The organism is Mojavia sp., from assembly GCF_059505145.1.
Map to the genome: position 1 here is coordinate 1 of NZ_JCACKA010000064.1, position 57671 is coordinate 57671.

43 protein-coding genes and 1 pseudogene are annotated in these 57671 nt (G+C 42.1%); 13 read left to right on the forward strand and 31 right to left on the reverse strand.

The features are described 5' to 3' along the window. Positions 1-597: 597 nt before the first annotated feature. Together AC5JL8_RS14610 and AC5JL8_RS14615 are read right to left on the reverse strand one after the other, a co-directional pair. On the reverse strand, positions 598-3627 hold the full coding sequence (locus AC5JL8_RS14610) for a hybrid sensor histidine kinase/response regulator (RefSeq protein WP_495880509.1): 3030 nt from the start codon (positions 3625-3627) through the stop codon (positions 598-600). Positions 3628-3632: 5 nt separating this feature from the next. Beyond that, entirely contained in the window at positions 3633-3866 is a 234-nt protein-coding gene (locus tag AC5JL8_RS14615) for a helix-turn-helix domain-containing protein (protein ID WP_495880510.1), read from the reverse strand. Between the two features lie 610 nt (positions 3867-4476). On the opposite strand from AC5JL8_RS14615, the gene AC5JL8_RS14620 reads away from it, so the two are divergent. Further along, a complete protein-coding gene (locus tag AC5JL8_RS14620) occupies positions 4477-6705 on the forward strand; it encodes a family 10 glycosylhydrolase (protein ID WP_495880511.1) in 2229 nt (742 codons plus the stop codon). A gap of 661 nt (positions 6706-7366) precedes the next feature. On the opposite strand, the gene AC5JL8_RS14625 is transcribed toward AC5JL8_RS14620, so the two are convergent. From AC5JL8_RS14625 to AC5JL8_RS14635, 3 genes are all read right to left on the reverse strand, one after another. Beyond that, positions 7367-7657, reverse strand: a complete 291-nt coding sequence (locus AC5JL8_RS14625; protein WP_495880512.1) for a hypothetical protein — start codon at positions 7655-7657, stop codon at positions 7367-7369. A 205-nt stretch (positions 7658-7862) separates the two neighbouring features. Continuing rightward, the gene (locus AC5JL8_RS14630; protein ID WP_495880513.1) at positions 7863-8579 is read right to left on the reverse strand and encodes a Crp/Fnr family transcriptional regulator; all 717 of its coding nucleotides are present in this window, start codon (positions 8577-8579) and stop codon (positions 7863-7865) included. Between the two features lie 501 nt (positions 8580-9080). After that, on the reverse strand, positions 9081-9986 hold the full coding sequence (locus AC5JL8_RS14635) for a protochlorophyllide reductase (RefSeq protein ID WP_495880578.1): 906 nt from the start codon (positions 9984-9986) through the stop codon (positions 9081-9083). Positions 9987-10448: 462 nt separating this feature from the next. On the opposite strand from AC5JL8_RS14635, the gene AC5JL8_RS14640 reads away from it, so the two are divergent. After that, entirely contained in the window at positions 10449-10988 is a 540-nt protein-coding gene (locus AC5JL8_RS14640; protein WP_495880514.1) for a GrpB family protein, read from the forward strand. Between the two features lie 456 nt (positions 10989-11444). After that, positions 11445-12290 (forward strand): hypothetical protein, encoded by an 846-nt coding sequence (locus AC5JL8_RS14645; RefSeq protein ID WP_495880515.1) that lies wholly within the window; start codon positions 11445-11447, stop codon positions 12288-12290. A gap of 320 nt (positions 12291-12610) precedes the next feature. Here the strand turns inward: AC5JL8_RS14645 and AC5JL8_RS14650 are convergent, their stop codons facing one another. From AC5JL8_RS14650 to AC5JL8_RS14770, 25 genes are all read right to left on the reverse strand, one after another. Then, entirely contained in the window at positions 12611-13840 is a 1230-nt protein-coding gene (locus tag AC5JL8_RS14650) for a class I SAM-dependent methyltransferase (protein WP_495880516.1), read from the reverse strand. Positions 13841-14080: 240 nt separating this feature from the next. Further along, positions 14081-14857 (reverse strand): SDR family NAD(P)-dependent oxidoreductase, encoded by a 777-nt coding sequence (locus tag AC5JL8_RS14655; protein ID WP_495880517.1) that lies wholly within the window; start codon positions 14855-14857, stop codon positions 14081-14083. Between the two features lie 76 nt (positions 14858-14933). Continuing rightward, complete coding sequence (locus tag AC5JL8_RS14660; RefSeq protein ID WP_495880518.1) at positions 14934-15752, reverse strand: PIG-L deacetylase family protein; 819 nt, start codon at positions 15750-15752, stop codon at positions 14934-14936. Positions 15753-15770: 18 nt separating this feature from the next. Then, complete coding sequence (locus AC5JL8_RS14665; protein WP_495880519.1) at positions 15771-17864, reverse strand: glycosyltransferase; 2094 nt, start codon at positions 17862-17864, stop codon at positions 15771-15773. Positions 17865-17936: 72 nt separating this feature from the next. Next, positions 17937-19181 (reverse strand): methyltransferase domain-containing protein, encoded by a 1245-nt coding sequence (locus AC5JL8_RS14670; protein ID WP_495880520.1) that lies wholly within the window; start codon positions 19179-19181, stop codon positions 17937-17939. A gap of 31 nt (positions 19182-19212) precedes the next feature. Further along, positions 19213-20265: an NAD-dependent epimerase/dehydratase family protein gene (locus tag AC5JL8_RS14675; RefSeq protein ID WP_495880521.1), complete on the reverse strand. Its 1053-nt coding sequence runs from the start codon at positions 20263-20265 to the stop codon at positions 19213-19215. Next, entirely contained in the window at positions 20189-21043 is an 855-nt protein-coding gene (rfbF, locus tag AC5JL8_RS14680) for a glucose-1-phosphate cytidylyltransferase (protein WP_495880522.1), read from the reverse strand. The genes AC5JL8_RS14675 and rfbF overlap by 77 nt, the downstream gene beginning before the upstream one ends. Positions 21044-21083: 40 nt before the next feature. Next, on the reverse strand, positions 21084-23054 hold the full coding sequence (locus AC5JL8_RS14685; RefSeq protein ID WP_495880523.1) for a tetratricopeptide repeat protein: 1971 nt from the start codon (positions 23052-23054) through the stop codon (positions 21084-21086). A gap of 134 nt (positions 23055-23188) precedes the next feature. Further along, positions 23189-24430 carry a calcium-binding protein gene (locus AC5JL8_RS14690; protein WP_495880524.1) on the reverse strand — a complete coding sequence of 414 codons (1242 nt, stop codon included), beginning with the start codon at positions 24428-24430 and terminating at the stop codon, positions 23189-23191. 488 nt (positions 24431-24918) lie between these two features. After that, complete coding sequence (locus tag AC5JL8_RS14695; RefSeq protein WP_495880525.1) at positions 24919-26157, reverse strand: calcium-binding protein; 1239 nt, start codon at positions 26155-26157, stop codon at positions 24919-24921. Positions 26158-26271: 114 nt separating this feature from the next. Beyond that, positions 26272-26475 carry a hypothetical protein gene (locus AC5JL8_RS14700; RefSeq protein ID WP_495880526.1) on the reverse strand — a complete coding sequence of 68 codons (204 nt, stop codon included), beginning with the start codon at positions 26473-26475 and terminating at the stop codon, positions 26272-26274. A 6-nt stretch (positions 26476-26481) separates the two neighbouring features. Further along, positions 26482-27744, reverse strand: coding sequence for a nif11-class peptide radical SAM maturase 3 (locus AC5JL8_RS14705; RefSeq protein WP_495880527.1), 1263 nt, complete (start codon positions 27742-27744; stop codon positions 26482-26484). Between the two features lie 125 nt (positions 27745-27869). Next, on the reverse strand, positions 27870-28193 hold the full coding sequence (locus tag AC5JL8_RS14710) for a hypothetical protein (protein WP_495880528.1): 324 nt from the start codon (positions 28191-28193) through the stop codon (positions 27870-27872). 232 nt (positions 28194-28425) lie between these two features. Next, positions 28426-28848: a Nif11-like leader peptide family RiPP precursor gene (locus AC5JL8_RS14715; RefSeq protein ID WP_495880529.1), complete on the reverse strand. Its 423-nt coding sequence runs from the start codon at positions 28846-28848 to the stop codon at positions 28426-28428. A 43-nt stretch (positions 28849-28891) separates the two neighbouring features. Further along, a complete protein-coding gene (locus AC5JL8_RS14720; RefSeq protein WP_495880530.1) occupies positions 28892-29338 on the reverse strand; it encodes a nitrogen fixation protein in 447 nt (148 codons plus the stop codon). A gap of 49 nt (positions 29339-29387) precedes the next feature. Next, complete coding sequence (locus AC5JL8_RS14725; protein WP_495880531.1) at positions 29388-29693, reverse strand: hypothetical protein; 306 nt, start codon at positions 29691-29693, stop codon at positions 29388-29390. A 34-nt stretch (positions 29694-29727) separates the two neighbouring features. After that, positions 29728-32901, reverse strand: a complete 3174-nt coding sequence (locus tag AC5JL8_RS14730) for a beta strand repeat-containing protein (protein ID WP_495880532.1) — start codon at positions 32899-32901, stop codon at positions 29728-29730. A 69-nt stretch (positions 32902-32970) separates the two neighbouring features. Beyond that, a complete protein-coding gene (locus AC5JL8_RS14735; protein ID WP_495880533.1) occupies positions 32971-36054 on the reverse strand; it encodes a tetratricopeptide repeat protein in 3084 nt (1027 codons plus the stop codon). 420 nt (positions 36055-36474) lie between these two features. Continuing rightward, complete coding sequence (locus AC5JL8_RS14740) at positions 36475-36762, reverse strand: hypothetical protein (RefSeq protein WP_495880534.1); 288 nt, start codon at positions 36760-36762, stop codon at positions 36475-36477. A 131-nt stretch (positions 36763-36893) separates the two neighbouring features. After that, positions 36894-37181, reverse strand: a complete 288-nt coding sequence (locus AC5JL8_RS14745; RefSeq protein ID WP_495880535.1) for a hypothetical protein — start codon at positions 37179-37181, stop codon at positions 36894-36896. Between the two features lie 471 nt (positions 37182-37652). Beyond that, positions 37653-38435: a peptidylprolyl isomerase gene (locus AC5JL8_RS14750; protein ID WP_495880536.1), complete on the reverse strand. Its 783-nt coding sequence runs from the start codon at positions 38433-38435 to the stop codon at positions 37653-37655. A 113-nt stretch (positions 38436-38548) separates the two neighbouring features. Then, the gene (locus AC5JL8_RS14755; RefSeq protein WP_495880537.1) at positions 38549-38746 is read right to left on the reverse strand and encodes a hypothetical protein; all 198 of its coding nucleotides are present in this window, start codon (positions 38744-38746) and stop codon (positions 38549-38551) included. Between the two features lie 101 nt (positions 38747-38847). After that, positions 38848-40407 carry a beta-barrel domain-containing protein gene (locus AC5JL8_RS14760; RefSeq protein WP_495880538.1) on the reverse strand — a complete coding sequence of 520 codons (1560 nt, stop codon included), beginning with the start codon at positions 40405-40407 and terminating at the stop codon, positions 38848-38850. A gap of 73 nt (positions 40408-40480) precedes the next feature. Continuing rightward, positions 40481-43579, reverse strand: coding sequence for a peptidase domain-containing ABC transporter (locus AC5JL8_RS14765; protein ID WP_495880539.1), 3099 nt, complete (start codon positions 43577-43579; stop codon positions 40481-40483). A 494-nt stretch (positions 43580-44073) separates the two neighbouring features. Beyond that, complete coding sequence (locus AC5JL8_RS14770) at positions 44074-44301, reverse strand: hypothetical protein (protein WP_495880540.1); 228 nt, start codon at positions 44299-44301, stop codon at positions 44074-44076. A gap of 1565 nt (positions 44302-45866) precedes the next feature. On the opposite strand from AC5JL8_RS14770, the gene AC5JL8_RS14775 reads away from it, so the two are divergent. Next, a complete protein-coding gene (locus AC5JL8_RS14775) occupies positions 45867-46115 on the forward strand; it encodes a hypothetical protein (RefSeq protein WP_495880541.1) in 249 nt (82 codons plus the stop codon). Beyond that, positions 46099-46863 (forward strand): class II aldolase/adducin family protein, encoded by a 765-nt coding sequence (locus tag AC5JL8_RS14780; protein ID WP_495880542.1) that lies wholly within the window; start codon positions 46099-46101, stop codon positions 46861-46863. The genes AC5JL8_RS14775 and AC5JL8_RS14780 overlap by 17 nt, the downstream gene beginning before the upstream one ends. Positions 46864-47079: 216 nt before the next feature. On the opposite strand, the gene fahA is transcribed toward AC5JL8_RS14780, so the two are convergent. Further along, entirely contained in the window at positions 47080-48393 is a 1314-nt protein-coding gene (fahA, locus tag AC5JL8_RS14785) for a fumarylacetoacetase (RefSeq protein WP_495880543.1), read from the reverse strand. Between the two features lie 495 nt (positions 48394-48888). On the opposite strand from fahA, the pseudogene AC5JL8_RS14790 reads away from it, so the two are divergent. From AC5JL8_RS14790 to AC5JL8_RS14825, 8 genes and pseudogenes are all read left to right on the forward strand, one after another. Continuing rightward, positions 48889-49002, forward strand: a pseudogene (locus AC5JL8_RS14790) (MotA/TolQ/ExbB proton channel family protein); the annotation flags it as partial. 119 nt (positions 49003-49121) lie between these two features. Then, on the forward strand, positions 49122-51245 hold the full coding sequence (locus AC5JL8_RS14795) for an acylase (RefSeq protein ID WP_495880544.1): 2124 nt from the start codon (positions 49122-49124) through the stop codon (positions 51243-51245). A gap of 111 nt (positions 51246-51356) precedes the next feature. After that, positions 51357-52388: a FecCD family ABC transporter permease gene (locus AC5JL8_RS14800; RefSeq protein WP_495880579.1), complete on the forward strand. Its 1032-nt coding sequence runs from the start codon at positions 51357-51359 to the stop codon at positions 52386-52388. Then, the gene (locus tag AC5JL8_RS14805) at positions 52385-53425 is read left to right on the forward strand and encodes a FecCD family ABC transporter permease (protein ID WP_495880545.1); all 1041 of its coding nucleotides are present in this window, start codon (positions 52385-52387) and stop codon (positions 53423-53425) included. Before AC5JL8_RS14800 ends, AC5JL8_RS14805 begins: the two co-directional genes overlap by 4 nt. Before the next feature lie 69 nt (positions 53426-53494). Continuing rightward, complete coding sequence (locus AC5JL8_RS14810; RefSeq protein WP_495880546.1) at positions 53495-54292, forward strand: ABC transporter ATP-binding protein; 798 nt, start codon at positions 53495-53497, stop codon at positions 54290-54292. A 50-nt stretch (positions 54293-54342) separates the two neighbouring features. Beyond that, a complete protein-coding gene (locus AC5JL8_RS14815) occupies positions 54343-55314 on the forward strand; it encodes an iron-siderophore ABC transporter substrate-binding protein (RefSeq protein WP_495880547.1) in 972 nt (323 codons plus the stop codon). 46 nt (positions 55315-55360) lie between these two features. Continuing rightward, on the forward strand, positions 55361-56239 hold the full coding sequence (locus AC5JL8_RS14820) for a ferric iron reductase (RefSeq protein WP_495880548.1): 879 nt from the start codon (positions 55361-55363) through the stop codon (positions 56237-56239). Positions 56240-56274: 35 nt separating this feature from the next. Beyond that, a complete protein-coding gene (locus AC5JL8_RS14825; protein WP_495880549.1) occupies positions 56275-57594 on the forward strand; it encodes an MFS transporter in 1320 nt (439 codons plus the stop codon). Positions 57595-57671 lie beyond the last annotated feature (77 nt).

Sequence of the window (57671 nt, forward strand, 5' to 3'; positions counted from 1 at the left end):
AAAGACTCATTCACGGAGTTCAAAGCTTCGTTCACGAGTATAAAAGACTCGTCGGCGAGTATAAAAGACTCATTCACGAGTATCAAAGCCTCATTCACGAGTATTAAAGACTCATCGGCGAGTATCAGAAATTTTGTAACCACCGCCGTCCCGCCCTTATAAAGCGTCCGTGGCACAGAGAGAAGCTTTTCTTCTCAGAACAAAGATTTCATAAGTCCCCAGTCCCTTTAGAACTTACGCACTTAGATCCCCCAACCCCCTTCAAAAGGCTACCGTGTACACACAAGTCTTTGAGAGTTGTCCCACAGGCTTTTGATCCCCCCAACCCCCCTTTTTAAGGGGGGCTAAAATCCCTCAAAGTCCTCCAATTTATCGGAGGATAATGACGGATCTACAATGATTTCGGTTTAGTACACAGATGTGTGTACACCGTAGCTTCAAAAGGGGCAGCCCTGCGCCCTTGCGGGTTCCCCGACTCCCTCAGTGGCGTGGCTTTAGACGTTCCCCCCTTTTGAAGGGGGGTTAGGGGGGATCAAGGTTTCAGGCTTGAGTGCGTAAGTCCTACCCCAGTCCCCCAGTCCCCAGTCCCCTAGTCCCCTAATCTCCCGTCCCCAGTCCAATTAAATCAGAAATTGCCCGCACTAATACTTGTGGCTCAACAGGCTTGGAGATATGTCTTTCAAATCCTGCTGCTAGTGCTTGTTGGCGATTAATTTCTCCAGCATAAGCAGTAAGAGCGATCGCCTTAATTTCTTTGCCTTGCTTTGCTAATCGTTCCTTCACCTGCTGCATCAATATATATCCATCAACTCTTGGCATCCCAATATCGCTGATTAGGACATCCGGCTGGCACTGATCAAGCATAGTGAGTGCTTTTGTTGGTGATGCAGCTGTGCATACTTCTGCACCAGATTTTTCTAGAATTACGCGCAATAAATCGAGCATATCAGCTTCATCATCAACCACCAAAATCCGCAAACCGTTCAAATTAGGCGTATCAATAGGTAGTTCAAAATCTGGAGTGGTTTTGAAAGCGATCGCAGAAACTGGCAATTTAACTGTGAATACTGCACCTAAATTTTCTCCGGGACTTTCTACTTCTACAGTGCCATCATGTAATTCTGTAATGTGACGTACAATTGCCAACCCCAATCCTAAACCGCCGAAGTTACGGGTAGTAGAGCCATCTTCCTGACGGAAATACTCAAATACATAAGGCAGAAATTCTGAGGTAATGCCTTTGCCATTATCTTTTACTTGAATTTTGGCATACATCCCATCTTGTTCTAGCCGCACTTCTACTTGTCCTCCTGGCGGTGTGAACTTGACGGCATTGGTGAGCAAATTCCAAATAATTTGCTGAAGGCGGCCTGCATCCCCAGAAACTTGCTTAATATCAGTCGCCAGCAGCTTTTGAATTTTAATACCTTTTGCTTCTGTTGCTAACTGCACTGTTTCTAAGGCTGCTTCAATCACAGAGATTAAGTTCACAGGGCAGATATTCAAGACCATTTTGCCTTGGAGGATACGCGAGACATCGAGCAAATCTTCTATTAGTTGAGCTTGGAGTTTGGCGTTGCGTTCGATTGTTTCTAAGGCTCGATCAGTAGTTTTTTCGTCAAACTTCCGAGTTCGTAACAAATTTGCCCAACCCAAAATCGGATTCAGGGGCGATCGCAATTCATGAGACAACACTGCTAAAAATTCATCTTTGATGCGATTGGCAGTCTCGGCTTGTTCTCGCGCTATTTGTTCTCGTTGTAAAAGTTTTTCACGCTCTTGTTCAGCAAGTTTGCGATCGTGAATATCTGTTGATGTGCCATACCATTTAATGACTCGACCTTGCTCATCTTTAATCGGGATGGCGCGAACTAAAAACCAATGAAAAACTCCATCAGCAGCTCGCTTCATGCGGCACTCTTTTTGGTAAGAAGTTCCTGCTGCTAAGGATTTTTCCCATTCCTGGTAAGCACTTTGAACATCGTCGGGATGAATAACTAAACTGGAGTTTTCGCGCCTGCGTCCTTGTTCGAGTGACAGTCCGGCATACTCACGCCAATTTTGATTGACATATTCTAGTTTGCCATCGGCATTGCTTGTCCAGACAATTTGTGGCATAGCGTCGGCAAGCTGACGAAACTGTTCTTCACTTTGCCGCAATCCTGCTTCTGCCCGTTTGCGCTCAGTAATATCTCGAAAATAAAGTGCAAGTCCATCTTTAAAGGGGTAGGCTTTTACTTCTAACCAGCACTGAAGCGGTTGACAAAACTCTTCCCAAGAGATAGGAACCTGCTGTGCAACTGCACGGTGCATTTCTTGGTATGCCAACTCATCAACTGCGCTAAGGAATACTTCTTCCCAAATATTTTTACCAATTAATTCTTGTGGCGATCGCTGCAAGATTTTTGCCGCGCTTTGGTTGACATAGGTGTAACGCCATTGGCGATCAAAAGCCACAAAAGCATCGGTGATACTTTCAAGAATATTACTAATGTGTCTATGGGCTATCTCCGCTTCAGCACGTAATCGCTCACACTGTGCGGCTTTTGGTAAGAGTTCACAGCCTGAGAAAGGTTTTATGTAGTTATTAAAGAAAGCTGTTTGCGCTTGACTTAAACCTGCTAAAGTTTCAGAATCCTGGGATTTTGCAATCGCTGTGGCTACCTGTGTGGCAATCATCTCAAAAAACCCTTGATATTCACTATTTAGCGATCGCCACGGACTAACACCAACTATTAACATCCCTAATAGGTGTTTCTGTCCCGGTTGTGCAAGAGGTAATATTAACGCTGAGTGCGGAGCATCGGCAGTAGCAAATTCTTCTACATTTGCAAAATGTTTGGCCAGTTGCGTCACAGTTTCGGCTTTTTTGGTATTAACAACTCGTGCTAAGGGCCATGCTGCGCGATCTAAGTGAATTTGTCTGGGACTTGCTGATGTATCTACAGCCAAACCATGTGACCCCATCAGATTAACTTGCTGATTTTCTTCATCCAACAGGTAGAGTAAACAAAATGGAATATCTGCTTGATTTTGGGCGAGAATTTCAGTTGCGATCGTACAGGTTACTTTTACAGTTTTTGTTTGAGGTGCGATCGCTGCTAAGTCTTGTAAAGTCCGCAATCGTCGCTCACTGGTAATTTGCTGTGTAGTTTCAGTAATGGTAGTAAAAATCCCTACCACATTACCGATTTCATTTTGAACTGGAGTCATAGAGAAGGTAAAGTAGCACTCCTCCAAATATCCATTGCGATTGATCATAAACCGTTCATTGGCGAACCCAGAGGCTTGTCCACTGGTGAATACAGCTTTTAATGCCGGGACTATGATGTGCCATACCTTAGAACAACATTCGTAGGCTGGTTGACCCAAAGCCGTTTGATGTTCTGTCAAGCCAAACATGGCGCAGTAAGCATCGTTATATAACTGAATAAACTCAGATCCCCACATGAGGATCATTGGAAAGCAAGAGGTCAGGCAAATGCTAAGAGTAATTCGTAAACTTTGCGGCCAATTTTTCATTGGGCCAAGTGGTGTGCTAGCCCAGTTAAACGCACGCGTGAGTGCCCCCATTTCGCCACCACCCGCAAAAAGCTCCTCCATTCCAGGCATTGCTCCTTGAGTCACAGTTTCTATTCCTCTTCTGGAAATTCTGGAAAATATTTTTTAAGTAGCTCTTTGGTATTACTATTAACTACTTGGCTCAATGCTAGTAAACAAGGCTGTGTGCAATCGTTTTCCCTGCGGTTAATTGTGCTGTAAGTAATCTCAACAACTTTGACAAGCTGCTCTTGAGTCAATTCAGGTAACTGCCGAAGTTCGCAGGTAGGTTTGCCAACCTCTGGTTGCTTTGGTATGTGATCCATCCTTCTATGATTGGTTTGGAGGAATCTGCCTGTTTTGGAGAGCGCTATACCGTAAGTTATAGCTGATTATCCCTCTATAGATAGAGAGACTTATCTCCCTTGCGATTGATTCTATTTGGTAGCTGAATTGTCTTAAGCATTTATTCTTTTGTATTCTAACTGAGCTTCTGCCTTTTAGAAGTTTTGCAACATAACCATTTTGATTGGAATGATATCTCAATCAATGATAGTTCAGGTCTTCTGTTCAGCTTATTTTTACAGACAATAACTAAATGTAAGATTTCCTTTACTTTTTTGATATTAGGTTACATAAAACAATGGCGGTAACCCTACTGTTTAAATGCACAAGTCTGAAACAATTATTCAATAAATAAACAAATATTAATATGCATAGATTGCTGGTATGTACACTAGTGGATTTGCCATGAATCAAGTTTAAGACCGCAACCTTGTTTTGGGGTAAGTTCAGCTTGGCACAACTCACTCACTAACTGCGTCAATTATCTGAACGAAGCTAAATCTGCATTAGTTTTTCTGGGGCAGTAATTTAGTCATTGTATGAAATGTTATAAATTAACTTGATTTATTCAGCATAAATACCAACAGAATAATGGCAACTCAGTTCCATCACAAAAGTATACGAGTTAACGCTTGGTTAGCTAACTTATTATCCATACCTAAGCAATTGCTTTTCATTCGACAAGGTTGGTGGACAATTAAGCGTCTTCTGCCAGTTTTATTTGCGATATCATTTGCTACAGTATTGTTGCTGGAAAACCTCACCCCTGCAACCGCTCAACTATCACAGTTACCTTCTCAAGAAATCCGCGGGGTTTGGCTGACTAATAATGATTTTGATATCTTGAAGCATCGCGCTAAAGTACAAGACACAATTACTCAATTGCGTCGGTTGAACTTTAACACAATCTATCCCGTGGTTTGGAATGATGGCTATGCAAAATATCCGAGTGCGATAACGCAACAAATGGGTATCCCTTTTTTCTTCAAAGGTGCAGAGGGACAAGATGTGATTGCAGACATCATTACTCAAGCCCGTCGCCAAGGAGTACTGGCGATACCTTGGTTTGAGTTTGGTTTTATGGCTCCCCTAACTTCAGAATTGGCATCTCAGCATCCAAATTGGCTGACGCAAAAGCGGGATGGAAGCCAAACTTCGATTAGTGCTGCGGGTGAGGTAGCCTGGCTTAATCCCTTCCACCCAGAAGTGCAAAAGTTTATTACTGACCTCGTGGTAGAAATCATTACCAGGTATAACGCTGATGGTATTCAATTTGATGACCACATGAGTTTACCGGTTGATTTTGGTTACGACAAGTACACAGTTAACCTCTATACTCAAGAAACTGGGAATCCTCCCCCGACCAATCCTCAAGCTCAAGCATGGATAAAATGGCGGGCAGATAAAATCACAGCCTTTATGATGCGGCTAAACCAAGCTGTGAAAACAATAAAACCCAACGCAATTTTTTCTGTTTCTCCTAATTACTACGACTTTGCTTATAAACTTCAGCTGCAAGACTGGCTTAACTGGGTACGGCTGGGTATTGTAGACGAACTTGTAATGCAGGTTTACCGTAATGATTTGGAAAGTTTTGCCAGTAAACTTACTCTTCCAGAAATCATAGAAACACAACAATTAATACCTACTGCAATAGGTATTATGGCAGGGTTGAGAAATCGCCCAGTTTCTATGCAACAAATTCAGTCTCAAGTACGGGCTGCTCAACAACGTGGTTTAGGTGTAACCTTTTTCTACTACGAAAGCCTTTGGGACTATGCGCCAGAACCTTTAGCACAGCGACAAAATGGATTTCTGACGCTTTTTCCTAACCTAGCTTTGCGCGATACCTCTCAATTTACTGCCAGAAAGCCCAGTTTTGACTCGATATCAGTTCCTTTATTTACAAAAGGTTCAGTTGGGCAACGTGTTCGCGGCTATTTTCTGGAGTTAGCAGTCGCGGGGGGTCAGCCAAGACGTGTTTTAATGGATACAGGTTCAGCAGGGTTGAGAGTTCCTAAGGAATTTTTGGGAAATGCCCCGATTCGCAGCACAGGTGAAATTATCAAGGAAGAATTAAGCGATGGTACTCTCCTAGAGGGAGAATTAGTTTACGCCACTGTGCAATTTGGTTTGATTTCAACAGAGGAGCCTGTTCCCGTGCTGGCTGTTACAAGTCGCCAATGTATTGCCCAAAAACCTAATTGCTCTGCGAAAAGTGGTGCGCCATTCTCCGGTATTATCGGTGTCAACTATTCGGAGCGATCGCTTCCCTATAATCCGTTGAGAAAACTACCAGGAAATCTCAGCAATGGATTTATTGTTACTGGTAATGGCGGTAGTAGCAGCAACGGTAGCCTCATTCTCGGCTTGACAGCAAAGAATCGAGAAGGTTTCAAGTTGGCTTCTTTGAGCCAACAACCTGCAATTAATGGTATACCCGGCAACAGATGGGACTCTAAACTCAATGGAGTTTGTTTAACTATTTCTGGCAGTTCAATGAAAAATTCCTGTAACGGCAAAATGATCGTCGATACTGGAGCAAGCAGTGGTTTGGCTCAATTTAAATCTGCTTCTTTGATGGGTAAGCTCAAACCAGGAAAGTTACGCCCAGAAAATGTTGTGAAGCTAGCAATTCCTAACATCTTTAACTACAGCCTTGTACCGGGAAACCGTGACGGATTTAATCTGTGGAACATTAATATCTCTCCACGGGCAGAGCATCCTGTGGTTATGAATAGTGGTATTGCATTTTTCGACAAATACGATGTACTTTTTGACCCAACTAATGGACAACAGGGTTTTCGCGATCGCAGTTAAGTTTGTAGCTCGATAAGCAGGGTGTGTTACGGTTATGTAAAGATTTAAGAGTGTAAGAGAATGAAAACTAACCGTAACGCACCCTAAAATTTAAGACTTACTGTTGCTAATGTGTTTTGAGGATTATTTATTTAAGTGATTGTTACAAGCTGTGATTGTAAATAATCAAAACAGTAAAGTTTAGTTGCAAATTAATCCATCACAATTTAATAGTGTTATTTTAATTATTGAAGCTACATAGCTTCCCTGGCAGATACAACAGCCAAAGTCCAAAGTCCAATTAGTTAAGAGGTAAAAACGCTGTTACATCATCTGTCTCGTCGACTAACAACAACACCCAACTCGATAGCTTATATTTCCTCAATGTGGTAAAGAGGGGGTCATACAACTAGATTACATGGCGAGTATGTAATCAATGAATGTAGCCCCGTGTGAAAGATAAAAAAGAGGAAATCACTAAGCAAGTCGTAGCTTGGGTGTTGTTGTTTTTGATATCTCTTTGAAGATTACTTTGATAAGGTGTTAGGCAAGTTACTTATACCATTTCACGTATACCATTTCACGAAATGCCTGATACAAATGATCTGTCTCTAATTCTTTCCCCCTGCTCCCTGCTCCCTGCTCCCTGCTCCCTGCTCCCTACTCCCTATGTGTATCAACCTTAAAGCGGAACGGTATTAGTGGGTGGTCTTTTCTTGCCTGCGGCATCCAAATTAAGCTTGAGAACAGGTTTATTTAAAGAAGATTGCCTCCGCATCAACATTTGAATTTCTCTCTCTATCAAATCTCTCCCTTGGTTAAAAAAGTTTTGGGAGTTAAATGGAACTAAGTCACGGGATAAACGTTGAGTTTGTGCTGGAGTAAGACTAGGTAACTGTTGTTGAGCATAAGCAGAAGCTTGCCCGGCTAATAAAAAAACTGTTGATAAAATTAAGGCTTTAGCTTTTTTCATACATTTTGTGCTTGAAAGCAACATTCAAGCATCTGTGTTGGTCTGGCTATAAGCAAGATACACTTATTGTCTTGCTTATTACCTCATACAAATGGGCTAATTAAATCAGGTGAAAATATTGTAGGCTGCTACTAAAAACCTTGTATTTTATCGGTAGCGATCGCTTGGCTTGGTTGTTTGGATGAAGAACTTAATTTAAACACGTTCACTGATGCTTATTAGCTAGCAACCTAGCAAACTCGCCTTTAATGATTGCATAACACGAACAGGAAGCCGCTTCCAATCCTTGCCGATTCAGAATAGTAATTTTGCCTCGGTTGTAGCGAATCAGACCTGCCTGTTGAAGGTTATTAGCAGCCACCGTGACTCCAGAACGTCGTACACCCAGCATCTGGGACATAAATTGCTGAGTCAGTAGCAACTCATTTGAGTTTGCAAGGTCACACAAGAGCAACAGCCAACGGGCAAGTCTCTCCTCTAAATAATGCAAGGCGTTGCAGGCAGCCCATTGAGAGGTTTGGGCGTACATGGCTTGTATGTACCGCATTAGCAGACTTTGCATTGAGCCACCCTTCTGAAACTCGGTTTTAAGCAAGCTTGCTTTCATCCTCATGCCAGAGTCTGGTATCTGTACAATCGCGGTTGTGGTAGCGATGTTGTCTCCCAAAGCTGCGGGGATACCCACTATTCCCTCATTACCCACTAAGCCGACTTCGATCGTCGAGCCATCTTCCGGGGTGGAAATCAAAGAAACTATTGCCCAATTGGGAAAATAGACGTATTCAATTGATTCACCAGCTCTGTGAAGGACTTGCTTCAAAGAGAGCGTGACGTACTCTAAATGGGGCACAAGGCGCTGGTATTCTGCATCTGGCAGAGCAGCAAGCAGTCGATTGGCTACTTGGGGGGAGGAAAAGGACATGAGGTATTAGTAATCTCCTTAATTAAGTCGTTGTTAAAACAACTGACGCCATAAGAAAAAGAATTTAGGCTCTAATCCAAATGTCAAAAGGTGTTTATTTACTAAATAATTCGTAATCTAGCTTTTATATGCTATCTAATCTATATTCTCCGCCGCGTATACCGCGAGCGGTATACGCGGCGGAAATTTTAGGCCGCGATCGCCTTATCTGTAAGTACCAGAGTCGGAGCAAATTATTTTGCTGGTGTTACTGTCCAGCCGTAGAATTTAAGAGCAACAAAATAGCCCCAGATTTGATGAAGGTTAATTTTTGCAAGTCGATGCATTCGCAATGTTACAGCGATCATAGGATTTAAGCCCTGCGATCGCCATGAATGTTAATGCACAGATCTGTCCCGTCAAGAAGAGGATGGGGAAGGGAAATTGGGGAAAAGGGGCAAGATGTATTTATAGTTTTCTCTCCTTGTCCCCCAGTCTCCCCCTCTCCTTGTCCTGTTCTGGTCACGCAAGTCCAACCAACTTTGCGCTCAAATCCCACAAGCGTTCCGCTTTTTCATCATCGCGGGCTTGGGGAGAGACTTTTTGCACAAACGACTTGCCATCTTTCTTTTGGCGATTTCCCCAGCTCCAATAAGCACCGGATTGCTTATAATCGGAATCGGCAACCACCGCCGCAACTCGCTCACCAGCTAAGTCTTGAGACACATATCCCCCAGTGATATACTTCTGGAACAATGGGAAGATTTTCTGGAACAAGGGATAGTGGTTGCGGAACAAAGGAGTTTCTGCCACACATCCGGGATAAAGAGAACTGAAGACGATATCTGTTGATTCGTGATAGCGCCGATGCAGTTCTCTCATGGTCAACACATTGCAGACCTTGCTGTCTTTGTAAGCCTTAACTGGTTCAAACTTCTTGCCATCAATCATTGAGATCGGCTCTTTAAATCCTGCGGCAAAGCCATCCAGATTTCCTAAGTCTGGGCGTGGCGGGATTTTGCCACCCAGTTCGTCTGGGTTGTGCGTCACAGTTCCCAAAATTACGAGCCGCCGATCTGCTGCTGATGACTTCTTTAAATCTTCAAGCATCAGGTTGCACAACAGGAAATGACCGAGGTGATTAGTGGTAACAGTCAACTCGTAACCTTCTGGGCTACGCAAAGGTTCTTTAATCAACGGCATATAAATTGCCGCGTTGCACACCAAAGCGTCCAAGGACTTGCCGCTAGTCCTAAAATTGTTTACAAATTGTCGAACGCTTTCCAAGGAACCTAAGTCGATATGCATAATAGTGTAGCTGTCCTTGGACATCCCTACATCTTGGGCAGCTTTTTGGGCCTTCGCTAAATTGCGACAGGCCATCACCACGTGCCATCCCCTTTGGGCAAGCGCTTTTGCAGCATACAAACCGACCCCTGAAGAAGCACCCGTGATCGCAACCGTTGAGTGCCGATGTTGTTCCATATCTGTTCAAACTCCATTGACCGTGTTGTGACTTTATCTAGGATCTCACGCCAATGGCATTGATTAACACGATTAGAACTTACGCAAAAATATTATTTTAGGACTTACGCACTCAAGCCTGAAACCCCGATCCCCCCTAGCCCCCCTTTTTAAGGGGGGAACGTCTAAAGCCACGCCACTGAGGGAGTCGGGGAACCCGCAAGGGCACAGTGGCTCCCCTTTCTAAGGGGGTTGGGGGATCTGAGTGCGTAAGTTCTGTATTTGTTGAGGCTGGGTGTAAGGGGATGGGGTGTAAAGCTTTTAAGCGATCGGCAGTCATATAAAGTAGCCTGAGCTTTTGACTTGCTGTCATCACCAGTTATTATTCATAATTATGTCCGTTTGAATGGACATAATATTTATCGTATGCTTAAGAGAGTAAAAGTTGTATCACATGATCCAAGCTGGGCGCAGCAGTTCAAGCTAGAAGCAGCAGCCATCTGTGCAGTTTTCAAGCAGCAGCTGATAGATATTTATCACATTGGCAGTACCGCTATTCCCCAAATTAAAGCAAAGCCTATCATTGATATCCTAGCTGTAGTTCAAGACATCCATACGGTAGAACAGTTTAACCCCGCCTTAGTCCAACTCGGTTACGAGCCACTTGGCGATTTTGGCATTCCTGGACGGCGTTTCTTTGCTAAGGGCGGCGACTTTGACCGCACTCACAATCTGCATATCTTTCAAATAGGACATCAAGAGATTGAATACTGTCTCAATTTCCGCGACTATCTCATCGCTCATCCTGAAGAAGCCACAACCTATAGCCGTCTGAAGGAAGAACTGGCACAACGCTTCCCAAAGGATATCAACGGTTACCTAGCTGGGAAAAACGATTTTATCAAAGATACCATCAAAAAAGCTAAAGCATGGCGGACGGCTTTAAGTAAACAATCGTCATCGTAGAATCTGACAATTTCTAAGTACAGACCACCATAAAAAAGGTGCGGAAATTAAGCCGCAATTGCAAGGGAGCGCAGCGCCTGCCGTAGGATGCCCGTACCCCTACGCTTAAGCAAGCTACACGTAGCGTCTCCTTTAGGAGAAGGGCTGTAGGGCGATCGCAGGATTTATGTGCAGATTTACCTCAAAATTATGTTTAGTTCACAATAACCTTATTTAATCCCCGTATTATTACTTTATTATTATATCAACCGGGTGCTTTCAGTAAAATCTCAGACGTAATACTTTTGTCATTTAAATCAATACAAAAGGTATGATTTAATACCAAAAAATATTTTTTATATAGCAGCCACAGCTTGAGCTTTTTCTAGGTATCAGTCATGGCCTTATTTGTGTTGCATTTTAATACTTTAGCCAATTTAGCGAAGTTGATTACCTCAATTTGACTTCTAGAATTTTATGAGACAGTACTTAGGATTTAAGAAACGTTGTTTATTAGTTTATACATCTTTGCTGGCGAGTACAGTATTAGTAACCTCACCTAGTAAAGCTGCTACTTTTGCTTCATCTGGAGGAAATGTACTGTTTACAAACTTTAGCCAAAGTCCAGTTGGTATTCTTACAAACACTGATGTTGATACTGTAACTGTTGGTCAAGATAGTAGCGTAGTTGCTAAAGCTGAGGCAACCGCATCTTTTATTAAAGAAAATCCCACATTAGCAGACAATTTTTCATTTAGTGAGGCTACAGGTAACGGTCAAAATTATTTCGGACTGGCAACAAGCGAAGCTATAATTGCTGGTAGTTTTGTAATAGAGGAAAATAGTTTTTTCTCATTTGACTTCATAGCTTCTTTATCTTTATCAGCATCAGCCGATAATTCAGAAACAGAGAATGCAAGTGCAAGTGGAAATATATTTTTTACATTAATTGATATTTCTAATAACAGTATTTTAGCTTATTTTGATTTAACAGGAAATTTAAGCGTTAAGGGCGATAACGATTTCCTCAAATCTCAAAAAACTGATAATGTTACCTTAAATTTCTCTGTTATAGATTTTACTGAATCGCCAAAATCTGGTTTTGCTTTTTTTGAAGGTTCTGTACAACGTTACTTCAGTAACAAAACAACTGTAAATTTAATAGAGGTTAAGAAAAATCAAGCTCGTGTTTCAGTCCCTGAATATTCAAGTGGCGTAACTTTGCTTATCAGTTGTGGTCTAATTTCTATTTTAGTGCGACGTCAACGCCAAAAAATCACCTCAATTTACTTATCAACAAACAAAGCCACCTTGAATATTTAAAGACAACTGTGCAATTAATTTTACTTTGTTATTCAGCACTGTTTAGGTGAGAGAGGTCATACCGAGTTGCATTCAAAGATAGTAAATTAGGGCAGCAGAGGAGCAGGAAGAGAAGTTGCCAGGAGGGTTTCCCTCCAAGCAAACTTCGGGGAGCAGGGGAGAGTTATTGTATAAGACGCGATTAATCGCGTACTTTCCCCTCTGCCCCTCAAGCTTGTGAGAATTGCGGGGTATGTACTTTAAATTTTGCCCTCTATTTTTATTTTCCCAGAGTGATGGAAAAGTCATAGATTCACCCAGCACAATGAGTATGCTTTTTCTTACAATGTAATAACTTCTGAAGTAACACCCATTGCAGTGAGCATTTCCTGAATTTCATTGCGGTAAATTGAGTTCATCACAATTACCTGATCTGGTTGATAGTCGCGGAGGAATTCTGGCGACATGATTTCTTTACCTACTCCTGGGATAAATTTTCCATGACGGTGAGGATTGATATCAACAACATATTCAATCAGATCAATGGCATCCAGAGTGGTCAGAAACGCAACACACTTAGACCCCGAACCCCAAATTACGGCCCGCTTACCTTGAGATTGCAGGTTCTCTAAGTGAAGCCTCCATTTTTGCAAATGATTCTGGATTTGAGTAGCAAAAGTTTGGACATACTGAGCGGTCTGCTCAATACTTTCCTCTAAAGGATGAATTTTATCAGATGATGTGGCGACTGGACGCGCTTCAATTAAGAGGTACTGTTCCCCATAAGTGCGATATAAATCTATGACCTCAAACCCACAAGCACGGAATAAGCGGGCTAGAGAACCAGGGGTAAAGTAAGAACAGTGTTCGTAGTAGATGTCTTCAAACGCTAAATCTTGCAATACTCGAATTGTATCAGGAATCTCAAAGAAGACGATTGTGTTAGTGCGATCGCCAATTGAACGCCGGACTTTGGTGACAAATTCTGCTGTTGGTTGAATATGCTCCAAAGTATGGCGACAGCAAATAAAATCGCCTACATACTCGGCATGATGCTCATCATAATATTCTTGAATGAACTTCACCCTATCTGCTGCTTGACTTTGAACCCGACCTGGCACTACGCTGGGGTCGATACCCACACCACGATTGTTACCTAACTCACACAACAGCAGTAAAAAGTCTCCTTTACTACAACCAATCTCGATAATATCTTTGTTGTGCAAGTCATATTTATCGATCAGGTGATTGGCTAAATCAATAGCAAATTTATTGAAAGTAGGTGAAAAACTTTGCTGGTCTTCGTAGTTAGGGGCATAAGCTGACCACTTAGAATCAAAGGCTACATTGGTAATAAAGCCACAGCGATCGCAATAGCCCAAGACTACATCTCCACAAGGAAAATCTAAAGCTTGTTGCGGTGTCGATGTCATGAGACAGCTATGCACAGGAACGTTACGCACCTCATAAAATATCGACAATTCGTGATGACCACAGTTCGGACAGGTAGATTCTTGGAGAGAATTTTGTTTATTTTGCTTAATATTTTTGATTAATTGTTGTTGAATCATTTTTATCTCCTTATACATTTAAATTTGTTAAGTCTTAAGAGGATGCCTGAAAAGTATTAGATATTTCGCCTGATCCCCCATAGCTCCCCTTTTTAAGGGGGGAATAATCTCAAAGTCCACGGCAGTTGCTACAACGGGGGGAACCCCCGCAACGCACTGCCTCCCCTTTTTAAGGGGGATTTAGGGGGATTTACAAGTCTCAAATACAACATCAAAAAGTTTTCAAACATCCTCTAATAACTAATCTTTACCTGCTGCTAGATAGCCACCATCTACTGGTAATATTGCTCCGGTGATGAAAGAAGCTTCATCAGAAGCTAAAAAAGCAACAGCAGTTGCCACTTCTTCCGGTTCACCAATGCGATTCATCGGATAGGATTGGCATACTTTCTGATAAGTTTCAGGCTCGCTTAACCACTTTTGTGTCAACGGTGTAGTCACCACCCCTGGACAAATGCAGTTGACGCGAATATTGTCAGTCGCATGAGCCACAGCCATGTGTCTAGTGAGATTAATCACTCCTCCCTTAGCTGAGTGGAACGCCATACCTTCGGGAAAACCTGTCAGTCCTCCAATAGAAGAGATGTGGACTATCGAACCACCATGAACTTTTCGCATCTGGGGGATAGAGAACTTTGAGATTAGATAAACTCCTTTGAGGTCTGTATTAATCACCTGCTCCCAAAGTTCAACTGAGGTATCTACCACAGTTCTGCCACCCCCATAAATTCCCGCACTGGTACACAAAACATCTAGCCGATTAAATTGACTGATAATCTGGTCAACCGCACGTTGACAATCGGACTCTTGAGTGACATCGCATTTGATTTCCAATGCTTTACCACCAAGAGATTCAATTTCCTGGCGTACTAGGAGAGCCTTTTCTAAGTCTCTGCCCACAACACCAATAGCAGCACCCTCGATAGCCAATCGAATGGCGATCGCTCGCCCTAGTCCACTATTTCCGCCTGTAATTAAAGCAACTTTATTTTCAAACCGCCTAGATAATATATTCATTTATTTGGCTCTTGATTACTTTACTAAGCGAAATGAACATTATTTACTCAATTTTTCAGGTTGGACATTTTAAGTTTTAGTTGAAACGATAGCGACGGAAAAACTCATAATTTTGAAAAAAACAGTCGAGAAAATCACCCTGAGCAACATCCCCAAGAGTTACCCATCGAGGATCGGGCTTGAGACGAGTCATCTGCGACTGATGTTGTTCCAGTGCAATGCGTTTGTGGTCTAAAACAGCATGGATATCAACAGCGCAGCTAAACTGTTGGAGTAACCGGAGACTGCTTGCTAAGTTTTGTCGCCAAACCGCTAAAGCTGGACTTTTATCGCCTTCAAAAACAGTCCAAGGCCAATGCCGCCAAAACCAAATCGGATACTCATACACTGTGACTGGAATGCCGCACTGCCTTAATGCAGCAATCACGATCTGATTCGTGGCATCGTGATCGGGCACTCCATCTTGGACATAGGGAATAAATACAGTTTCCGGGAAAATCCTGAAAATAATCTGTTTAACTTTCTCAATAGCGATCGCCTGATTATAAGCTAAACTACCATCTCCAATTCCCAGGAAAAATACATTTGTTGGTTCAACGCCCAGTTTTTCAGCAGCAGCTAGCGCTTCTTGGGCACGGATAGCCTTGAGCTTTTCGGCTGGGATTAAATGGGAATGGGATTGGCTGCCATCCGTCATAAATACAATTTTTAAATCCGCCCCAGCCTGCTTTTTCTGAAAAATAGTGCCACCACAACCAAGAGTTTCATCATCGGGATGAGGAGCAAAGACAATTGCCGATTGACAGAGGTGGGTGCGATCGCATTCGATGCGGCGGCTTTCCATTAGTGCGCGGCAGACACGACGTATAGGTATCTGTATAGCAACTGGATTCATGGCATTGACTCCTAAGGATTAGGCACTTAACAAGGCCAAACTCGAAGCTGGTATTGCTTGGCAGCAGAGGTTGGTATACAGATGTTGCAAGTCAACAGCCACCTTGTCGAAGGTAAATTGTTCCACACCGCGCTGACGGGCAGCCTGACCCATCGCTTTTCTGAGATCGGCATCTTTTAACAGATGTATAATAGCGTCTGCTAAAGCATTTACATCACTGCGCTCAACAATGAGACCAGTTTTGCCATGCTCAACCAATTCTGGAAAAGCACCTCCTTGGGTAGCTACTACAGGCAATCCAGTAATCATGGCTTCTGCAATTGGCATACCAAATGCTTCATGACAAATACTGGGGAAGACAAAAATATCAGCCTGTTGATATAAGTTCGGCAGTTGAGAGGGTGGTAATAGCCCTGTGAAGGTAACTGGAGGAGCTGTGCCTTCACCCACCTGCTCACTTAACTGCGCCATATATTGCCTTAAATAACCAGTCCAAGCATCATCTTGTTGGTGGAATGAGGCTAATGCCGAAACTTTTGGATCATCACTCAATCCCACTAGATATTCATAAGGTATTACACCGACAGGGCCAACCAAAGTTAGTTGAACATTGGGGTCATGCAGCAATACCTGGCGAAACGCTTCTAACAGGATATGGCTACCCTTCTCAGGACAGACTCGGCCGACAAATAGTAATTTTTTAATTGGTTTTTGCGAGGACGATTTAACGGTTTGGGGTTGAGCCAGAAAGTCGAGATATCGGTCAGCATCCACTCCATTGGCAATTACCTGACATCGCTCGCTAAACTGAAGAAAACGCTGCTGTACTTGCCCTGAGATATACTGACTGGGACTAAGTACGCAGTCCACAGCACCCAGCCGTCGCTCCAGTGTTTTATGGTCGAGTTGGTTTAACCACTCACAATGCGTATGTAAGACAATTTTGCATTTCGGATTGAGGGCGCGGATGATGGGGGCGAACTGAGACAAGTTGTGGATATGAACCACATCACAGGGATGCTTTCTCAAATCATGGGCGATTTGCAATGCATATGCCGCATAGTACAGGCTAGACGCAAAACTGGGACGGGTTGAACTGTAAAAGCCAGGAATTTCCTCCAGCCGCTTGAGGGCAGAACGGTCGAGTTTGATCGGAATGTATTTATACCGCACCCCTTCATACACACTTTCCTGTCTTTTTTCTCCGCCGGTGTACACCGTAATGTCGCTCGTTGCCGCTAACCGCCGGGCCATCTCATAGGTGAGAATGCCAATCGAATCGGCGGGTGTAGGATAACGCGTCAAGACAAACGGCTGACCGATAAAGGCCACTTTTAATCTTGATGAATTCTGCTGTTGGGGAGGCGGTGTTAGCTGAGTCAGCTTTTGACGGGATAAGGTCTTGTACAATGACGAATCACTGGGATTTATCTCTAGCGCCTTTTGATAGCAACACACCGCCTCATCAGTTTCACCTTGGGCTTGTAGTACCACTCCCAGGTTATAATGAGCGATCGCCAAGTCAGGTTGTAAGTCCAGGGCTTGACGATAGTAGGTAGTTGCAGATTTAAAGTCACCCGCTTTCTTACGATTCACCCCTAGATCGTGATTTAGCTGTGCAAACTTAACTTGTTGTTCTGGCGAAAGTTTGCCTTGGCTATGCAGGGCGTTGGCCAAATTGACTTCGGCTTCGGGAAAGTTAGGTTGCAGTTGCAGAGCTTTTTGGTAAGAAGCGATCGCATCGTTGACCTTTCCCTGCTGTTGCAATGTGTAGCCCAAGTTGTTGTAGATGACAAATGCCTGGGGCTGAAGTGCTAGAGCCTTTTGGTATGCCTCTACTGCTGCCGATAAATGACCTTGAATTTGATGCACATTTCCCAAGCTAAACCAGGCTTTAAAAGATGCAGGCTGTGCCTTTAACAATGTATACAGTAGTTTTTCAGCGGTCTGATATTGTCCTGCCTGTTGGGCCAGCATACTAAGACCATGTAAGGCGTCAGGATGATCGGGTTGTTTTGCTAGAATCTGCCGATAAATCTGCTCGGCTTGCACTAAACGATTAACCCGTTGATATTGAACAGCAAGTTTAATGGCTTCACCAACAGTGGACATATCCCCTATCTTCTTTTGAGCGATGGCTATAAAAAAATTGATAAATTCAGCTGATTGAGAATCAGTACATCCCTAGACAATCTTGGGTTGTGGAATCGGAATAATAAATTGACCGCCTTTTTGCCGATAAGCTGTTTGTTGCTGCATGATTTCATCAGCAAAATTCCAAGCCAGAATCAACACATAATCTGGCTGATCCTCTAAAAGTTTATCGGGCGAAAAAATCGGTAGATGATTACCGCCCATATAGCGTCCATGCTTATGTGGATTGAGATCCACGACATAATCTAATAACTGGCGATCAATCCCGACATAGCTCAACAAAGTTGTTGCTTTGGCCGCTGCACCATAGCCAACGATTCGCTTACCTTGTTGTTTAAGATCCCGGAGAATTTCTCCTAGAGTTTGCTTGATCGCCCGGACGCGATCGCCAAAATCGCGGTAAAAATCAATTCTATCTACACCTCGTTGAATTTCTTGCTCTAAAAGCTGAGTTACCGATTCCTCGGCTGCATCATCATGTTCCACAAACAGCCGTAATGACCCCCCATGAATAGCAACTCGCTGCACTCGATTGAGAAACAATCCATGCCGTCTAAACAAGCGATCTAGAGCCGTGACAGAAAAGTAACACAAATGCTGATGATAGATTGTATCAAACTCACAATGGTCAACTAAGTCAACCACGTAAGGCACCTCAATCACCGCCACACCTGCTGGTTTGAGAATTGTCGCTATACCTTCGACAAAACCATTCAAGTCTGGCACATGAGCTAAGACGTTATTGGCTAAAAAAACGTCCGCCTGTTTTCCTTCACTGCGTAAATTTACCGCTAGGTGTTTACTAAAAAAGGTACAAAGGGTAGGAACGCCAGCTTTTTGGGCTACCCCAGCAGGCCCATCGGCAGGGTCAATTCCCAACACAGGAATACCCCGTCCGACAAAATGCTTGAGCATATAACCATCATTGCTAGCTGCTTCCAGTACCAAGCTATTACCATCAAGTTGCCGCGACTCGATAATTGCTAAAGCACTTTCTTGAAAATGCCGCATCAGAGAGGGAGATACCGAGGAAAAGTAAGGATAATTTCGGCAAAACAAAATCTCTGGCGGTACTGTCTCGGTGATTTGCAACAGCCCACTGCTAGGAGAAAAAGCTAGATCCAGAGAAGCCGTATATTCTGGTTGATTGAGTTGTTCCTCAGTCAGTAGGGCATCGGCTAGAGGTGTATGACCAAAGGAAATGATTAGTTCTAGGTCATCCTCACCATTAGCACGACAAGGTGGTAGCAAGCCGCGAGCAACTAGGTTAAGCATAAAAAAGCTCTCTTCTGAAATTATTAACAATTCATACCGCTAGGGAATATGCTAGGGACGGATGTTTCCAGCGTAAAGTCTCATCAATTTGTCCACTACTTAGCAGTTGTTGAATATGGGCAATCCGCTGATAGCGGGGCCCTTCAAACTCTTCTAAGGTCAGACCAATGCGTTGATAAGTTTGGTATAGTTCTTCGGCTCCCTTACGGGCATTCCACTGCGGTTGGAAGTCTGGTAGCATTTGAGTAATTTTGCTACAGTCAACTCGATAGCAGCGTTTATCTGGGCCAGCATTGGCTGCATATTCAATCTGACAGCCCGGAACTGTTTGTTGAACAATCTCAGCTAATTCACGGATGCGGTAGTTATCCTCATTACGTCCCACATTGAAAGCCTGATTGTGAGTGACCTCTCTTGGAGCTTTCAAGACCGCAATAAAAGCTCTAGAAATATCTTCAATATGGACAATTGGCCGCCAAGGAGTACCGTCGCTCTTGATATAAACTTGTCCGGTAGTAAACGCCCAAGCCACGAGATTGTTGAGGACTAAATCAAACCGCAGACGTGGCGACACACCATAAGCTGTCGCGTTACGCAAAAAAGTTGGGCTGAAATTATCATCTGCTAATTTACTCACATCTTGTTCGGTTTTCACTTTGGAAATACCGTAGGGAGTTACAGGATTAAACGCAGATTCTTCAGTTAACCAATCGTCTCCACCTGCTCCATAGTTACTGCAAGAAGAGGAGAAAATAAAGCGTTCAACTCCAACTTGTTTAGCTAAGGTTGCGAGATGCACAGAAGCGGCATGATTGATTTCATAGGTTAAATCTGGGCGCAAATTGCCTAAAGGATCATTTGACAGTGCTGCTAAATGTAAGACAGCATCAAAGCCTATCAAATCAGCAGCCTCTACATCTCGAATATCTTTCTTAAGTTCAGGAATCTCTTGAATCCCACTGCCAAAAGTGCTTCCTTTAAACAAATCGCTATCTAACCCAACTACCTCATATCCCGCTGACAGCAGCAGGGGTACCATTACCGTTCCGATGTAACCGCGATGTCCCGTAACCAATACTCTCATCTACTTTATCCTCCCAAATTTTCCAAGGTGCGTTACCACCATCCCACAGTTTTTCTAAGCGATGTTTATCTCGCAGGGTGTCCATACACTGCCAGAAACCAGAGTAGCGATAAGCCATCAACTGGCCGTCTTTGGCTAATCGCTCTAGGGGTTCCTTTTCCCACTGAGTGCGATCGCTATCAACATAATCAAAAACCCCAGGTTCTAACACAAAGAAAGCACCGTTAATCCAACCTTCATGGACTTGAGGTTTTTCGGAAAACTCTACAACCTGGTCTCCATCCAGCGTTGGCAATCCAAAACGAGCCGGCGGACGAACCACGGTCATAGTTGCTAATTTGCCATGTCTGCGGTGAAAGGCTAATAAATCTTGCAAATTCAAGTCAGAAACACCATCTCCCCAGGTCAGCATAAAAGTATCCTTACCCATATAAGGAGCTAGTCGCTTAATTCGACCGCCTGTATTCGTAGACAGTCCAGTATCAATTAACTCTACAGTCCAATCGAGTTGATAACCACCATGCCTTTTTATTTCACCATTTGCTAAATTCACAGTCAGATTACTCTTTAATGAAGAATAATCCACCATGTATTTCTTAATCATTTCAGCTTTATAGCCGAGGGCAATAACAAAATCTTTGAAACCATAATGATAGTAATGCCTCATGATGTGCCAGAGAATGGGCTGACCACCAATTTCTACCATCGGCTTTGGTTTAGATTCTGTTTCTTCAGCTAGCCTAGTGCCTAATCCCCCTGCAAGAATTCCTACTTTCATAATTGCATACTCCTGAAATTGTTGGTTAAAAATATTTGAATTATTTCAAACAGTTATTGGAAAAATTCATGATGCATCTTGAGACAATTTGCTGGCGAATTGGTGCTAATTCATTAGCTGTTAACCAGACAAATAATTTCCTAATTGACTCAGGAGAATCATCAATTTTGAGGGCTTCTTGGATTAATTGCAAAGCTCCTTCCAAGTTGCCAAACTTAAGTGGTATAACTGCTCGACTCAAGCACCACTCAAAGTGATATGTGCGAGACTTTGCTGTGATGGCTGCACAAGATTCAACAGGTAAATAGCTCTGTGACATTTCAATGGCACGTCGGTGTGCAGCACCGCAAGACCCATCCATAGTTTCTGCTACGGTGACACTATTGGAGTGTTGGCGGTAATGAGCTAAAATACCTGGTTCGTACCACCAATCATAAAACACGGCTACGCGTTTATAGAATTCCCAGTCGCAGGTATAAGGAAGGTCTAGTTTGTAGCCTCCCAGTTTTTCGTAAGCTAGGCGACGAATGACTACAGATGGGGGACTAAGTGGGCAGGAAACGCCAATCCGTTTTACCCAATCTTTAACTACACCTCGATACTCTTTTAAGCCATGTTCCTGAGAGAAGACAACCTCTCGATTTTCATCAATATTTTCGTAGCCTGTAAAAGCTGCTCCTATGGACTCGGAACATTTTTCTAAGCTTGCTTTCAATCGAGCGTAAAAACCAGGCAGGACATAATCATCATGGTGTAGCAGGTGAATCCACTGCCCCCGGCTCAGAGCAACGGCTGTATTCCAATTTTGCTGTAATGGTACAGTTTTCGGAAAGCGGTAGTAACGGATCATGCCCTTTCCGAACCCATGGGGAATTTCAAATAAGGGTGGGTTACTGCCATTATCCAAAACCAGAATTTCCATGTCCTCCGGCCCTGTCCATTGCGCCAGTACGCTGGCCAGACATTCGGGGAAATATTCTGGACGGTTCAAAACTGGAATAACTACACTCCAGAAGGGTCTTGCTTCTTCGGAGTTTGGCACTGGAGGAATAGTAGGGAAACTATATTTTCCGATAATCGTTTCTTGAAATTGGATTGGTGGGGGAATGTGTTCATCTAAGTTGAACACAGAAACTTGAGCGCTACTGGAACTGCTTACTGCTTGGGCATAATGCGGATTCAGCAACATTAACCCTTTGCGGTAGGCCGACACAGCTTTATCAAGTTGGTGCTGGATTTGGTAAATCAGTCCTGTTAAATAAGCTTTTTCCCCGTCTGACTTCAGTTCTAGGGCTTGGTAAAACACAGACTCGGCTTCCTCCACCTGACCTTGCTCATGCAGGGTCATTCCCAATTTCAAATAGGTGTTTGTTTGGTCTGGCTGCAAACTAATCGCTTGTCTGTAATAAGCAACAGTAGTCTTCAAATCCCCTGCTTTTTTGCGAGCGATCGCCAACTTATTATTTAATTTTGCATAGTATAATTTTTGCTCACTGGAAAGCTTGCCTTGAGCATGAAGTGCATTGCCCAAATTCGCTTCTGCTTCCATAAAGTCCCGCTTTAACTCTAGGGCTTTGCGATAGTAGTTAATTGCTTCGTCAAATAACCCTTGTTGTTGCAAAGTAAAGCCCAGATTGTTATAAATAGGTGCAGAATCTGGTTGCAATTTTAGAGCTTGGTGATATGCGTTTGCAGCTTCGCTCAATTGCTCTTGCGATTGGCGTAAATTTCCCAAAGTAAACCAGATTTTAACTGAATCAGGTTGAAATTGCAACGCTTTACTCAACAACTGTTCAGCCGCCTGATGATTACCCATTTTTTGGGACAGTATGCCTAATCCATAAAATGCTTCCGGGTGATCAGGCTGAATTTCTAGAACTTGGCGGTAAGCCTTCTCAGCTTCAGTTAAGCGATTAGCTTGGTAATATTGAACAGCTTTTTGTAGGATTTCGGTTACGTTATCAACACCTACAACTTCAGGCAAAGAATCAACATTTAAAGTAGTTGCCATAGCTTTTTTAAAGTTTCAAAAGTGTATGTTAAGAAAATGCACAATAAATTAGTATTGTAAATATCGATTCAAATTGTGATATTTAGTTTTGTAGGTTAGCCTTGCCTAAGAGTTTTCTTAAAGGGCAATTAGTTTTAAATAAATTCTATGGATTCAGCAGTAATCAGGTTGGAATTCAAACCAGTGAGTAGAATCTTTCCTTGAGTTGGGCCATCATTAAAGTTGAAGAGAAGACCATCATTGGTATTGGTTATTTTGCCTTGAGACAACATCCCGTTTAACCATGTAGCAGTATTAATATTACCCCAGCCTTGAAATACAATCTTATCTGTACCAACCTGAAAATCTTGAATGATATCCAACTCTCCATCACGCAAGCTATTACCTCGTTGATAAAAAAATATGTCAGCGCCTTCACCACCAACCAGAACATCACTACCACGACCACCAGTCAGGACATCTTTGCCGCCACCAGCATTGAGTTGATCATTGCCCTCGCCTCCATCTAGCCAATCATTACCTTGGCCACCTTCGAGGATATCATCGCCTCTTTGTCCATTCAGCTTGTCATCCCCCAAGCTCGCATAAATTTTATCTACACCATTGTCTCCCTTCAAATTATCATTTCCAATAGTGCCATAGATAACATCTTGACCCAAGTTATCTATTAAATTATCTCCGTAAGCAATAGCAGCACTCGCATCAATTTCTACTAATGTTATGGTCGTCTCTTTTGTAAACTTTCTCTCATAACTGCCAGTAACTTGGCCTGTAAGAGAGTCTTTACCATTATTACCGTTTACATCACTAGCTTTGTCATAACTATTAATAGTAAAGTTACGGCTACCGCCATATATCAAATCACCGAATTGCATCGAGGAAATCAAACTACCTCGCAAGCCAACAAAATCTATAACCTTCGGTTTATTAGGCTCGGTGGTGTCTAATACCAAGAATGTACTTTTTGACTCAGCTTCGTTATATTCAACATTAGGATTTTCTATTTCTTTGGCTGACAGTGCTAAATCTGCGGAAAAATTAAAAGAGAAGGTTTGATTAGCGCCAACTGCAAAACTAGCAACCACTTTCGTTGTACTATTGGCATTTCCCTGATAAGTACCATCTAGACCAATGGTAGTAGAGTCAGTGAAGAGTAATGAAAAAACAGGCTCGCTCTCAAAAAAAACTGCTTGAGCTTCTGCAATAGCAAGAGCCACCCCACCTTGCACCAATGTTTGTGTCTGGGCTTCAACTAACGCTCCTGAAGAACTTTGATTATAGTTGGAGCCAAGAGCAAATCCTTGCGCCTGAGCAAAATTAGGATTGGTACTAGAATTTGAATCAGTTGATTGTAAAAATACAGTCTCTGATGACATGAAAGCCTCTGTTTATTAATCTTATCGTATGGTTTCTCTGCTAAAGATATATTCATTGCAGTTGAGTTAGAGTTCTATAGCTTTGTGATAGCAAGCGATCGCTTCACTAAGATTACTTTATTGTTCTAATATTTAGTCTAGGTTATTAAGAATTGATGTCGCATTTTGGCTAGGGTAATAGCTGGTTTATAAGCTTCCTCTGTTTTTAATGGCTTATACTGATAAATCACCATATTTATGAAAAATTTAACATTTGGTTTTAAAAAATATCTAATATTCATGTTTAAGTTATGTTGGTATCAAGTTACTAGAACTATGTATAAATTTTAAATTCTTTAGAAGGGTAAACGTGTCTAAAGTTTGAAACACTTATTAGACAAAAATTTTGTTAAATAAACATTTTAAAACATTAACTATTAAAATCATTGTCTAAAAAGTATCTTTATACTTTCAGACGCGTTTGCCCTGTAATTAGCCTTAAATAAACACTAACTAAAGATTATCGATTCAGAGTTAATCAAGCTAGAACTCACGCCTGAAAGCAGTAATTCTCCTTGAGTTTTTCCAACATTAAAATTAAAAAGAGTACCATCAGGGGTATCAGTTATATTACCTTGAGAAAACATCTCATTTAACCATGTATCAGTGTTAATAGAACCCCAACCCTTAAATACAATCTTATCGATACCAACTTGGAAGTCTTGAATGACATCAAACTCACCATTCAACAAGCTAGAACCACTGTTAAAAACAAATTTGTCATAGCCATCGCCACCAACCAAAACATTACTACCACGACCACCAATCAGCGTGTCATCACCCAAACTGCCGTGGATTTTATCATTGCCCTCGCCTCCATTTAACCAATCATTGCCTTGACCGCCTTCGAGGATATCATCACCTTTGCGTCCATCCAGCTTGTCATTCCCCAAGCTGCCATAAATTTTGTTTGCACCGTTGTTTCCTGTCAGATTATCATTCCGAATCGTGCCATAGATAACATCTTTACCTAAATTTTTGATTAAAGTATCTCCCAAAAAAGTAACAGCGCTGGCATTAATTTCTACTATCGTTATATTTGTATTATTTTTAAACTTTCTCTGATAACTGCCAATAGCCTTTGCTGTTAGGGAGTCCTCACCATTGTTGCCATTAAGATCAGTAGTTTTTTCCCGACTGGTAATAGTAAATTTACCACTACTGCCAAGCGTAAAATCGCTGATTTTAGAGGAAATTAACTTACCCCGCATCCCAAAATAATCTAACACTTTGGGTTTATTGGGATTTGTTGTGTCTAATACCAAGAAAGCGGTTTTTGACTTAGCCTGGTTATATTCAACATTGGGATTTTCAATTTCTTTAGCTTTCAGTGCTAAATCGGCTGAAAAATCGAAAGAGAAGGTTTGATTAGCGCCAACTGCAAAACTAGCAACCACCTTCGTTTTACTATTGGCACTTCCCGCATAAGCACCATCTAATCCAATGCCAGTACTGTCAGTAAACAGTGCTGAAAAACTTGGGTCATTGTTAAAAAATTGTGCTCCAGCTTCAGCGATCGCAACAGCCACCCCACCTTTTACCAATGTCTTTGTCTGGGCATCAGTTAAACTTCCTGAAGCACTTTGATTATAGTTATAGACAAGGCCAAATCCTTGAGCGTTAGCAAAATTAGGATTGGGATTGGGATTTGGAGCAGTCGATTGTAAAAAGATAGTTTCTGATGACATGAAAGCCTCTGTTTATTTTGTGGGAGAGTTTCTCTGCTGAAAATTTGCTCATTTACGAACTCCATCAAAAAAATTTAAAAATCTAATAAATTGAACACTCGTGTTGGCTGTCGTTTAGCTATCTGGTCTTGATATCTCTAGATTCAATTGTGCGCTTTTGTCTAGGGCTTGCTTCGCTTTTAATAGCACTTTCAATTGAGTTAATTGACTGTTCCAAGCTGAACGTGGAAGCAGGGAAATGTTCTCTGATTGAGCTGGTGATGGCTCAAGACCAGTGCTTTTTTCGGGAATTGTGGTAATTTCTGAATTGTCAGCCATAATCTATTACCTTGCTAGCGAGTAAGAAACTTTTGTTTGTTGCTGCCAACTTTCAGACCACTGAATGCTGTCAGCAGTAAAATGTAATGGATCGTTTACTGGCAAAGGAGTGTCTATAGGCTCCACAATTAGCTCAAACTCTCCATTATCAAAAGGCAGACCTTGGGCTTTTACTTTGGGCGTTACACGCTCGCGCAAGCCTTCTGCTGCATGGACAAGGGCGCGATGATGACAGTAAGGATTATTACCTCTCTTGTCAAAGAAAACATGGGCAGTCCAACTGCAACCACCACGACACAGTTCGGCGAATTCGCAGGTTTTACAGAAACCCCACAGGTGTTTTGTACCTTCAGGTGTTCCTGCTCTCAGATTTAAGCGTAATTGTTCTGTATTGTTGATAATGTCATGCAGCGATCGCTCTCGAATATTACCACCTGTATATGCAGTAGTAGGCAGTGAGGGACAACCTTTAATTGCTCCGTCAGCTTCAATTCCCAAGGTAGAAAGCCCAGCACCGCAACCTTGCCAAAATGAAAATTCATGCTCGTTTCCCCGCCCCCGCAACAGTCGTTCATAAGGGCCGTAGTAACCAATATTATTTCCCGCTTGAAGTTGCACACCTTCTTGGTAGGCGCGACGAGCAACACGGGCGAGCATGGGGTAAATATCTAACAGTTCATAGGGTTGGAGAAGGATATCTGCGTTGTCAGCGGCATTTCCCATTGGCACAGTCAGCTGAATTTGCCAAGCACGCGCACCCGCATCACGAATACACTCATAAATGCTGGGGAACTCCGGTGCTGACAAGCGGTTAATTTGGGTGTTGCAACCGAAGGCAATGCCCACTTCTCGTAGATGACTCATGGTTTTAAATGCATATTTCCAAGAGCCTTTCCTACCCCGTAGACGGTCATGAGTTGCTTCCAAGCCATCAATAGAAACTGAGACAGTTTTAATTCCTGCGGCTTTCATTTTGTGTGCAGTTTCTAAGGAAATGCCATAACCGCCGGTAGTCATACCACATAGCATCCCTGCCTCATTAATAGCTTTAGCAATTTCTAGCCAGTCTGGACGCAGAAATGCCTCACCACCGATGAGAGTAACTTCTTTAATGCCAACTTCTGCCATCTGCCTGACAAGATCCAAAGCCTCCTCTGTGGAAAGTTCTTTGGTGCGCTCATGCCCTGCACGAGAACCACAGTGACTACAAGCTAGATTGCACTTTAAGGTAATCTCCCAAACTGCGTAGCTTTTGCGGTGGTATTTCATAGGTTAATTCTCAATCTCGGTTTTAGAAGTTGGCTTGAACCGGATAATGGTTAAATTCGGAGGAGCGTATTTAGTTGCTTAGAGTGCTGACTTTTTGCAAGGAATCCTCAATCTACCGTGAAAAGTCAGAGACTAATTGTTTTGATAAAACCACTTGCAGTAGCAACGTTTTGAAAGAGTTTAGATTTAATTTTTTGAATTACTATATCACCATCACCTGCGACTGTTACGGTAGCTGTAGGCTCACCGCCAACTGCCACAGCAAATCCTGTACCTTCTGATGTAGAATTACTGCCTGACAAAGTTTCGGTAATACTATATGAAATAGCAAAAGTGAAAGTCTCTAGCCCTGTAGCTGATGCCTCAGACATCACGAGTACTCCATCAGAACCTAAAATCAACTCTTGTTGTAGAACATTTTCTATATAGGATAAATCAGCTATCTGCATACTTTACTAATGAGCCTTTTTCAAATTGTTATTACTTGAAACTTTGTTGTAAAAGTCATGAAACTTACTGAAAAACCTCTTTCCTGCCTAGAAGCAGAGAAGTTTTTATTATGGAATTACTATCTGATTTTTGAAATATATGTAAGGTGGACATTAACTACTATATTCCGCGTTTATTTTAGGTTTTACAGTATAATGCTCACCTTACAGATACCTTAATCCTTGTATTGGATTACTGTTCTAAATCTGCTACAACTACACCGTACATTGCTTGTACAGGTGGGTCGTAGATTACTATGCCATACATAGGTTGTGGCTGTGGGATCGGTTCTGGGCAGGGTTTGGGATACTCGTCATCGGGAGGCCAGTAAATTACGCCGTATAGCGGTTGAATATCACTATCGAACTTTCTGAGACCACCAAAAGCACCTACTAATTCTTCTTCACTAAGCTCATGAAACTCGCCTAGTTCTTTTAATTCCAATATTTTTATAGCAGCTGTTTCAAATTCTTGCTGAGAAAACTTATAACCACCATTTTCTAGAGCTTTTTTCACTTCTTCTACTTTCTCGCTCATTAGTTGGCTGCGGAAAGCTTCATCTTTGGCTATTCTAATGAGGAATTCTTTAACTTTCTCAAAAATTGCTAAAGACATATTTTTACTGTCTCCTTGAATATCAGCCTTTGTTAGGAATACATTAACTTTGCAAGTTGATAGCAGGATCTGCTGCTTGACGTAACTGCTCAGATGGAGAATAGTTATCTGTGATAATTTGCGGACATCGCATACAAGCTGCCTTGCCTTCTTGCTGCCACCAGCGACAATCTCGGCGGATAGAACAAGGTGGTAGTTGTTCTACTACCGCAGGCAATTTCTCAACAATTCGCATTGCTAGACGACAATCTTTGCCATCAAAATGCTGACAACCCAATTGGGCGCAGGATGTGGCCGCGCGAAAAATTTCGGCGGGTGTAACTGGGCTAGCCTTTGCCAGCAGTTCATCTGTGATGGGCAGAGGTTGTTTGAGATAAGCTATGTGAGGTGCTGCTGCTGCTCCAGCAACTACGCCGAAGACAACAGCATCCACAAATTCGGGTTTAGCACTAGGGCAAAGGGTAGTCTGAGCAGTAGTAGTATCTTCCATTCCTTGAACCTCCACCGGAAGAGAATTTTTAACGCTTGAAGGCTAAAAATTAGGCAATTTCCTCAGGAGGATCTACAGCAATTAGCCCAACTATAATTGGTTCACAAATTGGCTTAACTGGAGGATCATCTGGTAACGCAATCATCCCAGCTATAACTGGGTCAATTGGCTTTAACTTTGTGATTGTAGTTTCTGAAGTCAAACCACCCGCAATACTTGCAGCTTCGTGATCAGATAAACCTAACAAACCTTCTTCTGTTCCTAATAACCCTCTGCGGGTTACCGCATTAGTAACGGCATCAGCAATCAGATCATTGATTTCCATTTGTTGGTTGTATTTTTTGCTTGTATCCATTTTGCTTTTCCTGTTAATTTGTGGTTATATCGAGTTAACTGAACCATTGGATAACTGGAACACCTCCACTAGTAGCTTGACCTGCGAATGCAAGATTAGCGCCATTCTGATCTCGTAAACTACCTGCAACTTCACTGAGGGACGTTCCGACTGCAACCGCTATTAAATCAAGGAAAGTTGGCGACGTGCTAACAGTGCTAGTCCCGTAAATATATGTATCTTGACCTGTCTGCTGGACTCTGTATACTAAGCCTTTTTGCACCTGAATCACATCGCCCGCATTAAAGTCTTTTGCATAGACTCCAGCCGTAGCGCCTTCCTGGCCAATAATGGCAAAGTCACCAAACGCACTACCATTACTGACATTACCGCCACTGCCCAGGTAGTAAAATTCATTACTGCCTCCCAGGATAAATCGATCATTATCGGCTCCGCCAGCTAAGACATCGAATTCTTGGAATCCTCGATTACCAAAACTACCGATACTAATAGAAGCACTTCTGCTGCCAGTCCCAACACCAACGAGGACATCATTGCCAGCCCCGCCAATTAGAACATCATTGCCACCATTTCCGATAAATAGGTTATTGTCAGTCCCGCCAATTAACCTATCTACGAAGGTAGATCCAGCTACGTTTTCAATATTACTCAGCGTATCAGTACCGCTAAGTCCATCGCTGGCAGTTCCGGTTCCCAAATTAACGACAACGCCTGCGGTACTAGACGAATAATCTGCTTGGTCGATCCCAAGTCCGCCATCAATGGTGTCATTGCCGCCACCCCCAATAAAGAGGTTATTGCCATCATTGCCGATGAGGTTGTCGTCAAAGCTTGAACCTGCGGCTTCTTCAATACTAATCAGCGTGTCCGTACCACCGAATCCATCATTAGCTGTACTCGTCCCCAAGCTAACAGTCACTCCTGCCAGACTGGAGGAATAATCTGCCCGGTCAATTCCATCACCACCATTGAAGGTGTCATTACTAGCGCCCCCTTGGAGGGTATCATTGCCAGCACCTCCATTTAAGCTGTCATCACCAGACCCGCCACTAAGGAAGTTGTTACCTGTATTGCCAACGAGGGTATCGTTGAAACTGGAACCCGAAGCTTCTTCTATGTCGATTAAGGTATCAGTGCCGCCTAAGCCATCGCTGGCTGTACCTGCTGTGAGGTCAACGTTGACTGCTGAGGTACTAGAGGCATAATCGGCGCGATCGCTACCAGTACCTCCATTCAGCGTATCATTGCCAGCGCCCCCTTGGAGGGTATCATTGCCAGCACCGCCGTTTAATGAGTTAGTAGCAGCATTTCCAGTCAAGCTGTCGTTAAAATTAGAACCAACTATGTTTTCAAGGTTCGATAGCGTATCAGTATTACCGAATCCATCACTAGCGGTGCCTGTAGTCAAGTTAACTGTAACAACTGCAATACTAGAAGAATAATCAATTTGGTCAGTACCGTCGCCTCCATTCACAGTATCATTGCCAACTCCTCCCACAAAGAGGTTATTGCCAGTATTTCCGGTCAGGCTATCATTGAAGCTAGAACCAAAGACTTCTTCAATATTGCTGAGAGTATCCGTCCCCCCAAACCCATCGCTAGCAGTACCAGCTGCTAGGTTAACAGTAACTCCGGCTGTACTGGAAGAATAATCAACCCGATCTGTGCCATCGCCGCCATTTATCGTGTCATTGCCAGGGCCGCCAACAAAGAGGTTATTTCCTCCATCTCCAGTCAGGTCGTCGTTCAATGTGGAACCGATAATATCTTCAATATTAATTAGCGTGTCAGTGCCACCTAACCCATCACTGGCTGTACCAGTTGTCAGGTTAACAGTAACTCCGGCTGTACTGGAGGAATAATCCACACGGTCTGTGCCAGCGCCGCCATTTATCGTGTCATTGCCAGCTCCACCGATAAAAGTGTTATTGCCTCCATTGCCAGTTAGAGTATCGTTGAAACTCGAACCTGCTACATCTTCAATATTGCTCAACGTATCAGTACCACCCAAGCCATCACTGGCTGTACCAGTCGTCAAATTAACAACAACTGCCGCCGTACTAGAGGAATAGCTAACACGGTCTGTTCCAGCAGCGCCATTTATCGTGTCATTGCCAGCCCCGCCGATAAAGAAATTATTCGCGGTATTGCCAGTCAGGATGTCGTTGAAAGCAGAACCTAAGACTTCTTCAATACTACTGAGTGTATCAGTTCCAGCCAGCCCATCACTGGCTGTACCAGTTGCCAGGTTAACAGTAACTCCGGCTGTACTGGAGGAATAGTCAGCCCGGTCAAAACCATCACTTCCGTTGAGGGTGTCATTACCCGCTCCCCCAGCCAGAGTATCGTTACCAGCGCCGCCATTAATGCTGTCATTACCAGCATTGCCACGCAGAAGATTATTCGCGGTATTGCCAGTCAGGGTGTCGTTGAAATTAGAACCAGCGATATTTTCAACATTAATTAGCGTATCAGTAGTGCCAAATCCATCGCTAGCAGTACCAGTTGCCAAGTTGACATTGACTGCGGCTGTACTTGATAAATAATCAACAATATCAGTTCCACTGTTGCCATTCAGGGTGTCATTACCAGCCCCACCAATTAGGGTATCATTACCTATGTTGCCGTCGAGGGAATCATCTCCGCTTCCACCATCCAGGTAATCATCATCTCCACCGCCATCCAGGTTGTCATCATCATCGTCACCATAGAGTTGGTCACTCTGTCCATTGCCAAGGATGGTATCGTCCCCTGCACCCCCCCGCAGTGTATCTACCCCTCCGCCTGTCAAGCTACTGCCACTGGCTCCCTGAATGAAGTCATTACCATCGCCACCGTCGATGAAGTCGCTACCACTAACTGCTGATATGGTGTCATTACCCGCACCGCCCAAAATAGTATCGTTACCCTGGCCGCCTTGAATATTGTCATCACCATCCCCACCGTCAAGACTGTCGTTACCGCCTCCTCCATCGAGGTAGTCGCTACCTGCGCCTCCCAGTAAAGTATCGTTAGCAGTATCAAGACCGCCAAAGAGACGATCATTGCCATCGCCACCATCTAGTAGGTCGTTGCCCTGGTCGCCCTGAAGGAAGTCATCTCCTGCTAACCCAAGCAAGGTGTCGTTACCATTACTTCCATAGATTTGATCGGCCAAAGCGGTTCCTTCAAGCCTGTCTGCCCCGTTAGTTCCTCTAAGTAAAGCCATAAATAAGTTTTATCTCCTTAATTCCCAAGCTGATTTTTCTGCCTTTTGCTTTGAAAGAGTGCTAATTTCTCAGTGCTGGGTTTGGTAAATATGTTCTAAATTCATGTGGGCTTCCTCATGTTGGAAATTGAGCTCTAAAGCTCTTTGATAGGAAGCGATCGCCTCTTCTATTTGCCCTTGTTCTTGCAGTACCACACCCAAGTGATAATGAGCTTCTACTAAATCAGGCTTGAGTGCGATCGTGCTTTGCGCGGCTTTGAAAAGGAGTATCGCCTGTCGATAGTAAATAGCGGCAGTTTTCCAATCAGCTGCTTGTTTGCGGGCAATGCCCAGCTTGTAATTTAATTCGGCATAGTAGGCTTGTTTCTCTTTGGAAAGCTTTCCTTGGGCAAAAAGTGCGTTACCTAAATTGACATCCGCTTCTACGCAATTAGGTTGAAATTCTAGAGCTTTTTGATAGGACGCTATTGCTTGTTCCCACTTACCTTGTTGTTGGAGGGTGTAGCCCAAATTATTGTAAATGGTTCCTGCATCTGGTCGTAGGACAATGGCTTTTTGGTAAGCTGTTTCTGCTTCTGGTAATTGTCCTTGGGCTTGGCGCAAATTGCCTAAACTAAACCAAATTTTTACAGAGTTAGGCTGAAGCTCACAAGCTCTACTCAAAAGTTTCTCTGCTTCTTGGAATGCACCTTTTTGCTGTGCTAGCATCCCTAACCCATATAATGCTTCTGAATAGTCTGGTTGTTTTTCTATAATCTGATGATATAGCCTTTCGGCTTTATCTAAGCGATTAGCTCGATGATGTTGAACTGCAAGTTGAAATAATTCAGCAACTCCTTCGGCGTTAAATTTTCTTGGCTTATTAACTAACTGTAAAATAAAATCTTCTAGCGCTCTGATCGGTTTTAAATCGCCATATAATTTATGCTTGTTTTCTGCAACTTGCTGGGAGATATATTGACGATATCTTGCATCTTTCCCCAAAACGACGGCAATTTGCACGTATTCTTCTTTATTTGAGGCGATCGTTTCTTCTATACCCATCATCTTTAGAATTGCCATCGAATGCCGTCCCCGCATAAGTTCCCCTGGTAAGGTGACAACCGGAATATTATAGGCAATAGATTCCAAGGTAGAGTTACATCCAGACCAACCAATACTATCTAAAAAGACATCTGCTAAAGCTGAAACTCCAGCAAACTTTTCGTTACTCATGCCCGGCAAAAATAAACAATGGTTTTGATAATTCAGCCCTAATTCATCAAAAGCATAACTTAAGCGCTGGCGAAATAATTTTGTTATATCTTCACTTTCGTGTTTAATAAAAACAAATTTACTATTTTCTAACTCCTTAGCAATTTTAGGAAAGACATCATCATGGCTTGGCAGATATTTATATAATGACTGACAACACCAGAAGACAATTTCATCTTCTTTTAAACCTATATCTGCTCTGTTAACTACTTGTGGTTGAATTGCTAAAGGCGTGTAATGAATAGATAAATTTGGTAATTTAACTAACTTTTCTGTATAGTGTTCTTGAGCATTTTCTGCTTCCATTAATTCACTACTCAAGTAATAGTCAATCGTTGGTAGTCCACTAGTATCAGGATGCCCCCAAGACGTAATTTGAATTGGTGCGAGTCTCAAGCAACCCAACTTTATCGTCATTGGGCACATACCAAACTCTGGAAAAATCAGGACGTGTAATTTATCTTCAGCTATGACTTCACACCATTGAGCAATTGAACGCACACCTTGAACAAATTTATCGAAAAGTTTTGCAGCACTGATTGTTGAATTATCTTTTTTTACCCCAGTGTAATAACCAAATAATTCAAATCCATTTCTATCGAAATTTTCTACCCAGCCCTTAATAGGGATTTTCCAATTAGAGTGGTTATAGAAAAACCCTGAAACAATACCAACTCGAACCTTATCATTTTTATCTAAATTTTGGAGAACACGCGGTTGACTCCATTGAGGATAGCGACTTGACATCATTTGACAAATCATTTCCCCATAAGTTCGCTGTAGTTCTCGGTCATTTAAGCCTTGATATGCTAGATAAAAAGGCTGTAATGCGCCAACAGCTTCAGATGCCTTTGCCCGTTCTTCTTGATTGGTTAATTGATAACTATCAGCTAAATTTTGTAAATGCTGTTGATACTGATTTCTTTTGAATTCAATTTCATCAACACTAGAATAGATAATTGGCAATTGGCTGATACAAATTCCAAATTTAGCAGGAGCATAATTAGATGTAATTTTAACAGCTTGCTCAAATGCTTGTATTGCTGTCTCTAATTTATTTTGTTCTTTAAAAACAACTCCCAAGTTGTAATAGATGTAAGCACTATTAGGTTGAATTTTGATTGCTTGTTGATAGGATTCTATAGCAGCATCAAATCTATTTAGTGCCTTCAGAGTAGTTCCCAAGTTGTTATGGGTTACTGCCATATCTGGTTTAAGCTTTAAAGCTTGTTGGTAAGCTTCTATTGCTTTATTAAAATTGCCTTTTTGTTTAAAAATATGTCCTAAATTGTGATAAGCATCAGGATAGTCTGGTTGAATTTTTATTGCTTGTTGATAAAACTTGAAAGCATCATCTAAGCGTCCCTGGTTTTGTAGTACCTCTCCTAAATGATTATGAGCTTCTACCAAATCTGGCTGTAATGCAATAGCCTGCCGATAATAGTATTCTGCCGTCTCGAATTCTCCTACTTGTTGCCTACCTAAAGCAAACTGCCGATTTAAGTCTGCATAATGAACTTTTTGGTCAGGTGACAGCTTTCCTTGAACATTGAGAGCATTACCGAGATTGGCTTGCACTTCGATGCAGTCGGGTAGAATTTCTAGTGCTTTGTCATAACAGGCGATCGCGTCTTCGAGTTTGCCTTGTTGTTGCAGGCTAAACCCTAAGCTGTTGTGTATTGCCGCTGCTTCTGGCTGCAATTGCACAGATGCTTGAAAAAATTGTTCTGCATTCCGATATTGTCCCTGTTGCTGCGCCAGCATACCTAAGCCGTATAATGCTTCCGCCTGATTAGGATTTATGTCTATAATTTGACGATAAACTTGTTCGGCTTGGGTAAAGCGCTTGGCTCGACAATGTTGAGCAGCAAGTTGGAGAGCCTCAGTAACTGTAATCATAAATTTTTACAATTATTTAATGTATCTTTCTGTTGCTACACCTGCTAGCTTTTTTGCAATTTTTGTGGGCACTACCCACCCTACGGTTAGAATGATGCAAGACATCAATTTGAACGGGCTAAAATACTGAATTTGAAGCTGATTAAAACTGACTATTCTACCCTACTTTTCACATACAACTATTAGCCCAGAGTTTTAACTCAGGGCGCGTGAACAGCATATAAATGTAAGTTAGGCTGGGTTGACGGCTGAATATTGTAAAGGTTTATTGCTAAAACAGTTATTTGGAATTAAAGAGTATATTTTAAATGAATGCCGAAAGCTCAAATGACCAGAGAGCCTTCGGCGGTTTATGAATCTACTAGGCTTTCGAGCCGGCTCTACTTGCAGGAGTTGTTACTCTTTGTAAGTAGAGTTTAATTAATTACCAGTAGCAGATACGGCGAATGCGTTAGAAGAAGATGTATTGCCATCGGTGTAGGTGAAGGCGAAGGATTCAGCAAGAGTGTTATTACCAACAGCGGTTGCACCAGATTCAGCGGTAGCTATGTTGCCACTGATGTCTACGGTAACATCAACGTTCTTGTTAATGTCGATGTTTTCGTCAATATCAATATCGATGTCTACGTCTTTCTCTGCACTAAAGCTAAAACCACCAAGAACTTCTTCAGTGGTAACTTCTAAGTAGTTCAAATCTGCAATAATCATTGTTTTTTCTCCTGAAATGTGTAAATTGTTTTGGGCTTCATTGCCAGAGAGCCTTCGGCGGTTTATAAATCTACTAGGCTTTCGAGCCAACTCTACTTGCAGGAGTTGTTACTCTTCGTAAGTAGGTTTAATTAAGCACCAGTAGCAGATACGGCGAATGCGTTAGAAGAAGATGTATTGCCATCGGTGTAGGTGAAGGCGAAGGATTCAGCAAGAGTGTTATTACCAACAGCGGTTGCACCAGATTCAGCGGTAGCTATGTTGCCACTGATGTCTACGTCAACATCAACGTCCTTGTTAATGTCGATGTTTTCGTCAATATCAATGTCAATGTTTACGTTTTTCTCTGCACTAAAGCTAAAACCACCAAGAACTTCTTCAGTGGTAATTTCTAAGTAGTTCAAATCTGCAATAATCATTGTTTTTTCTCCTGAAATGTGTAAGTTGTTTTAGGTTTTATTGCCTTCACCAACTTGTTTCTGTTGGCTACGTAATTACTATAACTTATTCGCCAAAAAAGTCAACTGCTTTTTTGGTGTTTTTTTCTTATAGGCAACTTTTATTTTTAAGCTTAAATAAGCTATATATTTGCTATGTATATTTTTATTAAAAGCAATATAATTGCATACAAAATTAGAGCAAAAATCAATAAAATTATTGCTCGATAAGCTTTACGGTAATCAATTTAATTCTTGAGATTTGCTAATTTAGCCCTTTAAAAATATTGTTTTTAAAGACAGCAAAAGCTAACTACTTAATTTCTGAGCAGTTACTAGCAGCTTTAGAACTATTACTTAAAAATTTATAAATTAACCCTGATTTAGAGAAGATTATCAGCCATCAACATATTTGAAATTTAATTAGTTATTTGGTATTGGGCAATAACAGACTTAAGCCTGCTCTAACAATTCCTGTGGCGATCGCACATTTACATCCGGGTCTATCTGAGTGACAACTTTTATACTGTCGATTTGGTGTTTTAACCAACTAGAAAACGATTCTGTAATGATTTTTTGGCGCAACTGTTCATCTAATTGGGGTTGAATGACTTCTTCCACCCAAATTAAATGCACTCCCTTGGGAGTCGTAATTGGTTTGAGAGCTTCTGGTGGTGCAGCAGCAAATACAGCCGCTGCAATCTCCGGGCGAAACTCTTTGCGGTATTGGAGTCCCTGATATCCGTAAGTACGGCGGAGTTCTGGTTCTGCGATATATAGACGAGCAATTTCTGGAAAAGTGATTTCGCCTTCTTCTAGAGCATAAAAAAGCTCTAAAGCCAAGTCTCGTTCTTCAAAGAGGACTTGGTAAGTAACAGCAGCGACATAATCTAGTTGGCGTTCATAAAAGAACTTTTCGACTTGATCCGCAAATAAATGATTCGCTAGCTTCCTTGAAAGGACATTATTGTAGGCTAATTCTTCAAACTCACTCACAGACAAGTGGTGTTTTTCTAACCATGTCCAGGTGTCTTTAGCTTTGGTAAGCTTCTTGGTGAACCGTAAGTCATCTCCTTCTTGCTGTAGTTCTTCTGGTGTGACTGTAATTCCTGCCTCTTGAGCTGCTTCGGCAATAATTCTTTGCGATACTATTGCCTCTACAACATCAGGTATCTGACAGGAGAGTTTGAGGCTGTGAATGATGTTTGAGGTTGAAATGGTCACTTGTTCGAGCATGATGCAATTTCTCCATAAAATATTCCTTATCTAGAAGTTAGATAAGATGGAGTTTTGATGCCTAACTCCTTATTAAAACCCGATTTAAAAACGGGGTCTAGGTCACAATGGTTCTATGCAGACAAAAATATAGTTGATAATTCTTTATCAATTCTTTCTGCTAGCTTGTAAGCCATTAATGGGGGATTTCGGTAGTTGGTAGCAGTTTTTCTAAATCCCCATCGTCTGGCTTCAACTTCTGAAACTCCAAACTCTGCGGCTAGGCGATTGTAAGACCAGCCATATTTTTTCATTAGCTCAATTGGATGCATATATTCACCTTACTTATACTGTTGCTAGATTTATGTTTAGGTAAGTTCTCGATGCTAGGAGACCGAACGCAGACTTGATATGCACGAACTGAAAATTTTGGCTATAGCTCTAAACCGCCTTTTTGCAGTTTTTTGAACGGATCTAAAACAAAGTCAATCACTCGCCGCTGGCGAATAATGACTTCAGCATTTGCGGACTGACCGGCAGTTAATGGAATACGTTTGTTGCCATTTTGGACATACTGCTGCTCTAAGGTGACTTCTAACTCATAGTTTTCGATGTTTCCTTGGGGTGTTTGACTAACTTTCGAGTCAGGAGAGATCCAAGTAACTTTCCCTTCGACGATGCCATACTCTTGGAACGGATAAGCATCGAACTTGACTTTGACTGGCATTCCAACCTTCAAGAAGCCACTATCCTGACTAGGCATTTGGGCTTTGAGTACAATCCCTGCATTTTGGGGTGCAATTTGGGCAATCCTTTGACCAGGTTGTACTACTGCTCCCGGTTTAGTGATGGGTAACTCAAAAATTACTCCATTAATAGGCGATCGCACTATTCGTTGCTGCATCTGAAGTCTTATAGATGTAATCTGGCTTCTAGTCTGAGCAACTTCTGTTTGCACTGCTGTTATTTGTGTCTGTAAGTCTTTTAGCTGTTCTTGATTTTTCATTACAGCCAGTTTCCCGGCTTGCACTACACTTTTATAGCTACTTTGTTCTTCTTGCAGTCGGAGTTTTGCTTGTTTGATCTCAGACTCCAACATATTAATAGTTGCTTGATAACGATTTAGCTCTTCCGTTAAGCGGAATTCTGCTTGTTTAATATCTGATGAGGCCTTTTCGTAGAGTCGCTTGCTTTCTTGTTCTTCTTTTTTGAGTTGATCAATTTGGGTTGCAGAAACTGCACCATCCTGAACGAGTTTGCTAAAGCGTTCAACTTGTCTTGAGTCTATACCCAAACGAGCTTGAGCCGACTTCTGATCATTACGAGTGGTGTAAATCTGCTGTTGTGCTTGCCTAACTAATGCCTGTTTTTCTAACTTTTGTAGGTTATAGGTACTTACTTTGGTGTCAAGGTTTTGCTGCGCCTGGTTAACTTGAGCTATTTTTTCTAATTCTTGGGATTTATTTTGTTGCTCTAAGAGGCTAGTTGACAACAAAAGCTGATTTTTGAGGACTTCGAGTTGCGATTGGCGATTTTGTAGCCCTTGCAATTTTGTCTGTGCCTGTTGCAGTTCGGTTTGCACCAGATCAGACTCTAATTCAAGTAGAATCTGGCCAGCTTTAACTGTATCTCCTTCTTTAACCGTAACATTTTTAACACTCCCACCAGCTTGAGCATCTAATTTCTGGGTTGCACCTTTGGGTTCTATACGCCCTCTAGCGCTACCAGTCTCATCTACTTTTGAGAAAGTGGCCCAGGGTACAAACAGAGCAGCACAGCCGATTAGCACATACAACAGCCCTCTAGACCAAATTTGGGGTAAGCCATTGAGCAGTTCTTCAGTACCGTAGTACAAGCCTTTGAACAAATCTTGGCCGTTATTTTGTGTCTCTGTCTGCTCCTGAACTTCTATAGATTCCTCTTGCTGTGTATAACTTTGATACTTATCTTGCTCATTTTTGGGAGGTGCAGATGATGTATTGGAATGAGGCATAGTTTTAATTTCCGATAACAGTAGATAGAAGATGAAAATGCTACACTTGCGTTCCAGTATCTGATCCCTAAACTCAACTAACTTGAGCCAGTTGTTGTTGATTTAGATAGTAATAATGTCCTTTTTTGGCAATTAATTCGTCATGGCTACCGCTTTCTACCAAGACACCCTGATCTAAAACCAGGATTAAGTCAGCGTTGCGTACTGTAGATAAGCGATGGGCAATGATCACACTTGTACGCCCTTTGAGAATTGTTTTGAGGTTGTTCTGAATAATTCGTTCTGATTCCGAATCTAGGTGACTGGTGGCTTCATCAAATAGTAATAACCGAGGATTTCCGAGCAAAGCACGGGCAATAGCTAGGCGTTGGCGCTGTCCCCCAGAGAGCATACCGCCGCCTTCACCAATTTGGGATTCGTAACCCAGCGGTAACCTCTGAATAAATTCATCGGCTCCAGCATATTTTGCTGCTTGGATAATTTCTTCTAAAGAAGCATCTGGATGAGCCATCGCTATGTTTTCACGAATAGTCCCACCAAAGAGAAAGGTATCTTGGTCTACAACACCGATTTGAGAACGGAGCGATCGCAAGGAAATATTGGTGATGTCATAACCATCAATTAGTACTTTGCCATCTGTCGGAGGGTATAAACCTAAGATCAACTTGCTCAGAGTTGTTTTTCCAGAACCACTGCGCCCTACCAGCGCTACCATTTGTTCTGGCTGAATTTCAATGTTGAGATTTTCTAGTACGTTAGTCTCAGTTTCCGGGTGATAGCGAAAGGTGACATTCTGAAACTGAATGTGGCCGCGCAGTTTACCCAAAGTCTTCCGGGGTTTAGTTTGTAAATCTTCTTCTGGTTCTGCCTGCAACACATCATTAATGCGTTCGGTGGAAATCACGATTTCCTGCAATTGATTCCACAACGAAGACAGTCTCTGGAAAGGACTCAAGACATTACCCACCAACATATTAAAAGCAACTAATTGTCCAATGGTGAGTTCGCCGTTAATTACCTGGATTGCCCCATACCACATTAATGCAGTATTTACAAAAATTTGGATAATGCCACCGATAATTTGGAGACGATTACCAATTATCTGAGCATTAAAGCTTTTTTTAACCAAATTATGCAGCAGTTCCTCCCAACGCCAACGCACGTTATGTTCAATTGCCAATGAACGCACGGTACGAATTCCGGTTAGGGATTCTATGAGATAGCTTCTTTCTTCAGCACCTGCATTAAAAATCTCTCTGGAGATGCGGCGCAAAATACTTGTGCTAGCCAGCGCCAAGATAAAAAATGGTGGTACAGTACACAGCACAAATAACGACATGCGCCAACTATAAGAGAACATCAAGCTCAGATAGACCACCAATGTCAGCATATCTAGGAAGATGGAGAGTGTCTGACCGGTAAGGAAGCGCTGAATCTTCTGGTTCTCTTGGATACGCGAGACTATATCCCCGACATAACGCGACTCAAAATAGGAAAGGGGTAAGCGGAAGGTATGTTGGATAAAACCTACGACTAGGGAAATGCTAATGCGGTTAGCAGTGTGAAATAAGAGATATTGCCGTACACCGTTGACAGCGACACCAAACAACCCAAAAACGATCATCCCCAAAGCGACAGCGTTTAAGGTTGTAAGGCTGCGTTGTACAAGTACTCTGTCGAGCAACAACTGAGTGAATACTGGCGTTACTAGTCCAAATATCTGAATGAATATGGAAGCTATAAAAATTTCTAGCAGTGTCCAATAGTGAGGTTTGATTAATTCATAAAACTTCCAGAAGCTTGTACTTTCGTCTTTAGTATCTTTAAGTAAAGCTGTAGGTTGCAGTAACAATGCATAACCACTCCAACCTGCTTGAAATTCAGCTTTTGTCAGGCTGCGTTGACCAAGAGCAGGATCACATACAATCACTCGTGTTTTGGTAATTTCATAGACAACGATGAAGTGTTTGCCTTCCCAGTGGGCGATCGCAGGTAGCGGTTGTTCTGTCAATTTATCGAGAGTGGCTTTCACCGGACGGCTGGCAAAACCCAGGCTTTCTGCCGCTGTTGTCATAGCCTTCAAAGATGCACCACTGCGATTAACGTTGGTCATATCCCGCAAGCGATTGATACTAAAATGCTTGCCCCAATAGTTGCCAATCATCACCAAGCAAGCAGAGCCGCAATCGGCAGCGCTTTGTTGGGCATAGAAAGGATAGCTCTTAGTGAGGCGTTTCCACCAATGCCCGATTTGCACTTTCGGGCTAGGAAAGTAAGGACGTGATTTTTTTGGCTGTTGTTGTGACTGCTGATCTCGTTGGGGAAAAGGAATAATTTTGGATTTTTGAGATGGTGAAAGCCTTCTCTTCGTCTCTAGTCTCCAATCCTCAGTGTTTACTTCCCTGTCTCCAACTGCCGGTTCCCAGTCCTTAGTCCCTAGTCCCCAGTTCTCTAATTCCGGTAAGTATTCTAGCGCTGTTTGCACATTAGAGTTTTTCAGCACATAAACAGTTGTAGATTGGGTTGCTTGCCAATCACCTTGTTGAGGTTGAGCAAAGATTGTGCCTGGTGTCAAACGATGACCTTGAGAATGTCGTAGTTGACCTCTGTACAATAGCCACAACTGAGAATCTTGGGATATTTGCGTATTTACAGAGCCTATTTCTATTTGGTGTCGCTCAAACAAAGATAAGGCTTTGACCATCCCTGGAACTTGTGATGTATGGTGTGGGAATTGTGAGGTTTGGCGACATAACAATAGCAAATCCCAAAGTTCTGCACGGGCGTATAGGCGATCGCGAATGTTAGGATATCTGTCCATCAACATTTGCAATACGTCTTGCCTAAAATAGCCAAGCTTTAAGTTTGTCGAAGCACTGGCTGCATAAGGGCTAAAGTCAACTTCGCTAAACAGAGTTAATTCCCCGAAAACAGACCATGCACCAAAGGTAGTAATTAAATTATCATAACTATCCAAAAGTCGGACTTTGCCTGTAAGGATAATGTAGATACCAGGATTAGTCTGTGCAGATTGCCAGAACTGCTTTGCTACTGGTGGCTCCACAATTTCCATTGCTGCTTGGAAGTGTTGTAATTCTTTTTCTGAAAGCTTTGCACCCAAGGTATACAAGAGCCTTTCACCGAGTTCTTGCACAGAAAACATTGGTGGCATTTTCTAACCTCTTAGACAGAATTTAGTTATCAGTCTGAATCAGACCGAAAAGATTAATGAAAGTATTACCTGATACGGTTTTGTCTCAGACTTGCAGGATATAAATGGGTCAAACTGTCTCTGTGGTATGAGTTGGATGACAAATCACAGATATTCATGCCAGTCTCTCTAATATGCAAATTTATCTATTGAAAGTGAGTTCATGGATTTGCTCCATCTGCCACCTGTCACCTACCCTATATCTCTCCTTCTATTAGGTACCTCAGCAGGTAGAGAGGCTTTTTCCACCTCTTTATTCTCGTTTTTTGATCTCCTCCTTAAGGGAGATAACCCTAAGCCTTCTTCGAGTCATACTTACTATGGGTAAAGACGTTAGCCACCACTCAAAGAGCTAAATATTTTTTCGTAAGAAAAAATAATAAATTTGACAATAAGTTACGACCGCAATGGTGATTAATGTGGAATTATTTTCAGAGCATAATTGGTGGGTGTAGCTATCCCCATGCAAGCTCTCTAAGCTCCCAATCACCAGTAACCGGAATTTTACCGAGATATTGATTGTGAGGAAGATGTTGGTCTTTAAAATTAGCTTCTATGCTCTTGAATAAGTCCTGATGCTGAAAAAGCGTTAAAAAACTACTAATTTCAGACAACCCTTGCTTTGCAATAGCCTTAGCGTTGTATTGAGTGAAATGGTGTGACATAATTGTATCAACTTGCACTTAGCCGTAAATTGTGGGCAACAGTATCCAAGGCAGTTGTGTGATGAAAGCCTGACAGCAAAAACAACACAACTGCTTTCAGATTAATCTTGTACGATTAGTCTGGCATTTACATAATGTGCAATTATTTCCCGATGTTATCCCTCTAGGGTTTAGCGAGTCTAGAGGGTAGCCTCCGGGGATAGCCTCAGTCTAAAACGTGTAACTTCTAGCATTAAAAAGCTGGTTTTAGCTAGGCTACAGTCAATAAACAAGAAGCACTATAAAGCACATCATAATATTTTTAAATTTTACTAATCAAGAAAAGCTGTTCTTAAACAATCTTGTTTAAGCTTGCTTGGAAAATGGTATGATTAAGCACTGTCTTGCCGTATGTATTATCTTTTAGGGAACCTCCGAGATTAACATACATCAACTTGATACCTCATCTAGGGCAATGAGTTAAAAAGGTTAAATGGGTTTTGCAAAAAATATTTTACGTAATTAGCTTACACTGATTCACTAAAAATTTGAATAATTTACACCAACTTTAATTTACCTTTTCCAAAAAATTATATTGAGATAATACTTAGCAAAAAAGTATTATCGTTAGGTACTATTTATAAAGTAAATCTAAAGAAAATTAAGTATTGCGACACAATGTGAATCATAACAGATTATATGGTAGCTTCACGCATTTGGTAGAAGACGCTCATAATCTTTGCTCAGACGATATTGATTAAATTCTCTAAAAGTTCGTTAACTACTCAACGCTTAGATAAAACCTCATAACTGTAGGTTCAATAAGACGTATCGCTTCAACACGAGCTTGAATTATCAAATCATACAGCTAGTGCAAACCAATCCCCGTCATAGCTTGAATCAACCCAGATAACCTCAAATTTGAATAACATTTAGCTATGTTTAATAGTTACATAATCTCAAGCAAATTAAGACAGATTTTTTATGATTTTTTCTTACAGTCAAATGTATTAGTTAGAAATATAATAATATTTTTTTAGACTAATGTATGCTAATGCATGACAAAATGACTCAGCAAGATTAAGTCATGCCAATTGGGGTCACTGTGCCGAAACGGGAAGATTGTACGAATCGGAAATTTAATAAATTTCAATCACCTGGAGTGACAAAAGAAAGTTAGTGGCTTTGTTGACGAGTATTGCATCTTTTGACCGCTGGTTAATCCTTCATGGCATGTTGAATTTTGAATTGCTTATTATCCTGCTTACTACTAATCCACCACGACGAATATTAATCAGGTAGGTATGGGTAGGCAGCGATCGCATCGCAATACGTCCTTATGGAAGTTCTCTGGTATTTAACTGCGCCAGATGGGCCATATCCTGATGCTTGATTTTTCGGCGTTGCATATTTGCGGGATGATTTAGCAACATCAGAAAACTTCTCCCCCAGCTACCCCAGCTTGCCCCAATTCATCCCACTGTTCTGCAATACCGATTTTTCCTTTCACTGGGGAATTCCTGGGTTTATATAAAGGCAACTAAGAAGAAACACTGTATCTGTGTGTAGATAGCGGTGGCGCGCAAAGATATGCAGAATTAAAAGTGGTAGAAAAGCGATCGCTGCAACCAGGTGATATCTATTGCCTCTTGCATCCAAATGGCGATATTCACGCTGTCAAAACTATATCTCAGATTACAACCGTATCTATCCATCTTTTGGGTAATGATGCTGGTTGTATCTGGCATCACCAGTTTATTCCAGAATCGCACAGCGTCAAATCATGTCGTTCTGGATACTGCAATGCACCGTGTAAACAAGACAAAGAAAAAGAAAATGCCGACGAAATTTAGTAGACCCCAACCCCCCGTATTTAAGAAAGTTGAAGAAGAACGCTTGCACCGTAAGCAACGCCTAGCTGCGGCCTTTCGCTTGTTTGCTAAGTTTGAGTTCAGTGAAGGCGTCGCTGGTCATATTACAGCTCGCGATCCTGAGTTTCCAGACCATTTTTGGATGAACCCATTAGGAGTAGACTTTGGACATATCCGAGTTTCTGACTTGATTTTGGTGAATAAACAAGGCGAGGTTGTCAAAGGCGATCAACCAGTGAATCAAGCCGCCTTCAGCATTCTTTCTCAAATTCATCAGGCTCGGCCCGATGTGATAGCCACAGCCCATGCTCATTCAATTTACGGTAAAGCTTGGTCTAATTTGGGACGCCCGCTCGACCCCCTAACTCAAGACTCTTGTGCTTTCTACGAAGACCATAGCGTATTTCATGACTACACGGGTATTGTGCTAGATAGCTCCGAAGGCAAACGAATTGCTGAGACTCTGGGTCGTCGTAAAGCAGTAATTTTACGTAACCACGGTCTTTTGACCGTCGGACGTTCAGTAGATGCAGCTGTCTGGTGGTTCATCAGCCTAGAACGCTCAAGTCAAGCACAACTTCTAGCTGAGGCTGCTGGTCAACCTCAAATTATCAAGCATGAAACTGCTCGTTTAGCACAAACCCAAGTAGGAACACATTCAACTGGCTGGTTTAGCTTTCAACCACTTTATAACAGGATTGTACGCGAAGAACCCGATTTAGTTCAGTAGTAGTGTATTTTTTGTAACTGAAAGTATTTAGTTCAGCTGAGTTTTATATGACGGTAAACCTGTAGGTTTTAAATATTTAAAATAATTTGAACAAGCGATCTAATAGGGAGGTGATTTGTAAAGAAACCTCTGTCTTTAAAATAAGGCAGATGCCAGAAGGTAGGGGGTAGGGGGAAAGAACTATGAATAACTTTTCCCCTTGTCCCCAATCCCCAATTAAGCAGCTAGAATCACGCCTCGACATTCTCCAAAACCCACTCGGTTGTAACCTGCTTTCTCACAATATCCGCGAAGAATAACTTCATCTCCATCAGACAAAAATTTTCTGGCTTCGCCCGTAGGAAGTTCAATAGGTTGAGAACCACGTTGAGTCATTTCTAGTAAGCAACCTTGCGAACCTTCTTCAGCACCAGAAACGGTTCCACTAGCAAGTAAATCTCCAGAACGAAGATTGCAACCATTACTTGAGTGATGGGTGAGCATTTGCGCCAATGTCCAATACATACTTTGAAAGGAACCACGGCTCAAACGCAACGGCTGCATATCCTGTTCTTGCATTTGGGGTGAACGAATCCATACTTCCAAGGTAATGTCGATACCACCCAAATTAGTATCAAGTGATGAACACAGATAGGGTAGCGGTTGGGGGTCGTCTTGATGACGGCGAAAAGCTGGACAGCGAAAAGGCGCTAAAGCTTCTAAAGTTAATATCCAAGGAGAAATTGTAGTAGCAAAGCTTTTAGATAAAAACGGGCCAAGGGGCTGATATTCCCATGCTTGGATATCCCGCGCTGACCAGTCATTAACTAAACACAGTCCAAATATATGTTCTTCTGCTTTATCTACATATATGGGTTGTCCTAGTTGATTGCCAGCACCTACAAAAAACCCAACTTCTAACTCGTAGTCCAGCATTTGAGAAGGTGAAAAGCTAGGGGCTGAATTTTCTGGTTTCTTTATTTGACCACTGGGACGCTTAATAGAAGTACCGCTAGGCACAATCGAGGAAGCGCGTCCATGATAGGCAATAGGCACATATTTGTAGTTTGGAAGCAAAGGATTGTCAGGACGGAACAGCTTTCCTACATTGGTGGCGTGAAAAATTGAAGCGTAAAAATCAGTATAATCGCCAATGTTTGCTGGTAATAAAAGTTCAGCATCAGACATTGATATGAGAATTTCTCTTTCTGAGGAAGGCTGTTGTTCGTATCGCAACAATTCGCTTAAGCGATGACGCAACGCTAATCTAGCTTGGGTTTCCATTCCCATCAATAAATTTAAGTTAGGTGCTGTACAAGCTGCTTGCAGTTGTTCGGGGAGTTCTTGAAGCAACTGTGCATGGTAACATCTGGATAAATCTAAAATCTTATCTCCAATTGCAACCCCAATTCGTGTAGTTTCAGCGCTACCCTGAGTGCGAAATACGCCAAAAGGTAAGTTTTGGATGGGGAAATCAATATTTTGTTGATTTGCTGATTCTACCCAACTGCGTAAATTTGGGTTATGGGTAGCGTCTATGGAATGGGACATAACTGGAGATGGGGAGAGTACAGTGGCTAGGTAAGGCTAATCAATTGTCAACAATAGTACAAATAATAGACTTAACTTTTACACATCCCGTAGACAGCCAAAGCTAATATCACTTCTCCAAAATCTGGCAACATATCAATTAAATCTCCCCATCTTTGTGTCTTTGCGTCCCCCCAGCCTTTCTTTTGGGTCAAGAATTTATTGATAGTCTTTTTCGTTAGTTTTCTTAAAATAAAGCCATCAGACACAAATCTAAAGCAATAAATATTTTTTATATTGACTGCGGATTATAGCTCAAAACAGCCGTAATCTACAATCAGTATTCTTTGTCAGAACAAAACTAATTGCCCATAATAGTAAAATATGGCAATTAAGACTCGTATAAACTTGACATGGGTTCTATTTTATTTTAGTGTTTATTGCAAATATATTTCATCATATAAAAAGAATCGGTTGGTCTGACAGTGGGTTTTTAACTTGTTTAGGGGCTAGTAGATGGGAATCAACAAACTGTTTAGCGCTGGTGGCGTGGTTAGGTGGCCACTGCTGGGCTTTAGTGTGATGGCGATCGCTTTAATTATTGAGTTGGTGCGTTTTTGGGATCGCATCACCTATGACGGTTCAAAAAAGCAGTTAAGACTCACATTAGGTTACCGCGATCGCTCATTGCTGTTTTGCTGAGATCTGCTTGGCGATATCGCAGCCTTTAATCTTTTACTCTAAATAAAATGTTGTTTACGGCTAAAACTAAGCTTGATAGTTCTTTGGGCTGGCAGAAAAAATCAAGAAGATTTTTACCTTTTCTACTGGGCATCATATTTACATTGATAGTGAGTAGCCAAAGTATAAGCTCTGCACCCAAAAATACAGAAATCCTGTGGGATACCTACGGCATACCGCATATTTACGGTAATAACGCCCAAGGTGCTTTTCAAGCCTTTGGTTGGGCACAAATGCAAAGTCATGGTAACTTGCTGTTGCGCCTTTACGGCCAAGCACGGGGACGGGCTGCCGAATATTGGGGAGAGGAATATTTAGATTCAGATAAATGGGTACTAACAATGGGCGTACCCAAAAGTGCTAGCGCTTGGTATAAAGCCCAAAGTCCTGCTTTTCGCAGTAACATAGATGCCTTTGCGAATGGGATTAATACTTATGCCAAAGAGCATCGCAATTTAATTGATGATGAAGTAGAAGTAGTATTACCAGTCACGCCGGAGGATGTATTAAGTCACCTGCAACGGGTACTGCTTTTTACTTTTATAGTCAATCCAGGGAGTGTTGCAGATGTCACCCAGCCTCAGTCTCCAGGAGCCTCTAATGGTTGGGCGATCGCACCGAAACGGTCTGCTAGTGGTAAAGCAATGCTGTTGGCAAATCCCCACTTACCTTGGGGCGATTTATTTTTGTGGTACGAAGCCCAAATTACTGCCCCAGGAATTGATGCTTATGGAGCAACATTGGTAGGCATTCCCGTGTTGGCGATCGCCTTCAACGATAATTTAGGTTGGACTCACACCGTCAATACTCATGATGGTTGGGATGCCTACGAATTGAAATTGCAAAACAACGGCTATCTCTTTGATGGCAAAGTTCGCCCTTTTGAAACAGCAAACTTTCCATTAAAGGTAAAGCAAAAAAATGGCTCCTTGCAAGAGCAAATATTCTCGGTCAAAAGTTCTATTCACGGCCCAGTAATTACGCACAAAGACGGTAAAGCAGTAGCGCTGCGTGTTGTTGGTCAAGACAGTCCAGGTGTTTTAGAACAGTGGTGGGATATGGCAAGCTCCAAAAATTTCACCCAATTTCAAAAAGCACTGCAACGCTTGCAACTACCCATGTTTACCGTCATGTATGCCGACCGTGAGGGGCATATTATGCATTTATTCAACGGTCTGGTTCCCGTGCGTCAAAAAGGAGACTTTGCATACTGGCAAGGTATTATCCCTGGCGATACATCCAAAACTTTGTGGACTACAACTCACCCTTATCAAGATTTACCCAAAGTAATTGATCCACCCAGTGGTTGGTTACAAAATGCCAATGACCCACCTTGGACTACTACTTTTCCATCTCCTATCAAAGCAGATAATTATCCATCTTACATGGCTCCACGGGGGCCGATGTACTTCCGGGCGCAGCGTTCTGCCAGGATGTTAGCTGAAGATAACAGCATTTCCTTTGAAGAAATGATTGCCTATAAGCATTCTACACAGATGGAACTGGCGGAGCGGATTATAGATGATTTGATTCTGGCAGCCCAACAGCAAGGGGATGAATTAACACGTCGCGCCACCGATGTCTTGAGGGCGTGGGATCGCAAAGCTGATGCTAACAGCCGAGGCGCTGTACTGTTTAGTTTCTGGGCTGACGATATAGACTTTGATACGGTGTTTAGCACTCCTTGGGACGAGAAATCTCCACGCACGACACCCGACGGCTTGGCTGATCCTAAAAGTGCAGTCAAAGCACTAGCAGATGCAGCGGCAAAAGTAGAAAAAGCTTATGGAAAACTAGATGTCGCTTGGGGTGATGTCTTTCGATTGCGGTCTGGCAAGTTAGACTTACCTGCTAATGGTGGTGATGGAGATAAAGGTATCTTCCGCGTAGTGGATTTCGCCCCAGCCAATGATGGACGCTTTCAAGCAGTATCAGGTGACTCTTACGTTGCTGCTGTGGAGTTTTCCCAACCAGTCAAAGCAAAGGCTCTTACCAGCTATGGCAATGCTACTCAACCTAATTCGCCTCATGTTGGCGATCAACTACAATTTTTTGCTCGTCAGCAATTGCGTCCGGTATGGCGAACCCGACAGGAGATTACAGCTCATTTGGAGGAGCGCAAAGTATTTTAACTAGGAGGGGGATTGGGGATTGGGGACTGGGGATTGGGCATGGGGCATTGGGCATGGGGGAAATTATTACTCACAACTCAGGACTTAGCACTCAGCACTCCTACAAAGAGAATGGCAAAAGCAACTACAACGTTACCTAGAGGAATAAAAAAGCCACAAATGTCACCTTTAGTGGGTCTGGTTCTGGGACTAATTGTCCTGCTGATTTGCTCGGTGTACAGTGTCACTCTGGGTGCAGCAGAAATACCTCTAGGCACGATTCTGGCATCCTTTGTAACCTTTGACGGTTCTTATGATCACTTAGTTATTCAGACTGTGAGATTACCGCGATCGCTCATTGCTATCCTTGTAGGAGCAGCCTTGGCAGTCGCTGGAGCTTTAATGCAAGGTTTGACGCGTAACCCTTTAGCAGATCCAGGTATTTTAGGTATTGAGTCAGGAGCAGCACTGGCTGTAGTTGCAACAATTTTTATTTTTGGCAGTTCGTCCTTGAGTGTTTTAACCGTTGTGGCCTTGTTGGGTGCAGGAGCCACAGCGATGTTAGTCTATTGTCTTGGTTCTCTGGGACGAGGAGGAGCTACCCCACTGAATCTGACAGTAGCTGGTGCGGCGCTTACAGCTCTAATTTCTTCTCTCACCACTGCTATCCTCATTGTCAGTCAACGAACATTAGATGAAATTAGATTTTGGTTAGCTGGTTCACTAGCTGGCCGCGATGCCAATATACTCTTACAAGTCCTACCTTTCGTCGCTATTGGATTAGTAGTTGCTTTTGCCCTTGGTAGACAAATTACCACCATGAGTCTCGGTGAAGATGTAGCAAAAGGTTTAGGCCAACAAACCGCTTGGATCAAAATAATTACTGCCATCAGCGTCGTTTTACTGGCGGGAAGTTCAGTAGCGCTTGCTGGGCCAATTGGCTTTATTGGCTTAGTCGTTCCCCACATTGTGAAATTTTTCATCAAAGCTGATTACCGTTGGATTTTGCCTTATTCGGCAATTGTGGGAGCAATTTTAGTCTTAATTGCAGATATTGCTGCCCGTTTGTTGCTCAAGCCACAGGAATTACCTGTAGGTGTGATGACAGCACTCGTGGGCGCTCCTTTTTTTGTGTATTTGGCTAAGTCAAAGGTTAAAAAATGAAAGTTGATTGGCTAGTCATCCGTTCCCCAACGATATCTTTTCGTATAGACAGACGTGTACCAGCGATACTGCTTTGTTTAGCAGCAGTTATTGTGGTAGCGATGGTGATGAATATCAGCCGGGGTGAATATCCCATCTCGCCCTTAGATATTGTCAAAACTGTATTAGGTTTAGATACAGGCAACCGGGATCATGCTTTTGTGATTCACAACTTGCGTCTACCCCGTACCCTTGTTGCTTTTATGGTGGGAGTGGCGCTGGCAATCTCTGGCACTATATTTCAAGGCATCACACGTAACCCATTGGCTGATCCTGCTTTTATTGGCATCAATTCAGGAGCGAGCCTGGCAGCAGTCACAGTAATTGTGTTATTCCCCTCAGCGCCAATTTACACCTTGCCTTTATCGGCCTTTGCTGGTGCTTTGCTGATGGGTGGTTTAATTTACTGGCTGGCTTGGAACAATGGTAGTTCTCCTCTTCTGTTTATCTTGATAGGTATTGGCTTGTCTGCGATCGCCAATGCTTTCATCAGCTTGATGATTACCTTTGGCGAGATTTATAGCGTCACTGATGCTTTGGTGTGGTTAGCGGGCAGTGTATACGGACGCACCTGGGAGCAAGTCTTTTCTTTATTGCCTTGGTTGATTATTTTTATACCGATGGCGTTGACGCTAGCAAGGCATTTGAACGCCTTGAATTTGGGAGATGATCTAGCCAAAGGTCTAGGTACTCGTGTGGAATGGCAACGTGCTTTACTCGTGCTAGTGGGTGTAGCCTTAGCAGGTGCATCAGTCGCCACTGCTGGCAATATTAGCTTCGTTGGTTTAATTGCACCCCATATAGGACGACAGTTGGTAGGCCCAAACCATCAAGGGTTGATTCCCACCGCAGCACTGTTGGGTGGAATGATTGTTGTAGTCGCAGACTTCCTAGGGCGAACTTTGTTTGCACCTATCGAGATTCCTTGTGGAGTAGTGACTGCTGCTATTGGCGCTCCTTATTTTCTGTATTTGCTAATTAGTAACCGTAAAAAATAAGAGACTAGGGGCTGGGGAATTGGTAAAAATTAGGTTTTCATAAATCCAAAATCCAAAATGGTATCAATTATGAAAGGACTATCAACCAAAGGTCTATCTTTAGCTTATGATGGTGTGCCAATTATTCGTGATTTGAATTTGGCAATCCCCACCGGACAAATTAGTGCTTTAGTTGGTGCTAATGGTTGCGGTAAATCAACTTTATTAAGAGGTTTAGCAAGATTGCTGAAACCTTGCGGCGGTACGGTATATCTTGATGGAGAGTCTATTTTAAAGCTTTCCACCAAAGAAGTAGCACAACAGTTAGGAATTTTACCCCAAAGTCCAGTTGCACCAGAAGGGTTAACAGTAAGAGATTTGGTAGCACAAGGACGTTATCCTTATCAAAATTGGTTGCAGCAGTGGTCAGCCAAAGATGAAAAAATCGTCCAACAGGCGCTAGAGATTACAGATTTGTTGGAGTTGGCAGATAGAGCGCTCGATACCTTGTCTGGTGGACAACGACAGCGAGCTTGGATTGCAATGGCACTCGCACAGGATACAGATATTTTACTATTAGATGAGCCAACTACTTTTTTGGATTTGGCGCATCAAATAGAGGTTTTGGATTTGTTGTATGAGTTGAACCAAACTCAGGAAAGAACTATTGTCATGGTGCTGCATGATTTGAATCAAGCTTGTCGTTATGCAGATTATTTGGTTGCTGTCAAGGAAGGTCGAATTTTTACGGCTGGCGAACCAAAGCAGGTAATGACAGAGGAAATGGTACAACAGGTTTTTGGGTTAGAGTGTCGTATTGTTGCTGACCCAGTTGTAGGAACACCGATGTGTGTACCAATAGGACGTAAGGCAAGGAAAACTTATTAAAAGTAGAGTATCTGGCTGCTTAATTTCCACAGTTAATGCTAAAGTACACAATGATAAATAAACGCTGGTATAAACACATTAAATTATTGTTGATAATAACCCTAAGTGTAATATTTATTAAGGGTTGCTATGTTTTTTTACCTAAAAAAATATATTCTTCAAATGTCAACTCAATAGTATCAGAATGCCGAACAATTAAGCATGATTTAGGGGAAAGCTGTATTCCTTTCAATCTCCAACGTATCATTGTAACCGACCAAGACAGTTTAGAATCATTAGTAGCTTTGGATTTAAAACCAATAGCAACAACAATCGCAAATCGCGTGGGTAATAAAGCACGTATATTGGAGGGTAAAATCGATGGTATTACTTATCTAGGAAAGGAAAGCGAGATAAATATTGAAAAAATTTTACAATTAAATCCTGATTTAATATTAGGTTTGTGGATTAGTCCTCAAGAATATAAATTATTTTCTCAAATAGCTCCAACAGTTTCAATAGGTTATACAGAAGCTGGTTGGAAAAAAACTTTCAAACAGATAGCCGAAATAGTAGATAAAAGTCAAGAAGCAGAAAAAGTACTGGAGCAATATCAACAAAGAATTGCAAAATTAAAATTAGCTTTTGCTCAAAAAATTGGCAAAGCAGAAATTTGCGTGATGCGATTTTATACAGACCTAAAATTTACCCAGTTTCTTAACCACTTATCATTTCCCGTAAGTATTTTGGAGGAGCTAGAACTATCTATTCCCCTTGCACAACGTCAAGCTAGTAATTCAAAGGTAAGTTATGACAATGTTAGTTTAGAACGTGTAGACCTGCTAGAAGCAGACGCAATGTTTATAGCTCTAGACCCAGGTGCGGAAGAAAATTTTCAAAAATATAAAAATAGTCCTTTATGGCAAACGCTAAATGTAGTTAAAAAAAATCGGGTATATACCGTTGATTCCAGTTACTGGATTTTTGGCAGTGTCCTGTCAGCAAATGCCATTTTAGATGACCTAGTTAAATATTTATTGTAAGCCCCGTAAGAGGATATCGACTTTGAGTTATACAGGAAGTTTATAGATGTCACAACAACTAATTATCCCCAAAGTGTGTAATCTTATAGAAGAAATATTTGCACACGCTCAACGTACTTTAGATAGTTTCTACACTGACTGCATGATATTGACTCAGCCTCCTGATGGTGCTGAGGTCATCGCACTTAACGATTACTTACAACCAGAAAGATTTCTATCTGTTATAAAAGCTAGGCCTGAATACGAAAAAACCCAAGATATTCGCATTGCTGCATCTATCTGGAACAAAGTTTATAGCTGGAAAACATTACCGGGTGTTTTAGCTTTGATGACTTGGGCAGGGGTAGGTCTAGATGCTTCTCTTGAGAATGTAAGTTTTGTTTTGGAAGACGGTCAACCCAAGGCAGTATGGTTTCACGATCTCAGTTGTACTGTAATTTATCCTAAGCGATCGTTCATCCCAATCCCCAAAGACTATCCAGGAAAAATAGTCAACAGCGTTGATGCTTTACACCAAGCCGTATTTACTGGCTTGTTCCAACGAAATTTAGCACCAATGATTGACCGCGTTCATAGTTTAACCAAACTCTCCAAAAAAACTATGTGGGGCAATGCGGTTAACGCCTCTGAAGGACAGTTTGCCGAACTCAGCAAATGCAGTAGCCCAGAAGCAATACAAGCAGATTATTCGGTTTTGTATGAACAACCTTACAGTTCAGTAATGCCGGATCGCAATCCCCTTTACAATTTAGTACGCACCGAACAACTCAATGAACCAGGTTTACCTACCCAAGTCACAGTTCGGCTCACTTGCTGTTTATATAATTTTATTCCTCCATATGATGCAAAGTGTCCTAACTGTCCTCTGATAGAACCAAAGGAACGAATTGCACTCATGAAAGAAGAGTTGGCTGAAGATAGCTGAAATAACACTAATCTAACGACTGAAAAATACTACAAATGCCACAACAACCAAACCCTGCCAGTATGCGTAATTTTATGATCGTCTGGCTTGGTCAGCTAGTGTCTACTATCGGTAGCAGCATGACCAGTTTTGCGATTGAAATCTGGGCATGGGAAATTACAGGCAAAGCAACTACCCTCACTCTAGTGGGTTTTTTTAGTTTGCTTCCCAGTATTATTATTACCCCCATCAGTGGTGTCATTGTAGACCGCTTTAATCGAAAACTATTAATGATGGTAGGTGACACAGTAGCAGTTATTACTACTATTATTATTTTATTATTGTATCTCACCAATCATTTACAAATTTGGCACTTTTACCTGACAGGCGCTATTGTCGGAACTTTCAATCAATTTCAGTCTTTGGCATACTCGTCATCAGTATCGCTGATGATTCCTAAAAAGCACTATACCCGCGCTAGTAGTTTACAATTTGTGTCTGGCTACGGCAGCAATATTATTGCACCTGCTTTAGCTGGATATCTTTACACAATCATTGGTTTTTTAGGAATTTGGCTAATTGATATATTTACTTTTACCATCGCAATTAGCAGCTTATTGTTAGTAAGTATTCCTCAACCACCAACAACCGAAAATGAAAAACTAGCTAATATCTGGCGAGAATTAGGATTTGGTTGGCGCTACATTAATAACCAAAAAAGCTTACTGGCACTGTTAGTAGTTAATTTATTATTTTGGCTTCCTCATGACATTGGTAATTCTCTATACTCACCGATGATTTTGTCAAGAACAAATAATAATACTTTAGTGCTAGGTAGCTTGGCTTCTGCGGCTGGTTTTGGCGGTGTAATGGGAGCGATAATTCTTAGTACTTGGGGTGGTTTTAGACGTAAAATCAAAGGTGTTTTATTGGGGATGATCGGTGCAGGTTTAAGTAAAGTTGTCTTTGGTTTGGGTAGAACTCCTTGGGTTTGGATTCCTGCACAATTTTGCTCATCTTTCAATTTTCCTTTAAATGGGAGTTCGGATACTGCTATTTGGTTAGCTAAAGTACCTCCTAATGTGCAAGGAAGAGTTTTTGCAGCGCGATCGCTACTTTTGCAGATAGCTTCTGCGGTAGGCTACTTAATAGCAGGGCCTTTGGCAGATCAAGTTTTTACACCTGCGTTGCAATCAGGGGGCGTTCTGGTTGGGATGTTCGGAGGATTATTGGGGACTGGTACTGGTGCAGGGATATCCCTTTTATATGTGATTTGTGCCGTGTGGATGTTACTGGTTGGTTTGGTTGGGTTTTCTGTACGCGTGCTGCGGGATGTAGAAACTATTGTGCCCGACCATGATGCGGAGTATAGCTAGTTAAAATAATCATAAATTTTCCTGTTTTCTAGACACCAAGAGCAAAGTCTTCGCGGCTAATTCAATCTACGAGTACA

Bases quoted from the DNA above. Each gene is read 5' to 3' on its own strand.
- AC5JL8_RS14665 (WP_495880519.1), bottom strand. From the start codon at position 17,864: ATGTCCACTGTTGGTGAAGCCATTAAACTTGCTGTTCAATATCAACGG.
- AC5JL8_RS14800 (WP_495880579.1), top strand. From the start codon at position 51,357: ATGGCAAAAGCAACTACAACGTTACCTAGAGGAATAAAAAAGCCACAA.
- AC5JL8_RS14670 (WP_495880520.1), bottom strand. From the start codon at position 19,181: ATGCTTAACCTAGTTGCTCGCGGCTTGCTACCACCTTGTCGTGCTAAT.
- AC5JL8_RS14615 (WP_495880510.1), bottom strand. From the start codon at position 3,866: ATGGATCACATACCAAAGCAACCAGAGGTTGGCAAACCTACCTGCGAA.
- AC5JL8_RS14675 (WP_495880521.1), bottom strand. From the start codon at position 20,265: ATGAGAGTATTGGTTACGGGACATCGCGGTTACATCGGAACGGTAATG.
- AC5JL8_RS14705 (WP_495880527.1), bottom strand. From the start codon at position 27,744: ATGAAATACCACCGCAAAAGCTACGCAGTTTGGGAGATTACCTTAAAG.
- AC5JL8_RS14735 (WP_495880533.1), bottom strand. From the start codon at position 36,054: ATGATTACAGTTACTGAGGCTCTCCAACTTGCTGCTCAACATTGTCGA.
- AC5JL8_RS14820 (WP_495880548.1), top strand. From the start codon at position 55,361: ATGTCACAACAACTAATTATCCCCAAAGTGTGTAATCTTATAGAAGAA.
- AC5JL8_RS14625 (WP_495880512.1), bottom strand. From the start codon at position 7,657: ATGAAAAAAGCTAAAGCCTTAATTTTATCAACAGTTTTTTTATTAGCC.
- AC5JL8_RS14745 (WP_495880535.1), bottom strand. From the start codon at position 37,181: ATGATTATTGCAGATTTGAACTACTTAGAAATTACCACTGAAGAAGTT.
- rfbF (WP_495880522.1), bottom strand. From the start codon at position 21,043: ATGAAAGTAGGAATTCTTGCAGGGGGATTAGGCACTAGGCTAGCTGAA.
- AC5JL8_RS14780 (WP_495880542.1), top strand. From the start codon at position 46,099: ATGCCGACGAAATTTAGTAGACCCCAACCCCCCGTATTTAAGAAAGTT.
- AC5JL8_RS14725 (WP_495880531.1), bottom strand. From the start codon at position 29,693: ATGGATACAAGCAAAAAATACAACCAACAAATGGAAATCAATGATCTG.
- AC5JL8_RS14740 (WP_495880534.1), bottom strand. From the start codon at position 36,762: ATGATTATTGCAGATTTGAACTACTTAGAAGTTACCACTGAAGAAGTT.
- AC5JL8_RS14750 (WP_495880536.1), bottom strand. From the start codon at position 38,435: ATGCTCGAACAAGTGACCATTTCAACCTCAAACATCATTCACAGCCTC.
- AC5JL8_RS14760 (WP_495880538.1), bottom strand. From the start codon at position 40,407: ATGCCTCATTCCAATACATCATCTGCACCTCCCAAAAATGAGCAAGAT.
- AC5JL8_RS14630 (WP_495880513.1), bottom strand. From the start codon at position 8,579: ATGTCCTTTTCCTCCCCCCAAGTAGCCAATCGACTGCTTGCTGCTCTG.
- AC5JL8_RS14655 (WP_495880517.1), bottom strand. From the start codon at position 14,857: ATGAATATATTATCTAGGCGGTTTGAAAATAAAGTTGCTTTAATTACA.
- AC5JL8_RS14640 (WP_495880514.1), top strand. From the start codon at position 10,449: ATGCTTAAGAGAGTAAAAGTTGTATCACATGATCCAAGCTGGGCGCAG.
- AC5JL8_RS14650 (WP_495880516.1), bottom strand. From the start codon at position 13,840: ATGATTCAACAACAATTAATCAAAAATATTAAGCAAAATAAACAAAAT.
- AC5JL8_RS14715 (WP_495880529.1), bottom strand. From the start codon at position 28,848: ATGTCTTTAGCAATTTTTGAGAAAGTTAAAGAATTCCTCATTAGAATA.
- AC5JL8_RS14620 (WP_495880511.1), top strand. From the start codon at position 4,477: ATGGCAACTCAGTTCCATCACAAAAGTATACGAGTTAACGCTTGGTTA.
- AC5JL8_RS14765 (WP_495880539.1), bottom strand. From the start codon at position 43,579: ATGCCACCAATGTTTTCTGTGCAAGAACTCGGTGAAAGGCTCTTGTAT.
- AC5JL8_RS14720 (WP_495880530.1), bottom strand. From the start codon at position 29,338: ATGGAAGATACTACTACTGCTCAGACTACCCTTTGCCCTAGTGCTAAA.
- AC5JL8_RS14690 (WP_495880524.1), bottom strand. From the start codon at position 24,430: ATGTCATCAGAGACTGTATTTTTACAATCAACTGATTCAAATTCTAGT.
- AC5JL8_RS14815 (WP_495880547.1), top strand. From the start codon at position 54,343: ATGATAAATAAACGCTGGTATAAACACATTAAATTATTGTTGATAATA.
- AC5JL8_RS14825 (WP_495880549.1), top strand. From the start codon at position 56,275: ATGCCACAACAACCAAACCCTGCCAGTATGCGTAATTTTATGATCGTC.
- fahA (WP_495880543.1), bottom strand. From the start codon at position 48,393: ATGTCCCATTCCATAGACGCTACCCATAACCCAAATTTACGCAGTTGG.
- AC5JL8_RS14805 (WP_495880545.1), top strand. From the start codon at position 52,385: ATGAAAGTTGATTGGCTAGTCATCCGTTCCCCAACGATATCTTTTCGT.
- AC5JL8_RS14755 (WP_495880537.1), bottom strand. From the start codon at position 38,746: ATGCATCCAATTGAGCTAATGAAAAAATATGGCTGGTCTTACAATCGC.
- AC5JL8_RS14695 (WP_495880525.1), bottom strand. From the start codon at position 26,157: ATGTCATCAGAAACTATCTTTTTACAATCGACTGCTCCAAATCCCAAT.
- AC5JL8_RS14810 (WP_495880546.1), top strand. From the start codon at position 53,495: ATGAAAGGACTATCAACCAAAGGTCTATCTTTAGCTTATGATGGTGTG.
- AC5JL8_RS14710 (WP_495880528.1), bottom strand. From the start codon at position 28,193: ATGCAGATAGCTGATTTATCCTATATAGAAAATGTTCTACAACAAGAG.
- AC5JL8_RS14700 (WP_495880526.1), bottom strand. From the start codon at position 26,475: ATGGCTGACAATTCAGAAATTACCACAATTCCCGAAAAAAGCACTGGT.
- AC5JL8_RS14645 (WP_495880515.1), top strand. From the start codon at position 11,445: ATGAGACAGTACTTAGGATTTAAGAAACGTTGTTTATTAGTTTATACA.
- AC5JL8_RS14795 (WP_495880544.1), top strand. From the start codon at position 49,122: ATGTTGTTTACGGCTAAAACTAAGCTTGATAGTTCTTTGGGCTGGCAG.
- AC5JL8_RS14730 (WP_495880532.1), bottom strand. From the start codon at position 32,901: ATGGCTTTACTTAGAGGAACTAACGGGGCAGACAGGCTTGAAGGAACC.
- AC5JL8_RS14685 (WP_495880523.1), bottom strand. From the start codon at position 23,054: ATGGCAACTACTTTAAATGTTGATTCTTTGCCTGAAGTTGTAGGTGTT.
- AC5JL8_RS14660 (WP_495880518.1), bottom strand. From the start codon at position 15,752: ATGAATCCAGTTGCTATACAGATACCTATACGTCGTGTCTGCCGCGCA.